The sequence below is a fragment of the Shewanella sp. N2AIL genome (assembly GCF_022690845.1).
Classification (GTDB): domain Bacteria; phylum Pseudomonadota; class Gammaproteobacteria; order Enterobacterales; family Shewanellaceae; genus Shewanella; species Shewanella baltica.
This window is the reverse complement of record NZ_JALBYT010000017.1, coordinates 57,672-100,143: the sequence shown is the minus strand read 5'-3', so window position 1 is coordinate 100,143 and position 42,472 is coordinate 57,672. Positions and strand designations below refer to the sequence as shown.

Below are 42,472 nucleotides of genomic sequence, written 5' to 3'. Positions count from 1 at the left end.
GTGAAACGCAAACGCGCCGATGGTAGTGTGGGGTCTCCCCATGTGAGAGTAGGTCATCGCCAAGCGCCTAATTATCTCATTGAGATGTAACGAAGCCAGCTGAATAAGCTGGCTTTTTTGCGTCTGCAATTTGTCAATTCCAGCCTAGTTTGTCCTCAATTTATTAGTTTCTCTTCAATTTTCTCTCTACAATTACTTTCTTTCACGCTCCACGACATTAATAATTCTTGTACCTTGGCTTTTATTTCAGCAGTTATTCTGACAATGCTTCGATTTCGCTACAGCGATCTGAGTTCTAGATCGCGCCTAGCTATTGCTATTAGTTAAGCGGTTACTTACCTTATGTTTTAATTTGTTGGGGTAGATAAGGATCTGAGATGAAGTTAGAGATGATTTGTACTGGGGAAGAGGTGTTGGCGGGGCAGATTGTAGATACCAACGCCGCTTGGTTTGCCAGTACTATGATGGAGCATGGTGTCGAGATCCAGCGTCGAGTGACTGTCGGCGATCGCCTCGAGGATTTGATTGCAGTTTTCCAAGAACGTAGCTTACATGCTGATGTTATTCTCGTTAATGGTGGCCTCGGGCCGACGAGTGATGATATGTCAGCTTTAGCGATGGCGAAGGCTAAGGGCGAACCATTGGTTGAGAATGTGGAATGGCGTGAGCGTTTAGAGGAGTGGTTTACTCGTAATAACCGTGAAATGCCTTTAAGTAATCTCAAGCAAGCTATGCTGCCAGAGTCTGCTGTGATGGTTGATAACCCTGTGGGAACCGCCTGTGGCTTTAGAGTTAAGCTTAACCGCGCGTGGTTATTCTTTACACCGGGCGTGCCTTTCGAGCTTAAGCACATGGTTACAGAGCAGTTTGTGCCTTTTATTCGCGATGAGTTTAATCTTGATTCCAAGGTCGCATTAAAGAAATTATTAACGATAGGCCAAGGTGAGTCGGCGTTGGCGGATAAGTTAGAGCCATTAGAGCTGCCAGAAGGCATTACTATTGGTTACCGTTCTTCTATGCCGCATATTGAGATTAAGATTTTTGCCCGTGGCGAGAAGGCGATAGCGGTATTACCTCGGGTCGCTGGGCACATCAAAATGGTGCTGGGCACTGCGGTAGTCGCGGAAGACAAAGCCACTCTCGCCGAAGAAATTCATTATAAGTTACTCAACTCCGGCTTGACCTTAAGTGTTGCAGAATCCTGCACTGGCGGCATGATCACCAGTCAGTTAGTTGATTTCCCTGGTAGTTCATCATACTTGCAGCACGGATTAGTGACTTACAGTAATGAATCTAAAGTGCGCGTGTTAGGTGTTAATCCTTCAACCTTAGATGATCATGGCGCAGTCTCTATTGCGACTGTGGAAGAAATGGCAAAGGGGGCAAGACAAATATTGGACAGTGACTATGCGCTGGCAACCAGTGGTATTGCGGGACCCGATGGTGGCACAGACGAGAAGCCTGTGGGCACTGTGGCGATTGCCTTAGCAACTCGCGGCGGCGTTTATAGTCAGATGATCAAGCTACCACGACGTTCGCGGGATCTGGTGCGTAGCCTAAGTGCTGCGGTGGCTTACGATATGTTAAGACGTGAGCTTTTAGCTGAAGCCGTGATTGTCGATTATCAGTCGATTGGGCGATTCAGTAAGTAACTTTTTATACAAGCTTGAAGATTATACAATCTTTAATATTATTGGTTTACGTCAGTTTAAAGGTATTAACAAAAATGCTCCCGAGGGAGCATTTTTTATGGCGGATGATCCACAAAATAATCGGTTATTTCGTGAATTTCAGCACTAATTTACCTGGGGCAACTTGAATGCTTTCGGTCATTTTTGCCATCAGTGCTTGGTTACTGTCCTTAGTATCCAGTACATACACAGGCTGGTTTTCTAAGAATTGCCTTAGATAACCCATCACCTGCGGTGTGGCACTGCTGATCGCTTTTTCAATATCTTTTGGTGTTGACTCCACTTTAACTAATTCGAGCTGGCGCAGATAGACACTGTGCGTTGCGCTGTCATACCAAGGCTTGGCCTCAAAAGTCGTCGTGAGTTTGGCACTCAATGGAAAGATTGGATTCTTAATTGATACTTGAGTTGCGGCACTTACGCTCATAGTGTCAGGTTTTGCACCTAGCCTGACACTGATGTCGTTAATGCGCACTTCTGCGCCAACTAATTGATTGCCTTGTTTAATCTCAAAATGAATCTCTTTACTGAGGTACTGCTCCATTTCGTGCTCGCTGATACTGTACTGCGAGACGCAGCCGCCAAGCAGTACAGTCAGTCCCAAGCAAATCGTGCGGGAAAGTTTTTTCATTAACCAGTGTTTCTCATTCCCGCTGCCACACCTGCAATAGTCAGCATTAGCGCTAGCTGCACATGTTCAGACGCGGGAGTTTCTGTTGTTTCCTTACGTGTCCGCGCTAATAGCTCGGTTTGTAAGAAGTTTAATGGATCGATATACGGATTTCGCAGTTTTACTGACTCGCGATTCCACGGCGTATGCGCCATTAAGCTATCTGATTTTGTCAGTTCAAGCACGACTTTAATGCCCAGATCTAAGCGTTGGCGCAAGGTTTCGCCTAAGTGATGCAAGTCTTTCGGTACTAAACAGGTTTCGTAGTAGCGGGCTAAATTAGGTTCCGCCTTGGCGTAGACCATTTCTAGCATTGAAATGCGAGTGCTGAAGAAAGGCCATTCCCGTTCCATCTCTTGTAATAAGCCCATTTCACCGCGTTCACAGGCGGCTTGTAGCGCTTCACCGGCGCCAAGCCATGCAGGTAACATCAAACGGTTTTGCGACCAAGCAAAAATCCATGGAATTGCCCGTAGGCTTTCAATCCCACCATCGACACGACGTTTAGCTGGGCGGCTGCCGAGTGGCAGTTTTCCTAATTCCACCTCTGGCGTTGCCGCGCGGAAATAAGCCACAAAATCAGGTTCATCACGCACTATGCCACGGTATGCACCCACGGATTCTTCTGCAATACGTTGCATGCAATCGCGCCATTCTTGTTTAGGCTCTGGCGGTGGTAACAGGGTTGCTTCTAATACGGCAGAGGTATACAAGGCTAAGCTTTGAACCGCGAGTTTTGGCAAGCCAAACTTGAAGCGGATCATTTCGCCCTGCTCAGTGACACGAATACGGCCATCTACCGACCCCGGAGGTTGGGATAGAATCGCTTTGTGTGCTGGACCGCCGCCGCGACCAATGCTGCCGCCACGGCCATGGAATAGTGTGAGCTTGACGCCCGCTTGTTTACAGACGGCCACTAACTGCTCTTGAGCGTGATACTGAGCCCAAGCCGCCGCCATTACGCCGGCATCTTTAGCAGAGTCAGAGTAGCCAATCATCACTTCTTGCATGCCCTTGGTATAACCACGATACCAGTCGATATCGAGTAAATCGGTAATACAGGCTGCGGCGTTGTTTAAGTCGCTTAGGGTTTCAAACAGCGGCACCACGCGCATTGGATGCGAACAGCCCGTTTCTTTGAGTAACAGTAAAACCGTTAAGACATCCGATGGTTTACCCGCCATCGAAATTACATAGGATCCAAGCGCTTTAGCTGGATGTTTAGCAATTAAACGACAGGTATTAAGCACTTCGGCCACATCGGCTGACGGTTGCCAGTTGCTTGGGATCAGTGGACGACGGTTGCTGAGTTCGCGTAATAGGAAGGCTTGTTTCTCGGTTTCATCCCAATGGTTGAAATCACCCATACCGAGATAGCGAGTTAACTCGGCGAGCACATCGCTATGACGGCTGGCATCTTGGCGAATATCGAGTCTGAGCATGTGAATGCCAAAACAGGCGAGACGACGGAGAATATCGAGCAATAAACCATTAGCGATTAAGCGCATACCGCAGTCGGTCAAACTCTTATAAAGCATTTCTAACGGCGCTTTGAGATCGCTTTCTTGCCAAATCAGGCTCGACTTATCGACTTCAGGATTGTGCCCTTCGATGCGCGCATTTAAATAATCTATGGTGTCACGCAGTCTTTGACGAATAGATCGCAACACGTGGCGGTATGGCTCGCAGCTGTTGTTGGTGTAAGCCTTTAACTCATCATTGGCTTCTTCCATCGACAGCTCGCCAACCAGTAGGACTATGTCTTTTAGAAATAATCTGGCGGCGGCATGGCGGTTGCGATCGAGCACCTCTTGGGTGACCTTCGCGGTAACAAAGGGGTTGCCGTCGCGATCGCCGCCCATCCAGCTTGAAAAACGCACTGGCGCGATATCAATCGGTAATTGTTGACCCGTGCGTTGCTGCACTTGGTCGTTAAGCTGTCTTAAGAAGTCTGGCACCGCATGCCAGAGTGACTCTTCAATGGTCGATAATCCCCAGCGGGCTTCATCAACAGGTGTTGGGCGCTCACGGCGGATCTCATTGGTGTGCCAGATTTGCGCGATCAATTGGCGCAGGCGCAGACTGATTTGCTGACGCTCTCTATCTGATAATTGGTCGTTTTCTTGCTCAGTTAAGCAGTCGACAATGGCGGCGTATTTTTGGATCAGAGTGCGACGGGAAATTTCTGTGGGATGCGCTGTCAGCACTAGATCGATATCCAGTGTCTTAAGGCAGTCGAGCATTTTCGTTTGGTCTACACGGCCATTTAACATGCGGCCTAGCAGCTGTTCCACGGGATCTGGTACGCAGACGAGTTCGTCGCAGTTGCGGCTAATGGTATGAAATTGTTCAGATAAATTAGCTAAGTTGAGGAACTGGTTAAATGCCTTTGCAAACGGAACTAATTCTTCGTCTGGCAGGGCGGTGAGTAACTCGAGCATTTGCTCTCTAGCGGCTTGATCGCCCCGGCGTGAATCTTTAGCAAGTTTACGGATCTGTTCAACCTTCTCGAGAAAAGAGTCCCCGAGGTGGGTGCGCATAGTGTCACCGAGGATTTGTCCTAACATACTCACGTTCGATCTTAATGACGCATACATATCGGTCATATTGTCTGCCTTGGTTACAACCATAGTTACTCCGAATAGAAAAACATGAAAATTCCGCATTGCATTTAGCCCGTTAGCACAATACCTATCACTTGGGGCAATGGTCAACAGAAGAACTTATAACTTATACGACTGGCTTATCTAATATGCAACTAATCGCAATGATCGTTGAGGAATATTCAATATAAATGCGAAGCTACGCAATATTTTGTGATGATTAGCGTAAGTGAATATGAAGTGCATCATTTTCGGCTTTGCAGGCATGTATCTTGGCTGTTAATAAAAAGGACTGATTTTGGCGCAAATTAACCCTAGATAACTGAGTTATTAACGAGTTAGTTGAACGGTTGATAGGCGGGCGAGATCTGCATTTCAGTAAGAAATATAAAAATAAATTAAAAATATATATTCACATATATTGCATAAGTAGATCTTTGTGGTAGTCTAGCCTGCAGTTGAGATGAGTCACCCCCTGTGACCTGTAGAGTAAATATCATGATTCAGAGCATTAACCTGACAGTGAATAAAATAACAACCAATTACGATTTCCTGCGACGATAATCTTGTCATCATAGATACGCGCAGTTGCGTGTACGCTATTCATCTATTCTTTAAGTTTCTTTGATTCGGTTAATAAGACAACAACACATGAAAAATATCGCCATTATTGGTGCCAGTGGTTACACAGGCGCACAACTGACCGCTTTAATCCATGCAGAAGCAGATCTGACGATTCAGGGTTTGTATGTTTCTGAAAACAGTTTAGATAAAGGTAAGCCTTTAGCGGATTTGTACCCTAGCTATAGCCATATCGCATTAACGCTGTCGCCATTGTCCGATGACGCTAAGGCAAAAATCGTTGCCGAAGCCGATGCCGTGGTATTAGCGACTGAGCATTCAGTGAGCTTACATTTAGCCGCTTGGTTTTATAGCCAAGGGTTAGCGGTATTCGATTTAAGTGGTGCTTATCGTTTCAGCGATGTGGCGCAATATCCTAAGTGGTATGGCTTTGAGCATGAATATCCTGAAGTTTTAGCCAAAGCCGTATATGGCCTTGCCGAATGGAATGCTAAAGAAATCGCGGCGACTAAGATGATTGCCGTGCCAGGTTGTTACCCGACCGCATCGTTGACAGCGTTAAAACCGCTGGCGAGTTTACTGACATCGGCTTATCCGGTGATCAATGCTGTGAGCGGCGTAACGGGTGCGGGCCGTAAGGCGCAGTTACACACCAGTTTTTGTGAAGTGAGCCTGACACCTTACGGCGTATTAGGCCACAGACATCAACCCGAAATCGCCACTCAGCTTGGTCAAGAAGTGATATTTACCCCGCATCTTGGCAACTTTAAGCGTGGCATTTTAGCGACTATTACCGTGCAGCTAAAACCAGGCACTACGACTGCCGATGTGGCAGCGGCCTATAGCGTATATGACCAGGCGCCATTGGTCACAGTGAAGCATAATCAGTTCCCTAAAGTGGACGATGTGGTGCTGACACCTAACTGCCACTTAGGTTGGAAGTTTGATGAGAATAGCGGTTACTTAGTGGTAGCCAGTGCAATCGATAATTTGATGAAAGGTGCTGCCAGCCAAGCGCTGCAATGCATAAAGATTCATTTTAACCTTTAATTGTTCATCCTTATTTAAGAGAGTCGTCAAGATGTCTACAAACAACTCAGTATTAGTTCTTAAAGTTGGTGGCGCACTGCTGCAGTGTGAAATGGGGATGGCGCGGTTAATGGATACGGCTGCGGCTATGTTAGCCAATGGTCAGCAAGTGTTGATGGTGCATGGCGGCGGCTGTTTGGTGGATGAACAGTTAGCGGCTAACGGCATGGAAACCGTCAAGTTAGAAGGTTTACGTGTGACTCCGCCTGAGCAAATGCCGATTATTGCCGGCGCACTTGCGGGCACTTCGAACAAAATTCTGCAAGGTGCAGCGACTAAGGCTGGGATTGTGAGTGTGGGCATGAGCCTCGCCGATGGCAATACTGTATCGGCAAAGATTAAAGATGAACGTTTAGGCTTAGTGGGCGAAGTCACGCCAAACGATGGCACTTATCTTAAGTTTATCCTCGCCCAAGGTTGGATGCCGATTTGTAGCTCCATCGCCATGATGGACGATGGCCAAATGCTTAACGTCAATGCTGACCAAGCGGCGACGGCCTTAGCCAAATTAGTGGGCGGCAAGTTAGTGCTGCTGTCGGATGTGTCTGGTGTGCTCGATGGTAAAGGCCAACTCATCCACAGTTTAAATGGCAAGCAGATTGCAGACCTTGTAAAACAAGGTGTGATCGAAAAGGGAATGAAGGTCAAAGTTGAAGCTGCGCTCGAAGTCGCGCAGTGGATGGGGCAGGCGGTACAAGTTGCCTCGTGGCGTGATGCAAGCCAATTAATCGCATTAGCAAAAGGTGAAGCCGTAGGAACACAAATCCAACCATAAGTGGAGTAGGTTATGAAGCATTTACTATCGATAAAAGAGTTAACCCAGCAGCAGTTACTCGATCTGATTGCCTTGGCAAAAACGATCAAAGCCAATCCGGCTGAGTACCGCCACGCGCTGGATGGTAAGAGTGTGGTGATGTTATTTGAAAAGCCCTCGCTCAGAACACGCGTTAGCTTTGATATCGGTATTAATAAGCTCGGTGGCCACTGTTTATACCTAGATCAACAAAATGGTGCGCTAGGTCAACGGGAATCGGTTGCTGACTTTGCTGCTAACTTATCTTGCTGGGCCGATGCGATTGTGGCGAGAACCTATTCACACACCACTATCGAACAATTAGCCGAGTTCGGCTCTGTGCCCGTGATCAATGCGCTGTCGGATCTTTATCATCCTTGCCAAGCCTTAGCTGACTTTTTAACACTGGCAGAGCAGTTTGAGGATGTCAGCAAAGCTAAATTAGCTTATGTTGGTGATGGTAATAATGTCACTCACTCGCTGATGTACTGTGCGGCTATTCTCGGTGCTACCATGACAGTGATCTGCCCAGCGGGTCACTTTCCTGATGGCTACGTAGTGGCAGAAGTGCAAGAGCTTGCTAAGCGATATGGCGGTAAGCTGGTACTGACTTCAGATATCGATGCGATTGAAGGTCACGATGCGATTTATACCGATACTTGGATTTCAATGGGCGATCCAACGCCGCTGGCGGATATCAAAGCGAAGTTTGCACCATACCAAGTAAACAAAGCCTTGATGGCGAAAGCGGGCGCTAACTTCTTTATGCATTGTTTGCCCGCCCACCGTGGTGTAGAAGTAACAGATGAAGTGATGGACGGTGCAGGATCCTTAATTCTGCAGCAAGCCGAAAATCGGATGCATGCCCAAAATGCGGTACTGGTAACCTTATTTAGTTAAATTAACCCTGTTTAGCAGCCTGTTTTCTCCTAGGTGAGAAACGAGTCATAGGAATTTAAGATGTCTATCGAGATAAAAAATACTGGCGTGAAAAAAGTGGTTTTAGCCTATTCAGGTGGTCTAGATACCTCGGCCATTATTCCTTGGTTAAAAGAAAACTACGATAACTGTGAAATCATCGCATTCTGCGCCGACGTTGGCCAAGGCGAAGAAGAGCTGGTTGGCTTGACTGAAAAAGCCTTAGCTTCGGGTGCGTCTGAGTGTCATATCGTCGACCTGAAAGAAGAATTCGTTAAAGAATATATCTACCCAACGATTGCGAGCGGTGCGATTTACGAAGGCACTTATTTACTTGGTACGTCAATGGCGCGTCCTATCATTGCCAAAGCACAGGTTGAAGTGGCCCGTAAAGTGGGCGCCGATGCTTTATGCCACGGTTGTACCGGTAAAGGGAACGATCAAGTACGTTTCGAAGGTTGTTTCGCCGCATTAGCCCCTGATTTAAAAGTGATTGCACCATGGCGTGAATGGACTATGCAAAGCCGTGAAGATCTACTGGCCTATTTAGCCGAGCGTGACATTAAAACGTCAGCGTCAGCGACTAAAATCTATAGCCGTGATGCCAACGCTTTCCATATTTCCCATGAAGGTGGTGAGTTAGAAGATCCATGGAACGAGCCAAGCAAAGGTGTGTGGACTCTGACAGCCGATCCTGAAGATGCACCGAACAAGCCTGAATATGTGTCGCTAGAAGTAGAACATGGCCGTATCACTAAAGTGAATGGTGAAGCGCTAACGCCTTATGCTGCACTGATGACATTAAACGCGATTGCTGCGCCACACGGTGTGGGTCGTATCGACATCACTGAAAACCGTTTAGTCGGCATGAAGTCTCGTGGCTGTTACGAAACACCCGGCGGCACCGTGATGTTCGCTGCGCTGCGTGCGATTGAAGAGCTGGTACTCGACAAGACTAGCCGTAACTGGCGTGAGCAAGTTGCCGCACAAATGGCGCATTTAGTGTATGACGGCCGTTGGTTCACGCCTCTGTGTAAGTCACTGCTGGCGGCATCTGAATCACTGGCTGAATCAGTTAACGGTGAAGTTGTGGTTAAACTCTACAAAGGCCAAGCGACGGCAGTGAAGAAACGTTCACCTAACAGCTTGTACTCTGAAGCATTTGCCACTTTCGGTGAAGATCAAGTGTACGATCAAAAACATGCAGAAGGCTTTATCCGCTTGTACTCGTTAGCGAGCCGCATCCGCGCACTCAACGCTAATGACGTTAAGTCTAAGTAATAGGTCGTTTAAAAGGGCGCCTAGCGCCCTTTTTTGTTTCTAGGTTTTGATCAAGTTTTTTGATTCAGATGAGTCGATTTCAAATCAGCAGTGAGTAAGGGGAGTTAGCATGGCTTTATGGGGTGGAAGATTTCAGGGCGAAACGAGCGCGCTATTCAAATTATTCAACGATTCGCTACCCGTGGATTATCGCCTGTTCGAACAGGATGTGATCGGCTCTATCGCTTGGGCTGATGCGATTGCTAGCGTAGGTATTATCACAGCCACTGAATGCAGCGACTTGAAAAAAGCACTCAATGATTTGCTAGTGGAAGTGAATGGCGATCCAGCGATTATTCTCGCGTCGGGCGCTGAAGATATTCACAGTTTCGTCGAGTCGGCCTTGATTGCCAAAGTGGGCGATCTCGGTAAGAAATTGCACACCGGCCGTAGCCGTAACGATCAAGTTGCCACCGATTTAAAGCTTTGGTGTCAATCCGAAGGGGCTGCACTACTGGCGCGCCTTCAAAGCTTACATGCTGAATTGCTGGCGTTGGCTGAACGTGAGTTTGATGCGGTAATGCCTGGTTACACTCACTTGCAGCGCGCCCAACCTGTGACATTTGGCCACTGGTGTTTAGCTTATGTGGAAATGTATGAGCGGGATATCAGCCGTTTAGCCGATGCGTTAACCCGCGCTAATACCTGTCCATTAGGTTCAGGCGCCCTTGCTGGCACAGCCTATAAAATGGATCGGCATGCACTAGCTGCAGCGCTAAACTTTGCCTCGCCGACGCTCAATAGTTTAGACAGTGTGTCAGACAGAGATCACGTGGTAGAACTGTGTTCAACGGCATCGATCAGCATGATGCATTTAAGCCGTATGGCTGAAGATTTAATTTTCTTTAACTCGGGCGAAGCCAATTTTATCTCTCTGAGTGATGAAGTGACCTCGGGTTCATCCCTGATGCCGCAGAAGAAAAATCCTGATGCATTAGAACTTATCCGTGGTAAAACGGGCCGGGTTTATGGCAGTTTAGTGGGCATTCTCACCACCATGAAAGCACTGCCTTTGGCGTACAACAAAGATATGCAGGAAGATAAAGAAGGCCTGTTTGACGTGGTTGATAGCTGGGCAATTTGCCTCGATATGGCGGCGTTAGTGTTATCGGGTTTAGTGGTGAATCGTCCGAATACGCTGTTAGCCGCGCAGCAAGGTTATGCCAATTCAACTGAGCTTGCTGATTATCTCGTGTCTAAAGGTATGCCTTTCCGTGAGGCGCACCATGTTGTGGGTGAAGTCGTGGTTGCTGCGATAGCGAAGCAAATTCCGCTCGAGGATTTCTCCTTGGCTGAATTAAAAACTTTTGCCGCAATCATTGAAGATGATGTCTATCCAAACCTGACTATTGAAGCTTGTTTAGCGAAACGCGATGTGCTTGGTGGGACAGCACTGCCGCAAATTCAGCAGGCGATAGCGGCTAAAAAAGCCCGCTAAGGCGAGTTGTTTAAATCAACAAGCCAATAAAAAAACGCGACTTAAGGTCGCGTTTTTTATTGGGTCATTCAACGTATCGGCAATGACTTTCTATCACTCGTTTATTGGAATAAATCATCGGTTGGTGCATCGATGAATAAATTGTTTTCATCCTGCGTTTCGCTGATGTATTCCTTCGGCTCAGTGCCCGAGATGAAGTATTCGAATGCGCTGGTATAGTCGGTTTTACGCGTGAGTTTACCCGTTGCTAAATCGATCCGTACCGATACAATGCCTTCTGGTGGAATCGATGTGGTTTCAGGTGTGCCTTGTAAGACACTGTTCATAAACTCGTTCCAACCCGGACCTGCCGTTTTCGCGCCCGCTTCGGCGCCAGTTATCTGATCTTTTTCGCCATTGGCGTTCCATGCTGTTCTGCCTAGTTGTCGACCGTGATCGTCGAAACCAACCCAGAATGTACTAGTGAGTATCGGGCTAAATCCACTGAACCACGTATCGCGAGATTCGTTAGTTGTACCCGTTTTACCTGCAATATCATGACGCTTTATCAATCTTGCCGCGCGCCAAGCTGTACCTTGCCAACCCGTGCCTTTACTCCAATCGCCGCCACCCCAGATCACGCTCTTTAATGCTTCGGTGATGAGGAATGCCGTTTGTTCTGAAATGATCTGAGGTGCAAAGCGACCCGTTTGTTCGAAACACTGAGCAACGGGCGCACTCGGTTCTGTGCTGCTATCTCCACTAACACTGAACGCCATAGGATCGCTCGGTGTAACAGGTTGGCTAAGGCTTTGGCTAGGTTTACAGGCCAATGTTGGATTGGCTTTTTCAATCACATTGCCGTAGGCATCTTCGACGCGATCGATATAGAAAGGCTCGAGTAAGAAACCGCCGTTAGCAAACACGTTAAACGCAGTAACCACTTGTAATGGTGTTACTGAAGACGAACCTAAAGCTATCGACTCGTTACGCGGTAAGTCATTAGGATCGAAACCAAACTTAACCAATTCTGCAATGGTGGCATCTAGCCCAACATGGCGCATTGCACGTACAGACATCACGTTAATTGACTGCGCTAAGCCAACACGTAAACGGGTTGGGCCGCCATAGATATCTGGCGAGTTTTTAGGGCGCCATGCAGTACCTTGGCTGATATCGGGTTTATTGATTGGTGCATTGTTAATTAGGGTTGCTAAGGTAAAGCCTTTCTCTAACGCTGCAGCATAAATAAAAGGTTTAATGTTTGAGCCTAATTGCCGTTTCGCTTGAGTGACGCGGTTGTATTGGCTTTGGCTAAAGCTATATCCGCCAACTAGAGATCGAATCGCACCATTTTGTGGGTCGAGTGACACAGTCGCGCTGGCAACTTCTGGTACTTGCGATAACTGCAAATATTGGCCGTTATCACGGATCCAAATACGTTCACCGACCTTGAGCATGTCAGAGGCTGACTTAGGAACGCTGCCTTGACGCTTATCGGTAATAAATTTACGCGCCCACTTCAGACCATCCCAAGCAATGATTTTAGTTTCGCCCTTGGCGGTCATGACGCTGGCTTGTTGATCTGCCACGCTGATGACGGCTGCGGGTTGCAGTTCTTGAATCGAAGCCACCTTAGCCAGTTCAGCCTTGATTTGAGCTTGTTCTGGTTTCTCGTCTGTCCACAACACAGCGGCAGGACCACGATAGCCATGACGCTCATCATAGGCATAAACGTTATTGCGTAGCGCTTGTTGAGCCTTCAGTTGTATATCCGATGAAATGGTCGTGTAGACGTTGTAGCCATTGGTATAGGCTTCTTCTTCACCATACTTCTGCACCATATAATCCCGTGCCATTTCAGAAATATACGGCGCATAGAGATCAATTTCGGCGCCGTGGTATTTAGCAACCAGCGGTTCTTGTAGTGCGGCTTGGTATTCGGCTTGGCTGATGTAACCTACTTCATTCATCCGCATGAGGACGACATTACGGCGAGCGACGGCACGAGAAGGTGAGGTCACAGGGTTGAGAGTCGAAGGCGCTTTGGGTAAGCCCGCAATCATACTCATTTCTGAGAGTGTAAGGTCTTTAACATCTTTACCGAAATAAACTTGTGCAGCGGCACCAACACCATAGGCGCGTTGGCCTAAGTAAATGCGGTTCACATAGAGTTCTAAAATCTCGTCTTTGGTAAGTAACTCTTCAATGTGATAGGAGATAAAAATCTCCTTCACTTTACGAATAATCGTTTTATCGCGGGTTAAGAAGAAGTTACGCGCAACCTGCATGGTAATGGTACTGGCACCTTGCTTTTTCTCACCTGTGGTCAACATCACTAATGCGGCGCGAAGTACGCCAACGGGATCTATACCGCCATGCTCGTAAAAACGCGCATCTTCAGTTGCGATAAACGCCTGAAGTAGGGGTTTTGGTACTTCGTCTAACTTCAATGGAATGCGACGTTTCTCACCAAATTGTGAAATAAGTTTGCCGTCACTGCTGTAGATGCGTAAAGGTGTTTGAAGTTGCACATTTTTTAGTGTTGAAACATCCGGCAAATCCGGCAAAACATAAAAGTATGCTGCCACAATGGCGCCTACTCCCAAAAGGGCTAGACTGAATAGTGCTATAACAATACGTTTTAACCACTTCACCAAAATTTATCCTAATGTTCCGTTAAGTGCGACAGTATATAAGGCGTACACCTCTTGGTGAAGTAAAAACGTGAGAAGCTTAAAATAGCGTTTGTAAAATGATGAAACATTCGATACAAGTAAGTATAACAAGTTGATTTTGTGCTAATCTCTTTTACTGAAATATAAATAAAAAAGTGACAATGGATATGCTTTCAAATTTATGGAAGCGTCAGGCTCCGCAGATGGTGGGAATTGACATCGGTTCCCATGAAGTTAAGGCCATTTTGTTGAGCAAGACTGCTGATGGATACAAGATAGTGAGTCATGCGGCGGTACCCATTAAAAAGGGGGCCGTTAACGATCATGATATTCGTGATGCTGATGCCGTTGTCGAATGCCTTAGGCAAATAAAACGCAATTTACCTAAATCGGTTAAATATGCGGCGGTTTGTGTTTCAGGCTCTGCAGTCATGACTAAAGTCATTTACATGGACGCCTCGCTGAGCGAGGAGGAAATGGAAGCACAGATCGAAATCGAAGCCGATAACCTTATTCCGTATTCACTCGATGAAGTCAGCATAGATTTTGAAACCCTCAGTGTAAACAGTACAGATCCTACCAAAGTGGATGTGTTGTTGAGCGCATGCCGCACCGACAATATTGATGTCAGAGTCGATGCGCTCGATAGTGTAGAACTTGAGGCTAAAGTGGTTGATGTAGAAGGTTATGCTTTAGGTCGCGCAGCTGAATTAATTCTGGCGCAGCTACCCGAAGGAGCGAAACATAAGGCCGTTGCTATGGTCGATATTGGCGCCAATATGACGACTTTTTCTGTAGTTGAAGCGGGAGAGACGACTTTTATTCGTGAACAAGCCTTCGGAGGTGAACAATTTACTCAGTCAATATTATCCTTTTATGGCATGTCTTATGATCAAGCCGAAAAAGCAAAAATTGAAGGCGACCTACCACGAAATTATATGTTTGAAGTCCTATCACCTTTCCAAACTCAGCTATTACAACAAATAAAACGTACGCTGCAAATCTATTGTACTTCGAGTGGAAAAGATAAAGTTGACTACCTCGTATTATGTGGTGGGACCTCTAAATTAGAAGGTATGGCCAATTTACTGACGAATGAATTGGGGGTCCACACTATTATTGCCGATCCTTTTCAAGGGTGCCTGCATGCTGATGAGTCGGTTAAAACTGTACTGCAACCTACAATCAGTAAATATATGGTTGCATGTGGCTTAGCATTGAGGAGTTACGGTCAATGGCGAACATAAACCTACTCCCTTGGCGAGAAGAGGCGAGAGAAAAACAAAAGCGCGATTATATTGGTATTCTAGCTGCGGTATTTTTAGCGTCAGCGGTCTTAGTCTATGTGGCAGTATCTCTATTGGACGTTATGACTGATGAGCAGAAAGCGCGTAATAGTTATTTGCAATCGGAAATTAGCCTGCTCGAAACACAAATTTCTGAGATTAAGAAAATTACCGAGCGTAAGAAAGACATTGAGCGTCGCACCGAAATTATTCTGAATTTACAACAATCCCGTAATTTACCTACTCATGTGTTAGATGAGCTAGTGCGAATAGTGCCCCCTGGAATATACCTTTCTAGCTTAGAGAAAAAGGGCAGTTTGTTGCTGATAGAAGGGCGTAGCGAATCAAATAATAACGTTGCCAATATGATGCGTAAGGTAAAAACCTCTGAATGGCTAACCGATCCGAATATGCAATCGATCGTGACCCAAAATGAAGAATTACGGCAATTACAGCGATTCAGTTTAAGAGTCACGATTAAAGGCGCGAATGTGGGCGAGCCTGAGAAAATGACAAAAGGAGCGAGTAAATGAAACTCGATCTAAGTCAGTTCAATGATATCGACTTTGAAAATATTGGTGGCTGGCCAAACCAAGTTAAAACCTTTTTCGCGGTCCTATTATCACTTTGTGTTTTTACTGCGGGTTATTTCTTAGTCGTTTCAGATTCGGTTGATACTTATACCGCAGAGCAAGATAGGGAATTACAACTCAGAGATGACTTTAAGAATAAGTATCAACTTGCTGCAAATTTAAAGCTCTATCGTGAGCAGTTAGCAACGATGGAAGTGCAATTTGCCGAGTTGCTGAAGATGCTGCCCTCTGAGAATGAAATGCCTGGTTTGCTAGACGATTTAACCTTCGTCGCGACCGATGCAGGACTTCGAATAAAGAGCTTAGATTGGGAGCCTGAAATTCAGCGGGATTTCTATATTGAGTTTCCCATCAAAATGTCCGTGACGGGCGATTATCATCAGCTAGGTAATATGGTGAGTGGCGTAGCAAAACTGCCACGTATTGTCAGCCTTCATGATTTTACCATTAAGCGCGATGATGCTGGCAACTTAGCAATGGACATTTTAGCCAAGACCTATCGCTTTAAAGAAGGGGCTGAATTACCGCCTGAAAAGCCTGCTAAGAAGGGGAAGAAATAATGAAGTTCTTACCTCTGATAGCTATGTGTCTTTTTTTAACGGGTTGTGTTGGCGATCGCAGTGATTTAGAGCTATTTGTTACTACAACCAAAGCTCAACACGTTGCTCATATTCCACCTTTAAAAGAACCGCCGAGATTTGAGCACTTTGCCTATCAAGCCGAGTTAATGCGTAGCCCCTTTGTACCTCCTTCACGTGAATTAACGGAAGAGGTTGTTGATACCAGCAAGGATTGTTTGCAACCAGATTTAAAGCGTCGAAAAGGGCGGTTAGAAACTTATCCTTTAGATAATTTAAAAATGCGCGGCACCTTAAGTGAAGCTGATACGACTTGGGCGTTAGTTGAAACAAATGACGGCAGTGTGTATCGGATGGGAGCGGGTGAGTATTTAGGTCTGTTTAATGGACGCATTTCTAAAGTTACTTCACAAAATGTCGAAGTAGTAGAATTAATTCCAGATGGTTCTGGTTGTTGGTCTGAAAGGACAAGCAATTTAGAACTTTCTGGAGAATAACGAGCGAAGGATGAGGAAATAATGAAATCTTCTGCCGCGATAAAAGTCCCGTTAATTTCTTCAGGCTTAATCAAGTCTGTTATAGGGATCGCACTGGTATTTGGAATTTTGCCATCGAGTTTTGCGGCAAATCGATTAATGGATGTTAAATACCATGCTCTGGTTGATCATCAATTGGAGCTAGAATTGGTCTTTGAAGATGCGGTCGCTCCGCCTGCAATAGATTCAAATGCTTCGCCCGCAGAGCTAGTGCTGACCTTCGATAACAGTATCTCAGGTTTATCTAAGGATCGTTTATCCATTAATCAGGTTGGGGTGGCAGACATCACCACTGAGCAGCAAGATACTCGTCTTAAAGTCATCTTAGGTATGTCCAAAGTGAAACCTTACCAAGGTTCAGTAATGGGGAATTCATATCGACTCACTATCAACGATGAAGTGGCGGGCACTCAAGCCCAAGCTGAAAACCCTTTCGTTAATAGCATTAAAAATATCGATTTTCGTCGTAATGATAATGGTGGCGGTGAATTATTAATCTATCTAAATAATCGTTCGGTTGCGGCTAATGTCGAGCAAGTGGGCGCTAAGCTCGAAGTGAAGTTATATAATACAGATATTAATAATGATCTTCTGTATGTTATGGATGTGAAAGACTTCTCCACGCCAGTAAAAAGTTTCGAGACCTTTAAAGAGGACTTAACTACGCGCATATTAATTGATATTGCGGGTAACTATGAATTCACTTATAAGCAAGAAGATAATCTCTTTAGACTTTCAATGAATAGAGTCGAGAGAGTCGCCGCCAAGAAAGATGTTAAAAAATACAATGGCCGTACCTTGTCGCTTAATTTCCAAAATATCCCTGTACGGACTGTGCTACAGATCATCGCTGACTATAACAATTTTAACTTAGTCACCAGTGATACTGTGGAAGGCAATATCACATTAAGATTGGATGATGTGCCTTGGGATCAAGCTTTAGAACTAATTCTTCAAACCAAAGGATTAGATAAGCGTATCGAAGGTAATATCTTAATGGTGGCGCCGAGCGAAGAGCTGGCAATTCGTGAAAGCCAAAACCTCAAAAACAAACAAGAGGTTAAAGAGTTAGCACCGCTCTATTCCGAGTATTTACAAATTAACTACGCGAAAGCGGTCGATATTGCAGAGTTATTAAAAAGTACGGATTCGAGCTTACTTTCACCACGAGGTTCAGTCGCGGTCGATGAACGTACCAACACTGTACTGGTGAAAGATACGGCTGAAACGATTGAGAACATCCACCGCTTAGTTGAAGTGCTCGATATCCCTATCCGCCAAGTGTTGATCGAGTCACGTATGGTGACTGTAAAAGATGATGTCTCCGAAGACTTAGGTATTCGTTGGGGTGTCACCGATCAGCAGGGTAGCAAGGGAACTTCTGGCACATTAGAAGGTGCACAGAATATTGCCAACGGAATTATCCCCACCCCCGATCAGCGTTTAAATGTTAACTTACCCGCGGCAGCAACTAATCCAGCGAGTATTGCTTTTCATGTCGCTAAATTGGCAGATGGAACCATTCTAGATTTGGAATTAAGTGCGTTAGAGCAAGAAAACAAAGGTGAGATCATCGCTAGCCCTCGTATTACCACCTCTAACCAAAAGGCGGCTTATATTGAGCAAGGTGTCGAGATCCCTTATGTGCAGTCTACTTCGAGTGGTGCAACGTCAGTCACGTTTAAGAAGGCGGTGTTATCTCTACGGGTTACACCACAAATTACGCCTGATAACCGAGTCATTTTAGATCTAGAAATTACTCAAGATTCTCAGGGTAAAACCGTTGATACTCCAACGGGTCCCGCTGTGGCCATCGATACTCAACGTATTGGTACCCAAGTGCTCGTTAATAACGGCGAAACCATAGTACTTGGTGGTATTTATCAGCAAAATCTCATTAGCCGTGTCAGTAAAGTGCCAATCCTAGGTGATATTCCCTTAGTTGGTTTCTTGTTTAGGAACACAACAGACAAAAATGAGCGTCAAGAGCTACTTATTTTCGTCACCCCGAAAATTGTCGGTGAGAAGATCTAAGCACTTGCTATGTATCGACTAAAGCCAGCAGTAATTGCTGGCTTTATTATTACTGGTATACAATTCTTTGCATAAATAGCGCACATGGCTTGCCATAGTAGACCTTAAGCTGAGATAATCCTCGGTCAAGTCTCATAAGAGCAAGGTAACATATAGGTCGGCTTGATGTTGAGTCGATATAGGCATACTTTTCAATAAGATTCAGACGTACAAGAAATGGCTGAAAAACGTAATATTTTTCTGGTAGGCCCTATGGGCGCAGGTAAAAGCACAATTGGTCGCCATCTGGCGCAAATGCTGCATTTAGAATTCCACGATTCAGATCAAGAGATTGAGCAACGCACAGGCGCTGATATTGCTTGGGTGTTTGACGTCGAAGGTGAAGAAGGCTTCCGTCGTCGTGAAGCTCAGGTTATTGCTGATTTGTCTGAAAAACAAGGTATCGTCCTTGCCACCGGTGGTGGTTCAGTACAAAGCAAAGATATCCGTAATCATCTGTCTGCTCGTGGCATTGTGGTTTATCTGGAAACCACTATCGACAAACAGGTCGCTCGTACTCAAAGAGACAAGCGACGCCCATTATTGCAAGTGGATGATCCTCGAGAAGTGTTGGAGAATCTTGCAGAGATCCGTAATCCATTGTACGAAGAAATTGCCGATGTGATTGTCAAAACCGATGATCAAAGCGCAAAGATTGTCGCCAATCAGATCATTGAGCAATTAGGTTTTTAGGCAGAATTTATGAAGCAAATTCAGGTTGATTTAGGTGTACGTAGTTATCCCATTTACATTGGCCAGAATTTGATGAGTGATGGCGAGACCTTGTCTCGCTACCTGCTTAAAAAACGTATTCTTATCGTCACCAATGAAACTGTCGCGCCTTTGTATCTTAAACAGATACAAGAGACGATGGCTTCGTTTGGTGAGGTAGAGAGTGTTATCCTCCCCGATGGCGAACAATTCAAAGACTTAGCACATCTAGATACTATTTTTACTGCATTGCTGCAGCAAAACTATGGTCGAGATTCTGTGCTGGTGGCTTTGGGTGGCGGCGTAATTGGTGATATGACGGGCTTTGCCGCGGCATGTTATCAACGTGGGATCGATTTTATTCAAATTCCGACAACCCTATTGTCGCAGGTGGATTCTTCCGTCGGCGGTAAAACGGCTGTTAACCATCCTCTTGGTAAAAACATGATTGGAGCCTTTTATCAGCCACAAATCGTGCTTATCGATACTTTATGTTTACATACGCTTCCAGCGCGCGAGTTTGCGGCGGGAATGGCGGAAGTCATCAAGTATGGCATCATGTGGGATGCTGATTTTTTTCAATGGCTTGAAGATAATGTAACGGCACTAAAAACCTTAGATGCCCAAGCATTGGTTTATGCTATCTCCCGTTGCTGTGAGATTAAGGCCGATGTAGTTAGCCAAGACGAAACTGAGCAGGGTGTACGTGCTTTATTGAATCTAGGTCATACCTTTGGTCATGCGATTGAAGCCGAAATGGGCTACGGTAATTGGTTGCATGGTGAAGCCGTGTCAGCTGGCACAGTCCTTGCTGCTCAAACAGCTAAAGCACTGGGGCTTATCGATGAGTCAATAGTTTGTCGTATCATACAGTTACTACAAGCTTTTGATCTTCCAGTGAGTGCGCCGGAATCTATGGATTTCGACAGTTTCATTCAACATATGCGACGCGATAAAAAAGTTTTAGGCGGTCAGATTCGACTCGTGCTCCCAACGGCTATAGGCCGCGCGGATGTGTTTAGTCAAGTCACAGAATCCACCCTTGAACAGGTTATTCGCTGCGCATAAAAACTGTGTGGTGGGTGAGTGACGTTTCAGGGTTCTGTCTTGCTTCCTTCTCAGGAAGCCCTCATACAAAGAATGCATCATGTTGCCAGTTATAGCGATCAGCTGCTGGTGCTTTCTGGTGTCAGCGGCTCAGGCAAAACCACCTTAGTGACCGGATTAGCGACCGATTTTGACGAATCCAATGCGGCATTTGTGATTTGTCCTATGCATGCTGATAACGCTGAGATCCGCCGTAAAATTCTGGTCCAGTTAATTTCATCCCCGATTTTTGACGACGATATTCCCCTCGCCGATACCCTGTTGCGGCTTGCGAGCACGCAAACTAAACCCTTACATATCATTATCGATGATGCGCATTTATTGCCTAAGGCTTTGTGGGCAGAGTGTATTATTCTCAATCAGATCCAGTGTGCGGGTAAGAATATCGCTGTCACACTCACGGTTCCACCGGCATTTTTAGCCGATCTATTGCCACAATTACCGGAGCAGTTACGGCGGCAGATATTGCCTATCAATATTGAGCCGTTAACCATGCCCGAGCGTGAGGCCTTGTATCAAACGTTACTGAGATACAGCGAGCAAAATCCTTTTACGCCAAGGGAAATTGTACGTAGTCAGCTTGAGAAGCAAACGGGTACGCCGCAGGAAGTGGTCAATCTGTTAGATAAAGCCTTGCATAGCACGCCAGAGAAAACATCTTCTTGGATGAAGTATAAAGCTGTGATGGTGACAGCTGTGAGCATGTTGTTAGCGCTAGGTATTTGGCTTGGTGTTACTCAACCATTTCCTGAAGAGCAAGCTCCAGAGGTCGTGACTTATCCATCGATAGATTCACCCGCATTCTTGTCCTACGGGCAAAAAGTTTTAGCGCCCTATTTTATGCTGCGCGCTGAGCAACTAAAGCTCGCTGCGGAGACTGCGAAAGTGATTGAAATTGAGACGGCAGAAGAAGCCAAAACTGAACAAGCCGTCGATCCCTTAAGTGAATTCCACGGTGAAGCGCCACATCCCATGCCTGACGATGCCGCTTTGGTGAGTGTGGGTGAGGTGAGTAGCAAGTCTTTTGGTGAGGATAAACCGCCTGAAGAGACCAAATCACAAGCCAAAGTCGCAGAGATTCAACCTGTAACGGCTGCGACTGCAAAGGTTGAAAAGCCGATAACTAAAGTATTCTTTGATACGCAAAAGCCGCTCAAGGGTTACACAATACAGATTGCCAGTGTTGCTCAATTGGATACCCTGCGTTCGACACTAAAGAGTATCGAGCATGTCGAGGGTGTTCGCGTTGCACGACATAAGCAACGCTGGGTTGTCCTTGTTGGCAACTACAGCAATAGCAAGTCAGCTTCGAATGCCGCCGCACAATTGGTTAAAGAGTATCATCTCGATCAACCTTGGGTAAGAAAGTGGGCGGATTTAAAAGATTATCAACTAGAAGAAAGTCTGCCAAATCGTGAAATTTCAGAATAAACAGAGTACAATCATGGCCTTTATTTTTGTCGGCATTCATCAAGTTAAATGATAAAAAAACACAGAGCCTTCCTTAAGTGGGCTGGCGGTAAATTTAAATTGGTGGATGATTTGGCCAGTTATTTACCCACAGGAGACCGTTTGGTCGAGCCATTCGTGGGTGCAGGATCCGTTTTCTTAAATACGGATTATCCTAGCTACCTGCTCTGTGACATTAATCAGGACTTGATTGAGTTATACCAGATTGTGAAGCATCAACCAGAAGCTTACATTGCCGCGGCTAAGGCAATGTTTGTTGATGAGATGAATCAAAAAGACGCTTACTATCAGGTGCGGACCGACTTTAATAAATGTCGCGACCCTTTCCAACGTTCCGTGTATTTCCTCTATCTAAACCGTCATGGTTTTAATGGCTTATGCCGTTATAACCGTAAAGGCGGCTTCAATGTGCCCTTTGGTTCCTATAAAAAGCCGTATTTCCCCGAAAAGGAAATCTGGGCCTTTTCTGAAAAAGCGCAACGTGCTGAGTTTAAATGCATAGGTTACGAAAAAGCCTTTGAACAGACACGTAGCGGCGATGTGGTTTATTGCGATCCACCTTATGCGCCATTATCTACCACATCCAGTTTCACTACGTATGTCGGTGCTGGCTTTAGTCTAGACGACCAAGCGCTGCTGGCTCGTCATTCGCGCCATACAGCACTAGAACGTGGTATTCCTGTGTTGATCAGTAATCACGATATTCCATTGACTCGCGAGTTATACCGCGGCGCTCACTTAGCGAAAATCCAAGTGCAACGTAACATTAGCCAAAATGGTAGTGGTCGTAACAAAGTGGATGAGTTGATGGCGTTATATGATGAAAATTACGATCCAAAGGATGACTAGGTTCGACATAGCTTAGGTTTAGCTGAGCACTTGTCCTACGAGAAACATCAGGCTTGCCACTAAGATGACTGCCAACACGATTCCCATTGCGATATAAGGTAATGGTGAGCTAGTTTGGAAATCTTTTTTTCGATTGTCGTCAGTTTGTACCCCGAAAAAGGCGGCGACTGTGCTTTGGAATACTTGCCAGATACGGCTAAGCATTAATAGGCGAGATGCGACGTAGTGGGTTTGAGATCATCCATAGGCTTATCTTGATGACCGTGTAATAGCTCAAGCAGATCGACAAAGTGGAACTGACTCGAACGGTTTTTACCTGTGAGCCACGTTTTCCAGCTTAGGGTTTGTGCTTGATCGGCGCAGCGATTATTGGGATGGCTACTAGGCAGTGCATTATTGTAACGGGTGTCACTGCTACAAGCGCAAGAAGCTGTTTCGGTATTTTCCGTAAGTTTTTCAATGCCAAAGGCTAACGTGGCCACGACAACTGCAGTGAATGCCAACATCATAGATGACTTAAATGTCACCGACCTAACATAGTGTGAAAACAAACTAAACCGCCCCTTCATAACGCTTCCTTTGAAATGAACCAGCATTGCGCCTCGAGTATAACAAACTCGCCTAGTTTATGAACAAAAATTTATCAATTGCCGCCAAAATGCGCGCAAATGTTAGCAAATTTCATCTTATCTAGACCCCAATTGACTACGATAGTTGCAGAATGTGTTGCTTTGCTGACTGCTACATCGCGTATCAATTGCCAGAAATGTGGCTTTAGCTATAGAGGCTTAGCTTAGCTCAGGGTAAAATAAGGCACTTTTTATCCAAATAGCAGCGAGTGTTTTATGCGTCCATTCTTGATTGCTCCATCGATTTTATCTGCCGATTTTGCCCGTTTGGGCGATGATGTAAAAGCCGTGTTAGATGCGGGGACCGACGTAGTGCATTTTGATGTGATGGATAATCACTATGTTCCTAACTTAACAATTGGCCCTATGGTGTGCCAAGCGCTGCGTAACTACGGTATTACCGCCGATATTGATGTGCATTTGATGGTCAAGCCAGTTGACCGCATTGTGCCTGATTTTGCTAAGGCGGGCGCGTCTATTATTACTTTCCATCCAGAAGCTTCCGAACACGTCGATCGCACACTTCAGTTGATCAAAGAGTGTGGCTGTAAAGCGGGTCTCGTGTTTAACCCTGCCACACCATTGCATTATCTCGACCATGTGATGGATAAGCTGGATGTGATTTTATTGATGTCGGTGAACCCTGGTTTTGGCGGGCAATCTTTTATTCCATCGACCTTAGATAAGCTGCGTCAAGTGCGTGCGCGTATCGATGCCAGCGGTTTTGATATTCGCTTAGAAGTGGATGGCGGCGTTAAGGTCGACAATATTGCCGAAATCGCGGCCGCCGGTGCCGACATGTTTGTTGCGGGTTCTGCCATTTTCGGCAAGCCAGATTACAAAACCGTTGTTGATGAGATGCGTGCCGAACTTGCTAAAGTTGGGGCATAGGTATGTGGGATAAGATTAAAGCGATAGCGTTTGATCTTGATGGCACGCTGATCGACAGCGTGCCTGACCTAACCGTTGCCACGCAGGAAGCCTTAGCCGAGTTAGGTTTGAAGAGCTGCTCTGAGGCCCAAGTGCGTACTTGGGTCGGTAACGGCGCCGAGATGTTGATGCGCCGCGCCATGACCCATGCCTTGGGATCGGATGTTGAGCAAACCGCGCTTGATGCGGCCATGCCGATTTTTATGCATCACTATCAAGAGAATCTTGAGAAGCACAGTGCGCTGTATAGCGACGTGCATCAAGTGCTGCAAACCTTGTTCGATGCAGGTTTTAAGCTCGCCGTTGTGACCAATAAACCCTATCGTTTTACCTTGCCATTACTCAATGCCTTTGGGATTAATGACTTTTTCAGCTTAGTGTTAGGTGGCGATACCTTAGCTAAGATGAAGCCCGATCCTTTGCCGCTACAGCACTTATTACATGAGTGGCAATTGGATAAAGAGGCGTTATTGATGGTCGGCGACTCTAAAAACGACATTTTAGCGGCGAAAGCGGCTGGGATAGCGTCAATCGGCTTGACCTACGGCTACAACTACGGTGAAGATATTGGGCTCAGTGGCCCAGATGCCGTATGTGAGCAATTTAGTGAGATTTTGAACTGGGTAAAACCTACTAAGTAATGCGTGTTTACCCGTTTTTTAGTCGATTTTTTTATAGTCTTTTTATATATAGATAGTGGAGCAATGACGTAATGACCAAACCCATAGTACTCAGCGGTGCACAGCCGTCCGGCGAATTAACCATAGGTAACTACATGGGTGCATTGCGTCAATGGGTTGCGATGCAAGATAGCCACGACTGCCTCTATTGTGTGGTCGACTTGCATGCCATTACCGTGCGTCAAGATCCTAAAGCGTTGCGCGAAGCCTGTTTAGACACCTTAGCCCTGTATTTGGCCTGTGGCGTCGATCCTAAAAAGAGCACAGTGTTTATCCAGTCACAGGTGCCACAACACACGCAATTGGGTTGGGCATTAAATTGTTACACCCAAATGGGCGAGTTGAGTCGTATGACGCAGTTTAAAGATAAGTCACAAAAGCATGCTAATAACATCAACGTGGGTCTGTTTGGTTACCCAGTGCTGATGGCGGCGGATATTCTGATTTATCAAGCGAACGAAATCCCAGTTGGTCAAGATCAGAAGCAACACCTTGAGTTAACGCGTGATATCGCGACTCGCTTCAACAATGCCTACGGTGATACTTTCACCATTCCTGAGCCGTTTATTCCTGAACATGGCGCGAAAGTGATGTCGTTGCAGGAGCCGCTGAAGAAGATGTCTAAGTCAGACGAGAACCGTAACAACGTCATCGGCCTGCTAGAAGATCCAAAAGCCGTGCTGAAGAAGCTGAAAAAAGCTATGACAGACAGTGATGAGCCGCCAGTCGTGCGTTTCGATATGGACAATAAGCCAGGCGTTTCTAACCTGCTGAGTCTCATGTCGGGTGTGACGGGACAAAGCATTGCAAGCCTAGAAGCCGAGTTTGAAGGCAAGATGTATGGCCATTTGAAAGGTGCAGCAGGCGAAGCGGTTGTGAGCATGTTAGCGCCGCTGCAAGAGCGTTACCGCGCGATTCGTGCCGACCGTGCTTACTTAGACCAAGTGATGAAAGCTGGCGCTGAAAGTGCGCAGGCGCGCGCCGAAGTGACATTGAAAAAAGTGTACGAGAAGATTGGTTTGTTAGTGTAATCAATCGATATCGATAAATTAAGCCGACGTCAGCGTCGGCTTTTTTGTGTCTGGACGTTCACCTTAGGCCTGTGATTTTAGCCAAGATGAGAAGGCGGCAATCGCAGGCTCAGATAAACGGCGCTGTTTACAAAAGAAAGTAAATTCAAATCCTGTATGCACATCGGGAAGATTCAAAGCGACTAAACGCCCCGTGGTGATATCGCCAGCCACCATAAAGTCCGGCGCTAGGGCTAAGCCTTGGCCTGCAATCGCCGCCTCAATTGCCATCACAATATGACTAAACACATGCTGCTGTTCGTTATCGAGTGGGATCTGGTGCGCCGATGACCACTTGTGCCAGTCGAGTCCGAGTGGGCCTTCATCGACAACCAGCAGGGCTTGTTGCTGGAAATTACTCAGGCTAATGTCGCGCCATTTAAGGTAGAAATTTGGGCTGCACACTGGGATTAACCGCTCTTTGTGGAGTAACTGTTGCCAATAGCCGCGTTGATTCAGTTTACCGGCGATGAAGATATCCGCCGTGCTAGTGCTGAGATCAGGATCTTGGGTGATCATCTCGAGGCGGATTTTCACGCTCGGATATTGGCGGCGAAAATCGGCGAGTCTGGGGATCAACCATTTCACCGAGAAGGAACTGTAAACCGCTAAGCACAGCTGCTGATTTGGCGTGTCGCGCACCTTCAAATTAAGATCACTTAACTCGTTGAATATCCGCTCTAACTCTAGAAATAGTCCGTGTCCTTTTGGGGTTAACTGCAGTTTACGCCCCTGGCGGTCGAACAGTTGCTCGCCAAAATACTCTTCTAATACCCGCACTTGGTGAGAAACCGCACTTTGGGTGATGCACAGTTCATCGGCTGCCTTAGAAAAATGCTGCTGTCTGGCGGCGGCCTCAAACACTTGCAGAGCGCGTAATGGTGGTAGCTTTCTCATTATTTTCAATATCTAAAGGCTTTAGTATGAATTTAATTCATCTAGCATGAGAAAGCATCATTTCAGCTTAAGTTTTGGGAGGATTATCATGCCGCCATTGAGATTTATGGATGTTAAAAAATGCAACGCCCAGTTGTTATCGGTTTGATTTTATTGATAGTAGGTAATCTATTCAGTGCCTTCTATGATGTGTCGATCAAGTGGTTGCCGGACGATGCAAATGCCTCGACTTTCCTCCTTGTCAGGCAGATTTCCTCAGTCTTTATGCTGTTGCCAGTGTGGCTGTATTCACAGCGGCCAATGACGACACATATTTCAGTTCACCTTTGGCGTGCCAACATAGGCTCGGTTGGCGCGCTTTTTTTAATTATTGGCTTGATGGCATTGCCACTCGCGACGGTTAGTTCATTATTTTACTCGGCGCCTTTGATGATCATCTTGATGGGGTATTTTTTCCTGAGAGAGCGGATCACTGTTGCCCAGACCATCTGCACAGGCTTAGGTTTTGTCGGTATTTTGATTATCCTGCGACCGAGTGAAATGAACTGGTATGGCATTGCTGTGCTATTTTCTGCTTTTACCTTTGCAGTGAATCAGTTAGCGCTGAAAAAAGTGCCCCATGCTGAACATCCCGTATTAACGCTGATGTTGTATAACTTGCTGGGTATTCCGGCGACGTTAGTGATTGCGGCGTTTCAGGGCATTGAAGGTTTGAGTTGGGAGCTGGTGGGCGTGGCATTGCTGAGCAACGTATTCTTACTTGTATATCACTGGTTTTGTGTGCTGGCCTACCGTAAAGCTCAGGCGAGCGATATCGCGATTGCGGAATATAGTGGCTTGTTATTTATAGTCTTTTTAGGCTGGTTGTTGTTCGATGAATGGTTGGATAATTTAAGCTGGCTTGGCGCCGCTTTGATTGTGTTGCCTTCGTTGTTTTTACCTTGGCTAGGGTCGTTGTTATCAAAATCGACACCTAAGATAGCGGATACGCTAGCGGGGAAATAATGGTGAGCGTTTAAGCCTAAGTGTACGAGTTGACTCGCGACTTAGGCTTAACTTCCACTACGCTCAAATTACAACCTGCTCAAATTGTAAAATCACTCTGTATATTCAAATACTCTTACCACTTTACGCACGCCTGCTGTATTGCGGGCGATATCAACGGCTAAGTCTGCTTGCGAGCGATGGATAACGCCGAGCAAAAAGACTTCACCATTTTCAGTGATGACTTTAATGCGAGTCATATCCAAATCTTTCTCGTTTAGCATGCGCCCCTTCACTTTGGTGGTGATCCAAGTGTCGTTGCTGCGTGTGGTGAAAGAAGTTGGGTTGCCAATGCGGATCTGATTGTGGATCTTGCCGCCTAGCTTAAGATCTTGTACGACCTTGATGGCTTTATCCCTTAACGTAGAGTTAGGGGCTTGGCCTATCATAAGCACATTGCCATTGACGGACACACCAGTGATATTAGTTTGTTTTTTAAGATCTTCTTGCTCTAGTAGCGCACTAGTGATCCTAAAATCGGTATTAGTATCATCAATCTGTGTCTTAACAGTACGCTCATCGTTGGCCATCATAGCGCCACTCACTGCGCCCACCATAACGGCACCGGCGCAGCCTTGTAGCAGCAAGCAAACCATTAACAGCGGGGCAGCGTGTCTCATTGCTGCTCGTCCTGCGGGAATAGTGTGCGGTCAATGTTGTCACACAGGCAGTGGATCACCAATAAGTGCACTTCTTGAATACGTGCGGTGACGTTTGAAGGCACGCGGATTTCCACATCGCCCACGCTCAGCAGGCCTGCCATAGCGCCGCCATCTTTACCCGTTAGTGCAACGATCGTCATGTCACGGCTTAATGCGGCTTCCATGGCTTTAATCACGTTACCTGAGTTACCGCTGGTGGAGATCGCCAGCAGAATGTCGCCCGGTTGGCCTAAGGCAAAAATCTGTTTTGAGAAAATCTCATCATAGCTATAGTCGTTGGCGATAGCTGTGATGGTTGAAGTGTCAGTAGACAGGGCGATGGCCGGTAAGGGTGGGCGTTCAATCTCGTAGCGGTTTAGCAGTTCGGCTGAGAAATGTTGTGCATCGCCAGCACTGCCGCCGTTACCGCAAGCAAGGATTTTATTGCCACCCAAAAGACAGTGCACCATCATCTCGGCCGCTTTGGCGATTGATTCTGGCAGTGCTTCGGCTGCATCGATTTTTGTCTGAATAGATTCAGTAAAGCTGTCTTTAATGCGTTCTAACATGGATAAATCCTTTCAGGATAAAGTGTTGCTATCATGCCATATTTCCACAAGCGTGTTGAGGCACAGACGTTAAAAATAATTTGTGGCACTACTCTCGCACTATTGGCGCTTAAAAGGCATCGACGAGCCAATGAATTTGATCGGCTTCCATGGCGATGACATCGAAACGACAGGGCACATCGAGCCGATTGAGTTGCAAATAATGATTGGCCGCTTTGCGAATCCGCATTATTTGCGCCGTGCTTAAAGCCTGTAATGCGCCGCCATATTGGGTTGCCGAGCGATATTTTACTTCAACAAATACCCAATGGCTTTTATGGCGCATGATTAAATCAATTTCCCCAAACGGATAGCGGACATTACGTTCGACAAAAGTTAACCCTTGCTGTTCAAGGTAACGTTGTGCGTGCGCTTCTGCCTGTTGTCCGAGTGTCATAGCTGGCGGAAGCTGCCTCTTTGGTAACGTCCCCAGCTTAATTGGCGGTTTACTATGCCATCTGGGTTAACCGATAAAGCGCCGCTGCGGCCATTGAATTGGTAGCCCGTAAATGAGCGCATTTGTGCTAAACGGCCGATCAAGTCCATCGCATCATAACCCATAACAAACAAACGTTTCTGACTGTTATTCCAGCCCGAAAATAGTGTGTTAACCATTAGGTTTTCTTCGCCGTTTTGCATCAGCCAAGGGGCATCACTGAGGGTGAGGTTATTTAAATCCTGCGCCGTTTGTGTGCTTTCGTTCTCAACTCGGCTGCGGCTTGAGGTATACAAGGGCACAGGTTGAGTGAATACGCTGAAGTTAACATCGATAAAGGCCTTGAGCAGAGTCAGATCCTGCGGCGTTGAAATCATATAGATAGCATCAATATCTTGGCGTGAGCGGAAGTCAGCCTGCACTGAGTTACCCAGCAGTTCCTTGATGCGTGCTATACGGGCTTGGCTATCACGCACGCCAAGGGCATCTTGCACTGTGGTTTTCATTTTGTCGCCGCCATCGTAGTAATAGACTTCGACGACGTTATCGCTCTTCTTTTTCCACGCTTGAATAAAGCTCTCGGCCATACGTTTGCCAAGGGCATCATTGCTGGCGAGCAGCAATGGCATAGTGACGCCATCTTGATATAAATGCTCGGCGGCATCGGCTGCTTCTTGGGCTGGCGACAGTGCAAAGTAGAATTTGTTTGGATCGGGTGTGAACTTATCAACTTGATTCAAAAAGAGTTGTGGTACAGGCGCAGCAGGAGCCGCTGCAACCGTATTGGCCGTTTTGTCTGGGTTGGCAGCATTGGCCAGCGCATTAGTGGCGGCAGTATTTGCCGCATTCATCACTTGCAGTTGTTCGATTTCAGTCGGCAGTAATGGGCCAATAATAAACTCGGCTCCCGCCATCAGCGCCTGTTGATACGCACTCGCCGCATCGTTGGCAGTATCGTAAAAATTCACTGCGACTTTATCGTTTTGCTTCGCCATATAGCTTGCTAATATGCCTTGGCGAATCGCATTGGCGGCGTTTGCTCTTGGGCCCGTCAGCGGCAACAGCACGGCAATGTTTTTCGGTGTAAAAGGCTTAGCGTTGAGGGCTCTGTCTAAATCGGCAGGCAATTTTGCCGCAGCTGGGTGATAAGGGTTCTGCTTTTGCCATTCACCTAAGTAGCGCACTAACTGGGTGGGATCGACGGCATAATGCTTAGCGATATAAGCCAGTTGTAACCAGCCTGCAAACACTGGACTTTTAGCATCTTGGGTAAACGTCTTTATGGTTTGTTCGTGCATCGGCTGCAGCACTTGCCAAATGGTGTTATTCATTTCGTTGGCTTGGGCGGGTGGCAAGTAAGTTGTCAGTAAACTCAACTCGCGTACTTGTTCAATTGGCTGTTTATTCAATTGATATAAATGCGCCTTGAACTGGTGATAGGCCGTCATCTGCCAGCTTGGCAGGCTCCAATTACTTGGATAATTTAAGGTTTTAAGGGCATCACTGTAGGTAGACGTGTGTTCAAGCACACGTGCAGTTAAGTATTTATGTTCGGCCAGTAATGTTGGGCTCTGAGTTAAGCTCGGCAGTATCGATTTGAGTAGCTTCTGCGCCGCGGCATAGTCATTGGCATTAATATAGGCATGGGCTGCTAGCAGCAGATTAGTATCGCGCTGCTGCGGATCTTTACTATTGGCCGCTTGCGCCAAATAGACATTTGCCGTCAAAGGTGCGGATGCTAATGAGGTAGCCAATGTGGCGGTTGTTCCAGTGGAATTGGGCGATGAAACACCACAACCCGCCAAGATTACCGATAAAATGGCCACGGAAACGAACTTAGTTGTATTCAGGCTTTTTAACACTGGGCTTCACTCTGGTAAGATGCGGCCTCTAGTTTAACCTTCTCTCGCGCTTGACGAAAGTCTTGGCACTGTCATTACAGAGGTATATATGGACCAAAGCGTCGCACTCTACATAGTTCCTACTCCCATAGGTAATTTGGGCGATATGAGCTCGCGGGCAATAGAGGTGCTGAATCAGGTTTCATTGATCGCCTGTGAAGACACTCGCCACAGCGGTAAGTTGTTGAGCCACTTCGGCATTACCACTAAAACTACGGCCTTGCATGACCACAACGAGCGTGCGCGTGCCCAGTGGATTGTCGATCAGCTTGCAGCGGGTCAGTCGATCGCATTAATTTCCGATGCGGGTACGCCGTTGATTTCTGATCCTGGTTACCACTTAGTCTCACATGTGCGCCAATCTGGGTTTAATGTGATCCCTTTGCCGGGCCCTTGCGCGGCGATTACGGCCTTAAGCGCCTCTGGTTTGCCATCGGACCGTTTTACTTTTGAAGGTTTTTTGCCCTCAAAAGAAAAAGCCCGCGCCGATAAGTTATTGGCACTGAAAGAAGATCCGCGCACGCTGATTTTTTATGAATCACCCCACCGCATCGAGCATAGCTTGACGACTATGGTCGAAGTGCTGGGCGGTGATCGCCATGTGGTGATGGCGCGCGAAGTGACGAAAACCTTCGAAACCTTTTTATCTGGCCCCGTTTCAGAAGTGCTCGCTAAAGTGAGTACTGACCCTAATCAGCAGAAGGGCGAAATCGTTCTTATGGTGCATGGCTACCATTTGAGTGATGACGAGGCGATTCCCACGGTCGCCATCAACACGCTCAAACTCTTATGTGAAGAATTGCCATTGAAGAAAGCCGCTGCAATTGCCGCGCAAATTCATGGACTTAAAAAGAATGCCTTGTATAAATACGGCCTAGAGTCTGATTTATAAGCGCTAAAACGGCCGCGAGCGGATTATCTGTGGTGCATCAGGGTGGCTTAGGCTATAATCCGCGCCGAGTTGGCCAGACAGTCGCCGCGTTCGTAAGAACGGGGAGGAAAGTCCGGGCTCCAAAGAGCGGGGTGCCAGGTAACGCCTGGGCGGTGTGAACCGACGACAAGTGCAACAGAGAGTAGACCGCCTGCCTGATTTATCAGGTCGGTAAGGGTGAAAGGGTGCGGTAAGAGCGCACCGTGCGGCTAGCAATAGTTCGTAGCAAGGTAAACTCCACCCGGAGCAAGACCAAATAGGGTTCCGTATGGCGTGGCTCGCGTTGGAACCGGGTAGGTCGCTTGAGCCTGTGAGCGATTGCAGGCCTAGATGAATGACTGTCCAAGACAGGACCCGGCTTATCGGCCAACTCACCTCATTCAACAAAAAGCCCGTTTGTCGTAATGACAAACGGGCTTTTTGTTTTTTAACTGTTGCAGTTTTAAGTGACCGTTACTTTTTAAACCATTAAAAATCAAAGTGTTGAATTCCCCGTCCGTATCCAATCTATATCCTATTTAGTTCTCTGTTCTGTCGCTCTCTTTATCATTCTTCGCTGCAGGTAAAAATTACCCTATGTAGGTAACATCTACCGTTAACTGAGGGCAAGGATATAAATGATTTTAATCTAAGCTTTTGTTTTTATTTGCTTATATCAATTGGCTTAGCCATTGCATTGGTTTGTATGCAAAGTGCAGCATTTTGTTGCATTGCACTCGGTTCATCAAGGAGTCTGCTAATGGCTAGTTCAAAAAGTGTAACAGAACAAACTAACAGTAAAGATAACGGCGCGTTAAATTCGCCAACCACAGCGAAAGCCAGCGAAGTGACGCATCATGCCGTTGACGCTGTGGCAGAGAAAGCCGCTGTTGCAGAGGATACTTTGCGTAAAACCGCCGCCAGCTCGCAGGAAACGCTGGCGCACAAGCAAGAGGAAATCAAACAGCAACTGCAAAGCTCTTACAGTAAAACCCGTGAGCTGGCAGCGCAAAATCCTCTGGCCACAGCCGGGATAGCGTTTGCTGCTGGTGTAGTGTTGACGGCCTTGTTACGCCGTCGCTAAGGTGGGGTTATGCAAAACCGTGCACAGTCAGAGGCGCCAGAGCAAAGACCTGCCCAGCATGCTGAATCCACTGGGCAGCCAGCATCCGCTGCCCAGAATAAAGTGGTTGATCAAGCCATTGAGCAATTGGCTGAGATAGCGGCACTGAGCAGTTCGGTGAAGCAAGCTTATATCAATCAGTTAAATTTGGCAGGGAAAATAGCAACGGCAGAATGGCAGCTAACGGGTCGCAGCTTGATTGTTGCTGCGGCTTTGGTTGTCTGTTTTGGGACGGGTATTACCCTATTCTGGGGCAGTATCTTGTTGTTGCTGGGCTATTTGCTGTTTCAACTGAGCGGCTCGTTGTTGATTACCGCGAGCGCGTTAGTGGTATTGCAGTTTGTGTTATTGATTTGGTGTTGGCGTAGCCTGAGCTATGTACTGTCGCAAGCGGGTTTCTCAAAGACTTGGCAGCAGTTACGGCTGTTGTTTTCTACTCAACACTCAGCCAACAAACAACAGGAAGATCAACAATGCTAGTGCAACAGTTACTGAAAAAACAGCAATTGAAGCTCACTGTGCTCACCGAACAAGGTCAGCTGCAGCATGAGTTATTGCAGGTGAGGAAACAACAACTAGCGCAAAGCGGTCGTGCTTTTATCGGTTCGACCCCCGGCCTTATTGTCAGTTTTAGCTTGGGTTGTCTGTTTCAAATGCGCCACAACAGCACAGTAAAACTGTTGCGTAGTACCTTCGGTCTGCGTTGGATGACCAAACTCTAACTGCCCAGTTATTCTCTGGACGGTTAGCGTTTGGTTTTGTAGGGCTAAACGGCATGACTCTGTAGATCAATATCTTATCAATGCGCTTTAACTCAGCGCCCTACCTTATTCGCAATTCGTAAATCAGCCGCTAAAAACTGCGTTTCACTAGGAATCGCCATTCCCAACTGTTCACTGACTCGCCGCCCGTATAAGGGAGTGAAAAATCGATATGGGCGACGTTGCCATAGCTGGAGCGAGAAGAATAAATTCGCGCGCCTATGCCTATGCTGCCCAGTGGACCACTGACTTCGTTATTCTCGGCGAGTTGGCCGCCGGAGGCTTGGCCCAAATCAGTAAAGACTGCCCAGCCCAATTCAGCCAATTGGTATAAGTTGATGTTAGGGTAATTACGTATCTCGGCGGTCAATAACCACTGATTGTCCCCTTGTTGGTATTCGTTTGGATAACCGCGCACGCCAGTTTCATCCCCCAGCCCTTTGCTCAGATCCAGATAAGTGTTCTTTGAAAGGCTGGCCCATGCTTTGCCGTAGGCTGTCCACTTAGGATTGATTTGATAGAAGTATTCGGCTTGGATATCGACCTTGTAAGTATCTTTTTGGGTTGTGCCTATTGTGCTAGTGCCGCCCATTTCTAACAGCCACAGTTGGTCGTCGAACTTATAGCCGCCAGTACTTTGCCAATTGACGTGGTAGCCGACAGGATTGTTATCTCCTATGTCGTTGGTTTCTATGCCGAGTTGCACATAGTGATGCCAGCCTAAGTTAAAGTCTTCGTTGTTAGATATCAGGTGAACGTTATTCAGTACGTGGAAATCATCTTGGATAAACTCGTATGCGACCCAAGGGTACATAAAGTCCCTGTCTTGAGGCAGCATCGAATTGGGGTAGAGATCTGAATTAGCAAACTCATGTTTGTCTTGGGTAACACCGGTAATAAAGCGAGAAAGATGCTCACTGTTTTTATTGATTAACCAACCATATTTTAGATTGAGGTAGTCGACTGTGTGTTCGAATTCATTTATATCTTGCCCATTTTGTCGAATCGTATCGATACGGTTATCGTCTAAAAACTCAGCCGAATACATGGTATTGGTATCGAGTGAATAGAAGGGCTTACTGACATAAACGTGTTTCGCTTGGCCGTCGCTATTGTCGTAAAACTCGGCAGCAACTGTGCCGTGTTCGATAATGCTCAGCGGAGCTTCGAACGCAAATTTATAGCCATTGCGGGACTCGTTGGACTGGTACTTGAGTCGAGTGCGAATACCTGTTCCGAGTAAGTTATCTTCTTTAACGCCGAAGGAATAGCGAGTGTCGCCACCTGAACTACTCAGGCTAGCAGTTGGCAGTAATGACCAGTTATCCCAGGTTTCGACGACAACGGATTCAACCGTGGGATCGGTATCGGCGAGGGGATCTTTTTCGGCGACATAAATTTTGGCGTCGCGGATATAGGGCACCGCCCGTAATAGCCGTTGCGATTCGTCGAGGTCTTTCTGGGCGACAGTATCATTTTCGCCGAAGGTCAGTTTATCGAGCACCACATATTCTTTGGTGTTGATGTGTAAAGCGTTCGCCCAGCGGTGGATGAAAAAAGCATCGGGATCGGATTCATCAAAAATAGGATTGTTAACTACGACGATCTTGCTGACTTTTTTAGTTTCTTGAGCCTTTGTTGCCGGATCGGCGAGCTTAGCGTCTTCTGCTTGGGCAGCACTGATTAGGCTGCCAACACAACAAGGTAGGATGCATGCATACTGAATGAATTTCTGCATAAAAGGCCACTCCCATGAAATTGACGACTGCAGCGAAAACAATTTCACTCTGCAATTCACAATTTAATAACACATGGAAAGCGGGTGTTAGTCAAGAAAACATTTTAATAAGTTTATGATTTTACTTAAGGTTAACTTAAGGTGGCGGCTGGGCGCGGGCTCCAGCCCAATTCACAATTGTTACAATGTTCGCCTTGGCGGGACGGCGACGTTGGCAAAAATCAATCCTGCGATCAGCGACATAAAAATTAAAAAGATTTGTGAGCCAATATGGGACTGATTGAGCATGGTCTCACCCGAGATTAAGGCATTGAGTCCGATATAGGTTTTACTGCCGGGCACTAAGATCACTATGCCTTGCAACAGGGCGATGGAGGCGGGAGCTTTCATCCAGCGGGCGAAGAGGTTGGAGTAAATCCCTACGGCCAAGGCGCCAAAGAAAATGCCTACCGAATCACCAAAATAATGTCCGCCGAGCATGGCCGAGAAAAACGCCACAATTCCAGCTAATACGCCCCAAGGCGAATCTTGCATCCGTGCCTTGAAGATAAACACTAATGCCATAGATAAAATCGGCACCGCCGACCAAATTGCCCAGCGCGGCAACCCTTCTGGCTCGATATGAATCGCTTCGCCAAACACGGCTTTACCAATCGCCATGCCGAGCACTGCACCAAAGTACAGTTTAAACAATTGCATAATCGCATCCATGATGCGCGCCGTGCCGGAAATCAAATCCCGCGCGGCGAGTTCGGCCAGACCTAAGGTCAACGCTAAGCCGGGAATAAAAATAATGATCGAGGAGAGGATCACCACCGGGATATTAATGTTGGGATCGATACGCGCTATGCCGCAGGCGGCGATGGCGCAAAGAATGGTGGCGAAGGGTTCAAGCACTTCGGCCATGCGTGCCGAGCGTTCGGCGCGGTATACCAAGCCATAGACAAATAAGCCTAATAACCCCGACCAAAATACATCGTTCCAACCTGTGCCCATCAACATGGCAAAGGCGGCGGCAGAAGTACCAAAGGAAAAACAAGTTAACACTGGGCCATAGGGATTGGGTTTGTTGGCGATTTCTTCTAAGCGATCTAAGGCCTCGGCCAAAGTGCGCTTACCCGAAGTTAATTCATCGACTAATTCATCGGTGCGGGCGAGTGAACCTAAATCGAGTTCGCCGGGCTTCACCCGAGCGGCATGGTTATATTCTTGATCTGTATCGTGTTGTAAAACGAAGGTCATCGAAGTTGGCGAGATAAGGAAGTAGCCTTCGATACCTAAGGTACGCGCAACGGTTTGTAAGTGGGTTTCTAGGCGATAAGCGGGTGTGCCAAACTTATGCAATGCCTTGCCTAGCTTGATGATAAATCTGCGTTTTTCGATAAACTCGTCGTTATCCAATCGGGGTATTCACTGTATAAAAAGTTGTAGGGATTAACGCGCGCATATTAACCTATCTTGTCTATAAAAGGTTAACGGCTTTTAACCTTAATACAAATAAATTGCTGAATTTTTGCAGCTCGGGCTATAGTCAGCTTTTTGATAAGGGGAATAATAGGTATGTCTTTGATGGTAACGGGTCTTTACGCTAGCCTCACAGGGCTATTAATTGTCGCTTTGGCTTATCGAGTCGTGAAATTGAGGCGAGGTCAGAAAATCGGTCTAGGCGATGGGGGTAACAATGCGCTCGCCTTAGCGAATCGTGTCCATGTCAACCTGATCGAAAATGCGCCTATCGTATTGATTCTCATGCTGGTGGCCGAAGCCAGTGGCTTACCCGTATTTTATCTCCACTGCTTTGGGACTGTATGGATAGTGGCGCGCCTGCTTCATGCTATCGGTTTAACCCAAGGCCAAGGCGGTTACCATTTTGGACGTTTCTGGGGCGTATTGCTCACTTGGATAGTGATCATCAGTTTGGCATTGGTGAATTTGCTGCATTTTGTTCAAGGATTAGGAAAGGGTCTCTAGACGCTTGGGATTGGGCGGTCGATTCCGCCCTAAGCCATATCCATAGCGGATTTAGGGGTATTAGGCTTCAGGCTCAAATACCCTGAAAAACGCCTTGATTGATGTTTTTTTAATCGCACTTATCCCCCATTGCCTGCTATACTCCGCGTCCCTAAATTGGCGTAACTTATTTTTCAGTGACGCCTTTATTTGACATTACGTTTTCGGGTCACAATCGATGCAAGTTGAATCCACACTCTTTAGTCATCCCAAGTATTGGGCTACAGGCGACAGCACTGCGCCTTTCTTACCTATGTCCCGCAAGGAGATGGATAAGCTTGGCTGGGATAGCTGTGACATTATCATAGTCACAGGCGATGCTTATGTGGATCATCCAAGCTTTGGCATGGCAGTGATCGGCCGTATGTTAGAGGCCCAAGGTTACCGAGTCGGCATTATTTCCCAACCTGATTGGTCTAGCAAAGACGCCTTTATGCAATTGGGTCGTCCAAACCTGTTTTTTGGCGTCACCGCCGGCAACATGGATTCGATGATCAACCGTTACACTGCTGACCGTCGCTTACGTTCTGACGATGCTTATACCGCTGGCGATATTGGCGGTAAGCGCCCAGATCGCGCTGTGACTGTGTACACCCAGCGTTGTAAAGAAGCCTTTAAAGATGTGCCTGTGATCATTGGCGGTATTGAAGCCAGTTTACGCCGCATCGCCCATTACGATTATTGGTCGGACAAAGTGCGCCGCAGTGTGATTTTCGATGCCAAGGCCGACATTCTGATGTACGGCAATGCCGAGCGTCCTTTAGTTGAAGTGGCACGCCGCTTAGCTGCCGGTGAACCTATTAGCTCGCTGCACGATGTGCGTGGCACTGCGGTTATCCGTAAAGAGCCGCTGCCCGAATGGCGCGGTATGGACTCGCGCAAGATTGACCAACTGCACAAGATAGAGCCGCTGCCGAATCCTTACGGCGCCGACGATGTGGGTTGTGCTAACTTGTCTGGCCCGTCGGATGTAAAGATATTCGATAACGAAGCCCCTAAGCCAATTAGCGTTCAGCCGCCTAAACCTAAGCCATGGGATAAAACCTATGTGCTGCTGCCCGCGTTTGAAAAAGTCTCTGAAGACAAATATTTATATGCCCATGCTTCACGGATTTTGCACCAAGAGCAAAATCCAGGTTGTGCCCGTGCGTTATTCCAACCCCATGGTGATCGCGCCGTTTGGGTGAATCCGCCCGCATGGCCGCTTAATACCGATGAGATGGATGCCGTATTCGATTTACCTTACCAGCGCATTCCTCATCCTATCTATGGCAAGGAAAAAATCCCTGCCTATGACATGATCAAGACTTCTATCAACATCATGCGTGGTTGCTTTGGTGGTTGTTCTTTCTGTTCGATTACCGAACATGAAGGCCGCATCATTCAGAGTCGCTCACAAGAGTCGATTGTTAAAGAAATCAAAGATATTCAGGAAAAAGTGCCAGGCTTTACTGGAGTGATTTCCGATTTAGGCGGCCCAACCGCCAACATGTATCGTTTAGGTTGTACTAGCGAAAAGGCCGAAAAAACCTGTCGCCGTCTTTCTTGTGTGTTCCCATCGATTTGCGGCCACTTAGGCACAGATCATAAACACACTATCGACCTGTACCGCGCGGCACGTGCGGTACCTGGCATCAAGAAAGTATTGATCGCCTCTGGCGTGCGTTACGACTTGGCAATTGAAGATCCGGCTTACGTTAAAGAGTTAGTGCAGCACCATGTGGGCGGCTACTTAAAAATCGCCCCTGAGCATACGGAAGAAGGTCCGCTCAGCAAGATGATGAAACCTGGCATGGGCGCCTACGATAAGTTTAAAGAATTGTTCGATAAGTTTTCGAAGGAAGCGGGCAAAGAGCAGTTCCTGATCCCTTACTTTATTTCGGCGCATCCGGGCACGACCGACGAAGATATGGTGAACTTAGCGCTGTGGTTGAAGGAACGTAAGTTCAAGCTCGACCAAGTACAGAACTTCTATCCGTCACCGATGGCGAATGCGACCACGATTTATCATACCGAGTTAAACTCGCTGAAAAACGTCAAGCACACCAGCGAAGTGGTCTCTGTGCCGAAGAAAGGGCGTCAACGTCGCTTGCATAAAGCATTGCTGCGTTATCACGATCCTGCGGGTTGGCCATTGATCCGTGAAGGGTTAACTGCCATGGGGCGTGAAGACTTGATCGGCAATAGCCCACATCAATTAGTGCCGCCAGAAGGTCGAAATGAGCGCGGACCTAAGTGGATGAAAGATGCTAACCAAGGCCAAAAAGCCTTTACGCGCTTCTCGGGTAATCAATTCGATGATCGCAAGGGCGATGGCAAATCTAAAGGTACGGCTAAAGGCGGCGCGCAAGCTCAAGTTGGTGCGGAATCAAAACCGGCCAGCAAAGGTGGAAAACCTGCAGCGAATGGCGCTAAGCCAACGGGTTCTAAACCTAGCGGAGCACATTCGAGCCGTCCGGGAGCAAAAGCGCCCTTCGGGCAGTCTGGTTTTAAGGCCGGAGGCTCTCAGGCTAAAAGTAGTGCTAAAGGCAACAATCCATCAAAAAGTGGTGGTAAACCAGCAGGTAAGCCATCCCAAGGTCGCCAACAGGCTAAGTAATCACTTTTAGCTATCACAATAATGTACAAAGGCCGCTCCAGACATAAGTTAGGAGCGGCCTAGCTAGCACTATCATCCCGCAATACTCTCCTTTTTTACAATCCTTTTTGATTTCGCCACAATTTTGCCAGTATGTTTGCCTTAGCTCAGTCTGAAATAAGTTAATGTATATACGGGCTAGCACTTGAGCTTTTTGTTATCAGCCCCTCATCATCTTTACCGATAAATGCTTACAATGAGCGGCGCCGCGATAAAAGAGTCCTAACTGGTATCGCAGGGCGAACTATTATAAAATCTCGTCTGATGCTTATGTCTACTATTTGTTTATATTCGATATTTTAGCTATACATCTCACCCATATCCGCGGTTCGTCAACTAACATTAGATACTATGAATAAAAAGCGTAGACCCACTCTTCAAGACGTTGCCGATCAAGTTGGGGTCACCAAAATGACGGTGAGCCGCTATTTAAAAAATCCAACAAGAGTGGCGCAAAGCACTCAAGAAAAGATAGCTATCGCACTAGAAACCTTAGGTTATATTCCTAATCGCGCGCCGGAAATTTTGGCGCAAGCAACCAGCCGCGCCATTGGTGTGTTAGTGCCGTCGTTAACCAACCAAGTGTTTGCCGAAGTGCTGCGCGGTATCGAGAATGTGACCGGCAAACGCGGTTATCAAACCATGCTGGCTCACTACGGATATCAGGCAGAATTAGAAGAGGAGCGGGTGGCATCACTGCTTTCTTACAATATTGATGGCTTACTTTTATCCGAAAGTTACCACACGCCGCGTACCGTGCGAATGATTGAAACGGCGGGCATTCCGGTCATCGAAATGATGGATAGTGTGTCGCCTTCGATTCAACAGTGTGTGGGTTTTGATAACACAGCGGCTGCATGCGAAATGGTTAAGGCCATGATTGCACAAGGCTATCGCCACATTGCTTACTTAGGCGCGCGCATGGATATTCGCACTCAGCTTAAGATGCGAGGCTACGAGTTAGCGATGCAGGAAGCCAAGCTCACACCTTTGACGATGACCACCAATGAGGCTTCATCGTTTTCCTTGGGGGCGTCGTTATTGCAACAAACCTTAGCGAAATATCCCTATGTGGATAGCTTTTTCTGCACTAACGATGATTTGGCTGCGGGGGTGATATTTGAGTGTCAAAGACAAGGCATCAAGATCCCAGAACAAATAGGCGTTGCAGGGTTTCATGGCCATGATATAGGGCAATCCATGACGCCAAAATTGGCGAGCATTATTACCCCAAGAAAGGAGATCGGTCGAATTGCTGCCACTGAGTTATTAGACCGATTAAATGGCAAAGAGATAGCAGAATCGGTTATCGATCTGGGCTATCGTATTGATTTAGGGGAAACATTGTAGACTTCCCCTTGAACTTTCGCTTAACGGCTAATGCCTAATGTCTAATGTTTTTGATCACTGGCTAGCGTTAGAGAAATGCAGAGATGATGACTGCAACTATGCCGCCCGTCGTGCCAATAATGGTCTCCATTACCGTCCAGGT

39 protein-coding genes and 1 other RNA gene (1 of these 40 running past the window's edge) are annotated in these 42,472 nt (G+C 46.8%); 27 read left to right on the top strand and 13 right to left on the bottom strand.

Annotation, left to right across the window (positions count from 1 at the left end; all coding sequences use genetic code 11):
* Positions 1-377 precede the first annotated feature (377 nt).
* Positions 378-1,652, top strand: coding sequence for a CinA family nicotinamide mononucleotide deamidase-related protein (locus MO387_RS11910; protein WP_107946258.1), 1,275 nt, complete (start codon positions 378-380; stop codon positions 1,650-1,652).
* A 124-nt stretch (positions 1,653-1,776) separates the two neighbouring features.
* Here the strand turns inward: MO387_RS11910 and MO387_RS11905 are convergent, their stop codons facing one another.
* Together MO387_RS11905 and ppc are read right to left on the bottom strand one after the other, a co-directional pair.
* Complete coding sequence (locus MO387_RS11905; RefSeq protein ID WP_006083555.1) at positions 1,777-2,322, bottom strand: DUF1439 domain-containing protein; 546 nt, start codon at positions 2,320-2,322, stop codon at positions 1,777-1,779.
* Complete coding sequence (gene ppc / locus MO387_RS11900; protein ID WP_006084518.1) at positions 2,322-4,991, bottom strand: phosphoenolpyruvate carboxylase; 2,670 nt, start codon at positions 4,989-4,991, stop codon at positions 2,322-2,324. The genes MO387_RS11905 and ppc overlap by 1 nt, the downstream gene beginning before the upstream one ends.
* Before the next feature lie 624 nt (positions 4,992-5,615).
* Here ppc and argC point away from each other — a divergent pair.
* From argC to argH, 5 genes are all read left to right on the top strand, one after another.
* Positions 5,616-6,596 (top strand): N-acetyl-gamma-glutamyl-phosphate reductase, encoded by a 981-nt coding sequence (gene argC / locus MO387_RS11895; protein ID WP_107946259.1) that lies wholly within the window; start codon positions 5,616-5,618, stop codon positions 6,594-6,596.
* Between the two features lie 31 nt (positions 6,597-6,627).
* Positions 6,628-7,410, top strand: coding sequence for an acetylglutamate kinase (gene argB / locus MO387_RS11890; protein WP_106649098.1), 783 nt, complete (start codon positions 6,628-6,630; stop codon positions 7,408-7,410).
* A gap of 12 nt (positions 7,411-7,422) precedes the next feature.
* Positions 7,423-8,328 carry an ornithine carbamoyltransferase gene (locus MO387_RS11885; RefSeq protein ID WP_107946260.1) on the top strand — a complete coding sequence of 302 codons (906 nt, stop codon included), beginning with the start codon at positions 7,423-7,425 and terminating at the stop codon, positions 8,326-8,328.
* Positions 8,329-8,388: 60 nt separating this feature from the next.
* Positions 8,389-9,627: an argininosuccinate synthase gene (locus MO387_RS11880; RefSeq protein WP_006083550.1), complete on the top strand. Its 1,239-nt coding sequence runs from the start codon at positions 8,389-8,391 to the stop codon at positions 9,625-9,627.
* Between the two features lie 109 nt (positions 9,628-9,736).
* The gene (gene argH, locus MO387_RS11875) at positions 9,737-11,104 is read left to right on the top strand and encodes an argininosuccinate lyase (RefSeq protein WP_107946261.1); all 1,368 of its coding nucleotides are present in this window, start codon (positions 9,737-9,739) and stop codon (positions 11,102-11,104) included.
* Between the two features lie 101 nt (positions 11,105-11,205).
* Here the strand turns inward: argH and MO387_RS11870 are convergent, their stop codons facing one another.
* On the bottom strand, positions 11,206-13,740 hold the full coding sequence (locus tag MO387_RS11870) for a PBP1A family penicillin-binding protein (RefSeq protein ID WP_107946262.1): 2,535 nt from the start codon (positions 13,738-13,740) through the stop codon (positions 11,206-11,208).
* Between the two features lie 188 nt (positions 13,741-13,928).
* Here MO387_RS11870 and MO387_RS11865 point away from each other — a divergent pair, with 188 nt between their 5' ends.
* The 9 genes from MO387_RS11865 (at position 13,929) to MO387_RS11825 (ending at position 22,964) form a co-directional block, all read left to right on the top strand.
* Positions 13,929-15,008: a pilus assembly protein PilM gene (locus MO387_RS11865; protein ID WP_106651741.1), complete on the top strand. Its 1,080-nt coding sequence runs from the start codon at positions 13,929-13,931 to the stop codon at positions 15,006-15,008.
* A complete protein-coding gene (locus MO387_RS11860; protein WP_107946263.1) occupies positions 14,996-15,580 on the top strand; it encodes a PilN domain-containing protein in 585 nt (194 codons plus the stop codon). The genes MO387_RS11865 and MO387_RS11860 overlap by 13 nt, the downstream gene beginning before the upstream one ends.
* A complete protein-coding gene (locus MO387_RS11855) occupies positions 15,577-16,200 on the top strand; it encodes a type 4a pilus biogenesis protein PilO (protein ID WP_107946264.1) in 624 nt (207 codons plus the stop codon). The genes MO387_RS11860 and MO387_RS11855 overlap by 4 nt, the downstream gene beginning before the upstream one ends.
* Positions 16,200-16,715 (top strand): pilus assembly protein PilP, encoded by a 516-nt coding sequence (locus tag MO387_RS11850; protein ID WP_107946265.1) that lies wholly within the window; start codon positions 16,200-16,202, stop codon positions 16,713-16,715. The genes MO387_RS11855 and MO387_RS11850 overlap by 1 nt, the downstream gene beginning before the upstream one ends.
* A gap of 21 nt (positions 16,716-16,736) precedes the next feature.
* Entirely contained in the window at positions 16,737-18,788 is a 2,052-nt protein-coding gene (locus MO387_RS11845; protein ID WP_107946266.1) for a type IV pilus secretin PilQ family protein, read from the top strand.
* Positions 18,789-19,004: 216 nt separating this feature from the next.
* On the top strand, positions 19,005-19,520 hold the full coding sequence (gene aroK / locus MO387_RS11840) for a shikimate kinase AroK (protein WP_006083542.1): 516 nt from the start codon (positions 19,005-19,007) through the stop codon (positions 19,518-19,520).
* A 9-nt stretch (positions 19,521-19,529) separates the two neighbouring features.
* On the top strand, positions 19,530-20,606 hold the full coding sequence (gene aroB, locus MO387_RS11835) for a 3-dehydroquinate synthase (RefSeq protein ID WP_006084509.1): 1,077 nt from the start codon (positions 19,530-19,532) through the stop codon (positions 20,604-20,606).
* An 18-nt stretch (positions 20,607-20,624) separates the two neighbouring features.
* Positions 20,625-22,076: an AAA family ATPase gene (locus tag MO387_RS11830; RefSeq protein ID WP_107946267.1), complete on the top strand. Its 1,452-nt coding sequence runs from the start codon at positions 20,625-20,627 to the stop codon at positions 22,074-22,076.
* Positions 22,077-22,124: 48 nt separating this feature from the next.
* Positions 22,125-22,964 (top strand): Dam family site-specific DNA-(adenine-N6)-methyltransferase, encoded by an 840-nt coding sequence (locus MO387_RS11825; protein WP_012588791.1) that lies wholly within the window; start codon positions 22,125-22,127, stop codon positions 22,962-22,964.
* An 18-nt stretch (positions 22,965-22,982) separates the two neighbouring features.
* Here MO387_RS11825 and MO387_RS11820 read toward each other — a convergent pair whose 3' ends face one another.
* Entirely contained in the window at positions 22,983-23,168 is a 186-nt protein-coding gene (locus MO387_RS11820) for a DUF2970 domain-containing protein (RefSeq protein WP_107946268.1), read from the bottom strand.
* A complete protein-coding gene (locus tag MO387_RS11815; RefSeq protein WP_107946269.1) occupies positions 23,168-23,533 on the bottom strand; it encodes a hypothetical protein in 366 nt (121 codons plus the stop codon). The genes MO387_RS11820 and MO387_RS11815 overlap by 1 nt, the downstream gene beginning before the upstream one ends.
* A 276-nt stretch (positions 23,534-23,809) precedes the next feature.
* On the opposite strand from MO387_RS11815, the gene rpe reads away from it, so the two are divergent.
* From rpe to trpS, 3 genes are all read left to right on the top strand, one after another.
* Positions 23,810-24,484, top strand: a complete 675-nt coding sequence (gene rpe / locus MO387_RS11810; RefSeq protein ID WP_006084504.1) for a ribulose-phosphate 3-epimerase — start codon at positions 23,810-23,812, stop codon at positions 24,482-24,484.
* Positions 24,485-24,486: 2 nt separating this feature from the next.
* Positions 24,487-25,164 carry a phosphoglycolate phosphatase gene (locus tag MO387_RS11805; RefSeq protein ID WP_011848128.1) on the top strand — a complete coding sequence of 226 codons (678 nt, stop codon included), beginning with the start codon at positions 24,487-24,489 and terminating at the stop codon, positions 25,162-25,164.
* 71 nt (positions 25,165-25,235) lie between these two features.
* A complete protein-coding gene (gene trpS, locus MO387_RS11800; protein WP_107946270.1) occupies positions 25,236-26,234 on the top strand; it encodes a tryptophan--tRNA ligase in 999 nt (332 codons plus the stop codon).
* A 63-nt stretch (positions 26,235-26,297) separates the two neighbouring features.
* Here trpS and MO387_RS11795 read toward each other — a convergent pair whose 3' ends face one another.
* Positions 26,298-27,170 carry a LysR substrate-binding domain-containing protein gene (locus tag MO387_RS11795; protein WP_172481227.1) on the bottom strand — a complete coding sequence of 291 codons (873 nt, stop codon included), beginning with the start codon at positions 27,168-27,170 and terminating at the stop codon, positions 26,298-26,300.
* 120 nt (positions 27,171-27,290) lie between these two features.
* On the opposite strand from MO387_RS11795, the gene MO387_RS11790 reads away from it, so the two are divergent.
* Positions 27,291-28,175, top strand: coding sequence for a DMT family transporter (locus tag MO387_RS11790; protein WP_107946272.1), 885 nt, complete (start codon positions 27,291-27,293; stop codon positions 28,173-28,175).
* A 92-nt stretch (positions 28,176-28,267) separates the two neighbouring features.
* Here MO387_RS11790 and dolP read toward each other — a convergent pair whose 3' ends face one another.
* The 4 genes from dolP to MO387_RS11770 all read right to left on the bottom strand — a co-directional run bounded on the left by dolP (position 28,268) and on the right by MO387_RS11770 (position 31,761).
* Positions 28,268-28,834 carry a division/outer membrane stress-associated lipid-binding lipoprotein gene (gene dolP / locus MO387_RS11785; protein ID WP_006083531.1) on the bottom strand — a complete coding sequence of 189 codons (567 nt, stop codon included), beginning with the start codon at positions 28,832-28,834 and terminating at the stop codon, positions 28,268-28,270.
* Positions 28,831-29,424: a phosphoheptose isomerase gene (locus MO387_RS11780; protein ID WP_006083530.1), complete on the bottom strand. Its 594-nt coding sequence runs from the start codon at positions 29,422-29,424 to the stop codon at positions 28,831-28,833. Before MO387_RS11780 ends, dolP begins: the two co-directional genes overlap by 4 nt.
* Positions 29,425-29,533: 109 nt before the next feature.
* Positions 29,534-29,860, bottom strand: coding sequence for a YraN family protein (locus MO387_RS11775; RefSeq protein WP_107946273.1), 327 nt, complete (start codon positions 29,858-29,860; stop codon positions 29,534-29,536).
* Entirely contained in the window at positions 29,857-31,761 is a 1,905-nt protein-coding gene (locus tag MO387_RS11770) for a penicillin-binding protein activator (RefSeq protein WP_107946274.1), read from the bottom strand. The genes MO387_RS11775 and MO387_RS11770 overlap by 4 nt, the downstream gene beginning before the upstream one ends.
* 88 nt (positions 31,762-31,849) lie before the next feature.
* Between MO387_RS11770 and rsmI the strand changes: the two genes are divergently transcribed.
* From rsmI to MO387_RS11745, 5 genes are all read left to right on the top strand, one after another.
* Positions 31,850-32,692: a 16S rRNA (cytidine(1402)-2'-O)-methyltransferase gene (rsmI, locus tag MO387_RS11765; RefSeq protein WP_012090476.1), complete on the top strand. Its 843-nt coding sequence runs from the start codon at positions 31,850-31,852 to the stop codon at positions 32,690-32,692.
* A 65-nt stretch (positions 32,693-32,757) separates the two neighbouring features.
* Positions 32,758-33,109, top strand: an RNA gene (gene rnpB, locus MO387_RS11760) — RNase P RNA component class A.
* A 361-nt stretch (positions 33,110-33,470) separates the two neighbouring features.
* Entirely contained in the window at positions 33,471-33,794 is a 324-nt protein-coding gene (locus MO387_RS11755; protein WP_006083526.1) for a DUF883 C-terminal domain-containing protein, read from the top strand.
* 9 nt (positions 33,795-33,803) lie between these two features.
* Positions 33,804-34,313, top strand: a complete 510-nt coding sequence (locus MO387_RS11750) for a hypothetical protein (RefSeq protein WP_107946275.1) — start codon at positions 33,804-33,806, stop codon at positions 34,311-34,313.
* The gene (locus MO387_RS11745; RefSeq protein WP_011848121.1) at positions 34,307-34,555 is read left to right on the top strand and encodes a hypothetical protein; all 249 of its coding nucleotides are present in this window, start codon (positions 34,307-34,309) and stop codon (positions 34,553-34,555) included. Before MO387_RS11750 ends, MO387_RS11745 begins: the two co-directional genes overlap by 7 nt.
* Positions 34,556-34,685: 130 nt before the next feature.
* Here the strand turns inward: MO387_RS11745 and MO387_RS11740 are convergent, their stop codons facing one another.
* Both MO387_RS11740 and MO387_RS11735 read right to left on the bottom strand, forming a co-directional pair.
* Positions 34,686-36,332, bottom strand: a complete 1,647-nt coding sequence (locus MO387_RS11740) for a hypothetical protein (protein ID WP_107946276.1) — start codon at positions 36,330-36,332, stop codon at positions 34,686-34,688.
* 180 nt (positions 36,333-36,512) lie between these two features.
* The gene (locus MO387_RS11735) at positions 36,513-37,733 is read right to left on the bottom strand and encodes a threonine/serine exporter family protein (RefSeq protein WP_006083522.1); all 1,221 of its coding nucleotides are present in this window, start codon (positions 37,731-37,733) and stop codon (positions 36,513-36,515) included.
* Positions 37,734-37,892: 159 nt separating this feature from the next.
* Between MO387_RS11735 and MO387_RS11730 the strand changes: the two genes are divergently transcribed.
* From MO387_RS11730 to gntR, 3 genes are all read left to right on the top strand, one after another.
* On the top strand, positions 37,893-38,303 hold the full coding sequence (locus MO387_RS11730; protein ID WP_107946277.1) for an MAPEG family protein: 411 nt from the start codon (positions 37,893-37,895) through the stop codon (positions 38,301-38,303).
* A gap of 217 nt (positions 38,304-38,520) precedes the next feature.
* Positions 38,521-40,941 carry a YgiQ family radical SAM protein gene (locus MO387_RS11725; protein WP_107946278.1) on the top strand — a complete coding sequence of 807 codons (2,421 nt, stop codon included), beginning with the start codon at positions 38,521-38,523 and terminating at the stop codon, positions 40,939-40,941.
* 390 nt (positions 40,942-41,331) lie between these two features.
* On the top strand, positions 41,332-42,330 hold the full coding sequence (gene gntR, locus MO387_RS11720; RefSeq protein ID WP_107946279.1) for a gluconate operon transcriptional repressor GntR: 999 nt from the start codon (positions 41,332-41,334) through the stop codon (positions 42,328-42,330).
* 67 nt (positions 42,331-42,397) lie between these two features.
* Here gntR and gntU read toward each other — a convergent pair whose 3' ends face one another.
* Positions 42,398-42,472, bottom strand: partial view of a gluconate transporter gene (gntU, locus tag MO387_RS11715; RefSeq protein WP_006083518.1) — the end only. It continues 1,269 nt past the right edge of the window; the window shows 75 of its 1,344 coding nt (coding positions 1,270-1,344); the start codon falls outside the window, past its right edge — the gene reads right to left on this strand; the stop codon is at positions 42,398-42,400.

Excerpts from the sequence above, each read along its gene's own strand:
- MO387_RS11745 (WP_011848121.1), top strand. The coding sequence starts at position 34,307 with ATGCTAGTGCAACAGTTACTGAAAAAACAGCAATTGAAGCTCACTGTG.
- MO387_RS11865 (WP_106651741.1), top strand. The coding sequence starts at position 13,929 with ATGCTTTCAAATTTATGGAAGCGTCAGGCTCCGCAGATGGTGGGAATT.
- MO387_RS11750 (WP_107946275.1), top strand. The coding sequence starts at position 33,804 with ATGCAAAACCGTGCACAGTCAGAGGCGCCAGAGCAAAGACCTGCCCAG.
- gntR (WP_107946279.1), top strand. The coding sequence starts at position 41,332 with ATGAATAAAAAGCGTAGACCCACTCTTCAAGACGTTGCCGATCAAGTT.
- MO387_RS11725 (WP_107946278.1), top strand. The coding sequence starts at position 38,521 with ATGCAAGTTGAATCCACACTCTTTAGTCATCCCAAGTATTGGGCTACA.
- argB (WP_106649098.1), top strand. The coding sequence starts at position 6,628 with ATGTCTACAAACAACTCAGTATTAGTTCTTAAAGTTGGTGGCGCACTG.
- MO387_RS11860 (WP_107946263.1), top strand. The coding sequence starts at position 14,996 with ATGGCGAACATAAACCTACTCCCTTGGCGAGAAGAGGCGAGAGAAAAA.
- aroK (WP_006083542.1), top strand. The coding sequence starts at position 19,005 with ATGGCTGAAAAACGTAATATTTTTCTGGTAGGCCCTATGGGCGCAGGT.
- MO387_RS11910 (WP_107946258.1), top strand. The coding sequence starts at position 378 with ATGAAGTTAGAGATGATTTGTACTGGGGAAGAGGTGTTGGCGGGGCAG.
- MO387_RS11795 (WP_172481227.1), bottom strand. The coding sequence starts at position 27,170 with ATGAGAAAGCTACCACCATTACGCGCTCTGCAAGTGTTTGAGGCCGCC.
- MO387_RS11780 (WP_006083530.1), bottom strand. The coding sequence starts at position 29,424 with ATGTTAGAACGCATTAAAGACAGCTTTACTGAATCTATTCAGACAAAA.
- MO387_RS11740 (WP_107946276.1), bottom strand. The coding sequence starts at position 36,332 with ATGCAGAAATTCATTCAGTATGCATGCATCCTACCTTGTTGTGTTGGC.
- rsmI (WP_012090476.1), top strand. The coding sequence starts at position 31,850 with ATGGACCAAAGCGTCGCACTCTACATAGTTCCTACTCCCATAGGTAAT.
- argH (WP_107946261.1), top strand. The coding sequence starts at position 9,737 with ATGGCTTTATGGGGTGGAAGATTTCAGGGCGAAACGAGCGCGCTATTC.
- MO387_RS11820 (WP_107946268.1), bottom strand. The coding sequence starts at position 23,168 with ATGCTTAGCCGTATCTGGCAAGTATTCCAAAGCACAGTCGCCGCCTTT.
- MO387_RS11905 (WP_006083555.1), bottom strand. The coding sequence starts at position 2,322 with ATGAAAAAACTTTCCCGCACGATTTGCTTGGGACTGACTGTACTGCTT.
- MO387_RS11775 (WP_107946273.1), bottom strand. The coding sequence starts at position 29,860 with ATGACACTCGGACAACAGGCAGAAGCGCACGCACAACGTTACCTTGAA.
- MO387_RS11815 (WP_107946269.1), bottom strand. The coding sequence starts at position 23,533 with ATGAAGGGGCGGTTTAGTTTGTTTTCACACTATGTTAGGTCGGTGACA.
- MO387_RS11730 (WP_107946277.1), top strand. The coding sequence starts at position 37,893 with ATGTCTTTGATGGTAACGGGTCTTTACGCTAGCCTCACAGGGCTATTA.
- MO387_RS11790 (WP_107946272.1), top strand. The coding sequence starts at position 27,291 with ATGCAACGCCCAGTTGTTATCGGTTTGATTTTATTGATAGTAGGTAAT.
- MO387_RS11880 (WP_006083550.1), top strand. The coding sequence starts at position 8,389 with ATGTCTATCGAGATAAAAAATACTGGCGTGAAAAAAGTGGTTTTAGCC.
- argC (WP_107946259.1), top strand. The coding sequence starts at position 5,616 with ATGAAAAATATCGCCATTATTGGTGCCAGTGGTTACACAGGCGCACAA.
- MO387_RS11825 (WP_012588791.1), top strand. The coding sequence starts at position 22,125 with ATGATAAAAAAACACAGAGCCTTCCTTAAGTGGGCTGGCGGTAAATTT.
- MO387_RS11805 (WP_011848128.1), top strand. The coding sequence starts at position 24,487 with ATGTGGGATAAGATTAAAGCGATAGCGTTTGATCTTGATGGCACGCTG.
- aroB (WP_006084509.1), top strand. The coding sequence starts at position 19,530 with ATGAAGCAAATTCAGGTTGATTTAGGTGTACGTAGTTATCCCATTTAC.
- MO387_RS11850 (WP_107946265.1), top strand. The coding sequence starts at position 16,200 with ATGAAGTTCTTACCTCTGATAGCTATGTGTCTTTTTTTAACGGGTTGT.
- MO387_RS11845 (WP_107946266.1), top strand. The coding sequence starts at position 16,737 with ATGAAATCTTCTGCCGCGATAAAAGTCCCGTTAATTTCTTCAGGCTTA.
- MO387_RS11755 (WP_006083526.1), top strand. The coding sequence starts at position 33,471 with ATGGCTAGTTCAAAAAGTGTAACAGAACAAACTAACAGTAAAGATAAC.
- rpe (WP_006084504.1), top strand. The coding sequence starts at position 23,810 with ATGCGTCCATTCTTGATTGCTCCATCGATTTTATCTGCCGATTTTGCC.
- dolP (WP_006083531.1), bottom strand. The coding sequence starts at position 28,834 with ATGAGACACGCTGCCCCGCTGTTAATGGTTTGCTTGCTGCTACAAGGC.
- MO387_RS11885 (WP_107946260.1), top strand. The coding sequence starts at position 7,423 with ATGAAGCATTTACTATCGATAAAAGAGTTAACCCAGCAGCAGTTACTC.
- ppc (WP_006084518.1), bottom strand. The coding sequence starts at position 4,991 with ATGGTTGTAACCAAGGCAGACAATATGACCGATATGTATGCGTCATTA.
- trpS (WP_107946270.1), top strand. The coding sequence starts at position 25,236 with ATGACCAAACCCATAGTACTCAGCGGTGCACAGCCGTCCGGCGAATTA.
- MO387_RS11855 (WP_107946264.1), top strand. The coding sequence starts at position 15,577 with ATGAAACTCGATCTAAGTCAGTTCAATGATATCGACTTTGAAAATATT.